This window comes from Staphylococcus caeli (assembly GCF_900097965.1).
GTDB lineage: Bacteria > Bacillota > Bacilli > Staphylococcales > Staphylococcaceae > Staphylococcus > Staphylococcus caeli.
This window is the reverse complement of the sequence record NZ_FMPG01000014.1, coordinates 1-49,885: the sequence shown is the minus strand read 5'-3', so window position 1 is coordinate 49,885 and position 49,885 is coordinate 1. Positions and strand designations below refer to the sequence as shown.

44 protein-coding genes, 6 tRNA genes and 2 rRNA genes are annotated in these 49,885 nt (G+C 34.7%); 10 read left to right on the top strand and 42 right to left on the bottom strand.

The window, feature by feature from the left end:
* Positions 1-218: 218 nt before the first annotated feature.
* The 8 genes from BJS11_RS11430 to BJS11_RS11395 all read right to left on the bottom strand — a co-directional run bounded on the left by BJS11_RS11430 (position 219) and on the right by BJS11_RS11395 (position 9,163).
* Positions 219-1,646: an aldehyde dehydrogenase family protein gene (locus tag BJS11_RS11430; RefSeq protein ID WP_069996314.1), complete on the bottom strand. Its 1,428-nt coding sequence runs from the start codon at positions 1,644-1,646 to the stop codon at positions 219-221.
* A gap of 406 nt (positions 1,647-2,052) precedes the next feature.
* A complete protein-coding gene (locus BJS11_RS11425; protein ID WP_069996315.1) occupies positions 2,053-2,376 on the bottom strand; it encodes a winged helix-turn-helix transcriptional regulator in 324 nt (107 codons plus the stop codon).
* A gap of 86 nt (positions 2,377-2,462) precedes the next feature.
* On the bottom strand, positions 2,463-3,722 hold the full coding sequence (gene murA / locus BJS11_RS11420; protein WP_069996316.1) for a UDP-N-acetylglucosamine 1-carboxyvinyltransferase: 1,260 nt from the start codon (positions 3,720-3,722) through the stop codon (positions 2,463-2,465).
* 403 nt (positions 3,723-4,125) lie between these two features.
* Positions 4,126-4,986: a class IIb fructose-bisphosphate aldolase FdaB gene (gene fdaB, locus BJS11_RS11415; RefSeq protein WP_069996317.1), complete on the bottom strand. Its 861-nt coding sequence runs from the start codon at positions 4,984-4,986 to the stop codon at positions 4,126-4,128.
* Between the two features lie 273 nt (positions 4,987-5,259).
* Entirely contained in the window at positions 5,260-6,867 is a 1,608-nt protein-coding gene (gene pyrG, locus BJS11_RS11410) for a CTP synthase (RefSeq protein ID WP_069996318.1), read from the bottom strand.
* 321 nt (positions 6,868-7,188) lie between these two features.
* Complete coding sequence (gene rpoE / locus BJS11_RS11405) at positions 7,189-7,743, bottom strand: DNA-directed RNA polymerase subunit delta (protein WP_069996319.1); 555 nt, start codon at positions 7,741-7,743, stop codon at positions 7,189-7,191.
* Positions 7,744-7,852: 109 nt separating this feature from the next.
* Entirely contained in the window at positions 7,853-8,713 is an 861-nt protein-coding gene (locus BJS11_RS11400; RefSeq protein WP_069996320.1) for a GNAT family N-acetyltransferase, read from the bottom strand.
* A gap of 81 nt (positions 8,714-8,794) precedes the next feature.
* Positions 8,795-9,163 carry a VOC family protein gene (locus BJS11_RS11395; protein WP_069996321.1) on the bottom strand — a complete coding sequence of 123 codons (369 nt, stop codon included), beginning with the start codon at positions 9,161-9,163 and terminating at the stop codon, positions 8,795-8,797.
* Between the two features lie 90 nt (positions 9,164-9,253).
* Between BJS11_RS11395 and coaW the strand changes: the two genes are divergently transcribed.
* The gene (gene coaW, locus BJS11_RS11390; RefSeq protein ID WP_069996322.1) at positions 9,254-10,051 is read left to right on the top strand and encodes a type II pantothenate kinase; all 798 of its coding nucleotides are present in this window, start codon (positions 9,254-9,256) and stop codon (positions 10,049-10,051) included.
* 117 nt (positions 10,052-10,168) lie between these two features.
* Here coaW and BJS11_RS11385 read toward each other — a convergent pair whose 3' ends face one another.
* From BJS11_RS11385 to BJS11_RS11375, 3 genes are all read right to left on the bottom strand, one after another.
* The gene (locus BJS11_RS11385; protein ID WP_069996323.1) at positions 10,169-10,834 is read right to left on the bottom strand and encodes a DUF2750 domain-containing protein; all 666 of its coding nucleotides are present in this window, start codon (positions 10,832-10,834) and stop codon (positions 10,169-10,171) included.
* A 196-nt stretch (positions 10,835-11,030) separates the two neighbouring features.
* Complete coding sequence (gene ldmS, locus BJS11_RS11380) at positions 11,031-12,239, bottom strand: L-aspartate--L-methionine ligase LdmS (protein WP_069996324.1); 1,209 nt, start codon at positions 12,237-12,239, stop codon at positions 11,031-11,033.
* The gene (locus tag BJS11_RS11375) at positions 12,236-13,420 is read right to left on the bottom strand and encodes a M20 family metallopeptidase (RefSeq protein WP_069996325.1); all 1,185 of its coding nucleotides are present in this window, start codon (positions 13,418-13,420) and stop codon (positions 12,236-12,238) included. The genes ldmS and BJS11_RS11375 overlap by 4 nt, the downstream gene beginning before the upstream one ends.
* Before the next feature lie 476 nt (positions 13,421-13,896).
* Here BJS11_RS11375 and BJS11_RS11370 point away from each other — a divergent pair, with 476 nt between their 5' ends.
* Positions 13,897-14,367, top strand: a complete 471-nt coding sequence (locus BJS11_RS11370) for an S-ribosylhomocysteine lyase (RefSeq protein WP_069996326.1) — start codon at positions 13,897-13,899, stop codon at positions 14,365-14,367.
* A gap of 89 nt (positions 14,368-14,456) precedes the next feature.
* Here BJS11_RS11370 and BJS11_RS11365 read toward each other — a convergent pair whose 3' ends face one another.
* The 4 genes from BJS11_RS11365 to deoC all read right to left on the bottom strand — a co-directional run bounded on the left by BJS11_RS11365 (position 14,457) and on the right by deoC (position 18,035).
* Positions 14,457-14,807 carry a DoxX family protein gene (locus BJS11_RS11365; protein WP_069996327.1) on the bottom strand — a complete coding sequence of 117 codons (351 nt, stop codon included), beginning with the start codon at positions 14,805-14,807 and terminating at the stop codon, positions 14,457-14,459.
* On the bottom strand, positions 14,807-15,994 hold the full coding sequence (deoB, locus tag BJS11_RS11360) for a phosphopentomutase (protein WP_069996328.1): 1,188 nt from the start codon (positions 15,992-15,994) through the stop codon (positions 14,807-14,809). Before deoB ends, BJS11_RS11365 begins: the two co-directional genes overlap by 1 nt.
* Before the next feature lie 11 nt (positions 15,995-16,005).
* A complete protein-coding gene (locus BJS11_RS11355; RefSeq protein ID WP_069996329.1) occupies positions 16,006-17,307 on the bottom strand; it encodes a pyrimidine-nucleoside phosphorylase in 1,302 nt (433 codons plus the stop codon).
* 65 nt (positions 17,308-17,372) lie between these two features.
* Entirely contained in the window at positions 17,373-18,035 is a 663-nt protein-coding gene (deoC, locus tag BJS11_RS11350; RefSeq protein WP_069996330.1) for a deoxyribose-phosphate aldolase, read from the bottom strand.
* 183 nt (positions 18,036-18,218) lie between these two features.
* Between deoC and deoD the strand changes: the two genes are divergently transcribed.
* On the top strand, positions 18,219-18,929 hold the full coding sequence (gene deoD / locus BJS11_RS11345) for a purine-nucleoside phosphorylase (RefSeq protein WP_069996331.1): 711 nt from the start codon (positions 18,219-18,221) through the stop codon (positions 18,927-18,929).
* Between the two features lie 325 nt (positions 18,930-19,254).
* Here the strand turns inward: deoD and BJS11_RS11340 are convergent, their stop codons facing one another.
* The 9 genes from BJS11_RS11340 to BJS11_RS11300 all read right to left on the bottom strand — a co-directional run bounded on the left by BJS11_RS11340 (position 19,255) and on the right by BJS11_RS11300 (position 27,203).
* Positions 19,255-19,704, bottom strand: a complete 450-nt coding sequence (locus BJS11_RS11340; protein ID WP_069996332.1) for a Dps family protein — start codon at positions 19,702-19,704, stop codon at positions 19,255-19,257.
* A 158-nt stretch (positions 19,705-19,862) separates the two neighbouring features.
* Positions 19,863-20,747, bottom strand: a complete 885-nt coding sequence (gene rbsK, locus BJS11_RS11335) for a ribokinase (RefSeq protein ID WP_069996333.1) — start codon at positions 20,745-20,747, stop codon at positions 19,863-19,865.
* Between the two features lie 30 nt (positions 20,748-20,777).
* Positions 20,778-21,164 carry a thiol-disulfide oxidoreductase DCC family protein gene (locus tag BJS11_RS11330; protein ID WP_069996334.1) on the bottom strand — a complete coding sequence of 129 codons (387 nt, stop codon included), beginning with the start codon at positions 21,162-21,164 and terminating at the stop codon, positions 20,778-20,780.
* A gap of 226 nt (positions 21,165-21,390) precedes the next feature.
* Complete coding sequence (locus BJS11_RS11325) at positions 21,391-22,758, bottom strand: EVE domain-containing protein (protein ID WP_069996335.1); 1,368 nt, start codon at positions 22,756-22,758, stop codon at positions 21,391-21,393.
* 69 nt (positions 22,759-22,827) lie between these two features.
* Positions 22,828-23,808: a YeiH family protein gene (locus BJS11_RS11320; RefSeq protein WP_069996336.1), complete on the bottom strand. Its 981-nt coding sequence runs from the start codon at positions 23,806-23,808 to the stop codon at positions 22,828-22,830.
* A 176-nt stretch (positions 23,809-23,984) separates the two neighbouring features.
* Positions 23,985-24,215 carry a hypothetical protein gene (locus BJS11_RS11315; protein ID WP_069996337.1) on the bottom strand — a complete coding sequence of 77 codons (231 nt, stop codon included), beginning with the start codon at positions 24,213-24,215 and terminating at the stop codon, positions 23,985-23,987.
* A gap of 23 nt (positions 24,216-24,238) precedes the next feature.
* Positions 24,239-25,165, bottom strand: coding sequence for a type I phosphomannose isomerase catalytic subunit (locus BJS11_RS11310; RefSeq protein ID WP_069996338.1), 927 nt, complete (start codon positions 25,163-25,165; stop codon positions 24,239-24,241).
* A 587-nt stretch (positions 25,166-25,752) separates the two neighbouring features.
* Positions 25,753-26,451 carry a FadR/GntR family transcriptional regulator gene (locus BJS11_RS11305; protein ID WP_069996339.1) on the bottom strand — a complete coding sequence of 233 codons (699 nt, stop codon included), beginning with the start codon at positions 26,449-26,451 and terminating at the stop codon, positions 25,753-25,755.
* 95 nt (positions 26,452-26,546) lie between these two features.
* Entirely contained in the window at positions 26,547-27,203 is a 657-nt protein-coding gene (locus tag BJS11_RS11300) for an SDR family oxidoreductase (protein ID WP_069996340.1), read from the bottom strand.
* Between the two features lie 152 nt (positions 27,204-27,355).
* Between BJS11_RS11300 and BJS11_RS11295 the strand changes: the two genes are divergently transcribed.
* Together BJS11_RS11295 and czrB are read left to right on the top strand one after the other, a co-directional pair.
* Positions 27,356-27,673: an ArsR/SmtB family transcription factor gene (locus BJS11_RS11295; RefSeq protein ID WP_069996341.1), complete on the top strand. Its 318-nt coding sequence runs from the start codon at positions 27,356-27,358 to the stop codon at positions 27,671-27,673.
* Position 27,674: 1 nt separating this feature from the next.
* Entirely contained in the window at positions 27,675-28,652 is a 978-nt protein-coding gene (czrB, locus tag BJS11_RS11290; protein ID WP_069996342.1) for a CDF family zinc efflux transporter CzrB, read from the top strand.
* Positions 28,653-28,746: 94 nt separating this feature from the next.
* Here the strand turns inward: czrB and BJS11_RS11285 are convergent, their stop codons facing one another.
* Complete coding sequence (locus tag BJS11_RS11285; RefSeq protein ID WP_069996343.1) at positions 28,747-29,478, bottom strand: metallophosphoesterase family protein; 732 nt, start codon at positions 29,476-29,478, stop codon at positions 28,747-28,749.
* Between the two features lie 130 nt (positions 29,479-29,608).
* Between BJS11_RS11285 and BJS11_RS11280 the strand changes: the two genes are divergently transcribed.
* Entirely contained in the window at positions 29,609-30,676 is a 1,068-nt protein-coding gene (locus BJS11_RS11280; RefSeq protein ID WP_069996344.1) for a hypothetical protein, read from the top strand.
* Between the two features lie 68 nt (positions 30,677-30,744).
* On the opposite strand, the gene BJS11_RS11275 is transcribed toward BJS11_RS11280, so the two are convergent.
* The 4 genes from BJS11_RS11275 to glmS form a co-directional block, all read right to left on the bottom strand.
* A complete protein-coding gene (locus BJS11_RS11275; RefSeq protein ID WP_069996345.1) occupies positions 30,745-31,599 on the bottom strand; it encodes an HAD family hydrolase in 855 nt (284 codons plus the stop codon).
* A gap of 65 nt (positions 31,600-31,664) precedes the next feature.
* Positions 31,665-32,447 (bottom strand): ABC transporter ATP-binding protein, encoded by a 783-nt coding sequence (locus tag BJS11_RS11270; RefSeq protein ID WP_069996346.1) that lies wholly within the window; start codon positions 32,445-32,447, stop codon positions 31,665-31,667.
* Positions 32,448-32,504: 57 nt separating this feature from the next.
* A complete protein-coding gene (locus tag BJS11_RS11265; protein ID WP_069996347.1) occupies positions 32,505-32,861 on the bottom strand; it encodes a DUF2200 domain-containing protein in 357 nt (118 codons plus the stop codon).
* 163 nt (positions 32,862-33,024) lie between these two features.
* A complete protein-coding gene (gene glmS / locus BJS11_RS11260; protein WP_069996348.1) occupies positions 33,025-34,830 on the bottom strand; it encodes a glutamine--fructose-6-phosphate transaminase (isomerizing) in 1,806 nt (601 codons plus the stop codon).
* A gap of 814 nt (positions 34,831-35,644) precedes the next feature.
* Here glmS and BJS11_RS11255 point away from each other — a divergent pair.
* The 4 genes from BJS11_RS11255 to BJS11_RS11240 are packed head-to-tail and all read left to right on the top strand — an operon-like array spanning position 35,645 to position 40,792.
* Positions 35,645-37,177 (top strand): PTS mannitol transporter subunit IIBC, encoded by a 1,533-nt coding sequence (locus BJS11_RS11255; RefSeq protein ID WP_069996349.1) that lies wholly within the window; start codon positions 35,645-35,647, stop codon positions 37,175-37,177.
* Positions 37,178-37,217: 40 nt separating this feature from the next.
* Complete coding sequence (locus tag BJS11_RS11250; protein WP_069996350.1) at positions 37,218-39,248, top strand: BglG family transcription antiterminator; 2,031 nt, start codon at positions 37,218-37,220, stop codon at positions 39,246-39,248.
* Positions 39,249-39,254: 6 nt separating this feature from the next.
* Positions 39,255-39,689, top strand: a complete 435-nt coding sequence (locus BJS11_RS11245; protein WP_069996351.1) for a PTS mannitol transporter subunit IIA — start codon at positions 39,255-39,257, stop codon at positions 39,687-39,689.
* The gene (locus BJS11_RS11240) at positions 39,689-40,792 is read left to right on the top strand and encodes a mannitol-1-phosphate 5-dehydrogenase (protein ID WP_069996352.1); all 1,104 of its coding nucleotides are present in this window, start codon (positions 39,689-39,691) and stop codon (positions 40,790-40,792) included. Before BJS11_RS11245 ends, BJS11_RS11240 begins: the two co-directional genes overlap by 1 nt.
* Positions 40,793-41,005: 213 nt before the next feature.
* Here BJS11_RS11240 and tnpA read toward each other — a convergent pair whose 3' ends face one another.
* From tnpA to BJS11_RS11175, 13 genes are all read right to left on the bottom strand, one after another.
* Positions 41,006-41,464 carry an IS200/IS605 family transposase gene (tnpA, locus tag BJS11_RS11235; protein ID WP_069996353.1) on the bottom strand — a complete coding sequence of 153 codons (459 nt, stop codon included), beginning with the start codon at positions 41,462-41,464 and terminating at the stop codon, positions 41,006-41,008.
* Positions 41,465-41,657: 193 nt separating this feature from the next.
* Positions 41,658-43,013, bottom strand: coding sequence for a phosphoglucosamine mutase (gene glmM, locus BJS11_RS11230; protein WP_069996354.1), 1,356 nt, complete (start codon positions 43,011-43,013; stop codon positions 41,658-41,660).
* A gap of 28 nt (positions 43,014-43,041) precedes the next feature.
* On the bottom strand, positions 43,042-43,974 hold the full coding sequence (locus tag BJS11_RS11225; protein WP_069996355.1) for a CdaR family protein: 933 nt from the start codon (positions 43,972-43,974) through the stop codon (positions 43,042-43,044).
* A gap of 1 nt (position 43,975) precedes the next feature.
* Entirely contained in the window at positions 43,976-44,782 is an 807-nt protein-coding gene (gene cdaA, locus BJS11_RS11220) for a diadenylate cyclase CdaA (RefSeq protein WP_069996356.1), read from the bottom strand.
* Between the two features lie 296 nt (positions 44,783-45,078).
* The gene (gene rocF, locus BJS11_RS11215; RefSeq protein ID WP_069996357.1) at positions 45,079-45,984 is read right to left on the bottom strand and encodes an arginase; all 906 of its coding nucleotides are present in this window, start codon (positions 45,982-45,984) and stop codon (positions 45,079-45,081) included.
* A gap of 246 nt (positions 45,985-46,230) precedes the next feature.
* A tRNA-Lys gene (locus BJS11_RS11210) sits at positions 46,231-46,303 on the bottom strand.
* A 3-nt stretch (positions 46,304-46,306) separates the two neighbouring features.
* Positions 46,307-46,381 (bottom strand) — tRNA-Gln (locus tag BJS11_RS11205).
* A gap of 4 nt (positions 46,382-46,385) precedes the next feature.
* Positions 46,386-46,469, bottom strand: a tRNA-Tyr gene (locus tag BJS11_RS11200).
* A gap of 18 nt (positions 46,470-46,487) precedes the next feature.
* Positions 46,488-46,563 (bottom strand) — tRNA-Val (locus BJS11_RS11195).
* Between the two features lie 9 nt (positions 46,564-46,572).
* A tRNA-Glu gene (locus BJS11_RS11190) sits at positions 46,573-46,644 on the bottom strand.
* A gap of 3 nt (positions 46,645-46,647) precedes the next feature.
* Positions 46,648-46,722, bottom strand: a tRNA-Asn gene (locus BJS11_RS11185).
* Between the two features lie 12 nt (positions 46,723-46,734).
* Positions 46,735-46,849: ribosomal RNA gene (gene rrf / locus BJS11_RS11180) — 5S ribosomal RNA — on the bottom strand.
* 77 nt (positions 46,850-46,926) lie between these two features.
* Positions 46,927-49,848 (bottom strand): 23S ribosomal RNA (locus tag BJS11_RS11175).
* Positions 49,849-49,885: the final 37 nt, after the last annotated feature.

The following is a 49,885-nucleotide window of genomic DNA, read 5'->3' as shown; positions in this document are numbered from 1 at the left end:
ATAGAATACTTATAATTTCTAGATTATTTGTCTCTGAACATAAAAAACACATCAAGCAACATTCAAAAGTTGCTTGATGCATCAAATATATTCATTTTTTATAGACCAACCGTTATTGACAAAGAGCCATTAAAAATTGCTATTACCTATCTACACACTTCAGTCAATTTAATCTATTAGATAACCGTCACAGTCAATAACAGTTATTATTTTCTCAATTATTTGTAGTAACCTGCGATTGATTTAACTTCTAAGAATTCTTCAATTCCATAATCGCCCCACTCACGGCCTAAACCAGATTGTTTGTAACCACCGAATGGTAAGTCAGGTTTACGACCAGCCTCATTTATTTCTACCGTACCAGCTTCAATTGAACGAGCTACTTTGTGTAACTTGTCTTTATCGCTACCATAAACATAGCCAGCTAGACCGTATTTAGTATCATTTGCAATTTTAATTGCTTCATCTAAATCATTATATGAGATTACAGACATAACTGGACCGAATATTTCTTCTTGAGCAATCGTCATATTATTATCAACATTATTAAAGATAGTTGGACGTGCAAAGTAACCTTTATCTAAGCCTTCAGGTTTACCAGGGCCACCGTAAAGTAATTCTGCACCTTCTGCAATACCTTTATCGATATATGCTTGTACTTGATCAAATTGTTTTTTACTAATGATAGGTCCGACTTGTGTACCTTCTTCTCTTGGGTTGCCAACTTTAACTTGCTCAAATTTTTCTTTAACAGCTGTTAAAAATTCTGCTTTCATACTTTCTGGCACTAATGTTCTTGTACCTGCAGTACAAACTTGGCCTGTATTGAATACGACTTTATTTGCTGCTGCACTTGCTGCACCATCAATATCTGCATCGTCTAAAATGATATATGGTGATTTACCACCTAATTCAAGTGATACTTTTTTGAAATCTTCAGCTGCTTTTTTCATAATACTTGATCCTGTTGGACCAGAACCAGTGAACGACATCATTCTCACTTTAGGGTGCTCACTTAAAGGATTGCCAACGCCTTCACCATCACCATTTACTAAATTGAATACACCTTTAGGTACGCCAACTTTATCAAAAATCTCAGCTAAAATTACTGCTGCAAATGGTGTTTCTTCTGATGGTTTTAAAACTACTGGGCTACCAGCTGCAAATGCCGCTGCTAATTTTAATGCTGTTTGATTTGTTGGGAAGTTCCAAGGTGTGATTAGTCCAGAAACACCTATTGCTTCTTTTACTACTAAATCATCGCCACGACGTTCTTCAAATTCAAAGTCATTTAAAGCATCTCTTGCCGCCTCAAAATGATTTAAGCCCATTTGATAATGAACATTTTCTGATACAGATAATGGAGCACCTAACTCGTCAGTAATCGCTTCGATTAAATCATCTTTTCTATTCTTATATTCTTCTACAATTTTATCTAATAATGCTTGTCTTTCTTTTACAGAACTGTGTCTAAATTCTAAATAAACGTTATCAGCTGCTTCAACTGCTTTTTCAACATCTTCTTTATTACCTTTAGCAATTGTACCAGCGACTTCTTCCGTTGCTGGATTTATCACATCAAGTGTTTCTCCACTTGTACTTTCAACCCATGCGCCATTAATATATTGTTTAGTGAAATTTCTCATTAATCATTCACTCCTTAACTTGTGTTTATAGTTACATTCTAACCGACATCAAAATAATTTAAACATTATTGCTCATGCTTATATGTTAGATTGATCATTTATAAACATCTATAGCAAGCAAATAACTTTCATATCAATAACTTAGCTGTACTGTGAAATTTATTTTTTAACAACAAAAACGGAGTGGGGCAGTAATCCATTTCTCTAATAAAGATTTCATAGTCCCACCTCGGCAAGGGTGACTAGAGTTGAAATGTTTACCTGAGCTGACGCTCATGCATAAGTCTCACTAACTTAATAAATTAAAGCAGTGAGACTTTATATTTTCAATTCAGTCATCTACTGCCTAATTTGATAAGAGCCTGAGACATCTATTTATGTCCCAGGCTCTAAATCAAATCAAAGTTTATTTATTTTCGAGCTCAATGTACTCTTGCGCCCATTTTTCCATTGGTTCTAATGCCGCTGCTAAAGCATCACCTTTATCTGTAAGTTGGTATAAGATATTCATAGGGCTCGTTGAGACGATTTTCTTTTCTACGAGTCCCCACTCACTTAGATCTGTTAATTTTATACTTAAGGCACGAGGCGTAATTGTTTTTAAATCACGCTTCATATCTGAAAAATGTGCAGATTTCTCTGTACATCTTGATAAGTAATTAATAATTAGACCATTCCAACTTCTTCCTACTATTTTAAAGGTTTCTTCTAAATAAGGGCAAACCTTCATGGTCATCACCTCATTACCGATTTTATACTAAATTTTTCAAACACCTTAGTCTTTTACCACTGAGTATATTTAGTATACCACACTTTTTAAACTTCTTCAGTCCAAATATCTGCACCGAGAGACTTAAGTGTGCTAACGATATTCGTATAACCTCGATAAATATGTTTAACGTTATAAATCGTTGTTACACCTTCAGCTAATAGACCTGCCACAATAAGACATGCGCCCGCACGTAAGTCACTTGCATATACTTCGGCACCAGTTAATGATGAAGGTTTAATCGTTGCTGTACCATTATCCGCTGAAATATTTGCACCCATATTTTTCAATTCATCGACATGTCTAAATCTAGCTGGATAGATTGTTTCAGTTACGAATGAAACTCCATCTGCCATAAATAGAAGTGGTGTGATTGGTTGCTGTAGATCTGTTGCAAATCCTGGATACACCAATGTTTTAATATCTACACTTGAATACGGTGTACTGCGTTTAATAACTGCACTATCATCATTCACTTGGATATCAACGCCAAGTTCTTTCAATTTAACAGTTAACGGTTCTACATGTGTTGGAATAATATTATTTATTTTAATATTTTCACCACATGCTGCTGCAATACACATATACGTTCCTGCTTCAATTCTATCTGGAATGACTTGGTGATGAGAACCATGTAAATGTTCCACGCCATTAATTTTAATAGTACTAGTACCAGCACCTTTAATATTTGCACCTAAACTTGATAAGAAGTTTGCTACGTCTACAACTTCTGGTTCTTTAGCGGCATTTTCTATCACTGTTTGACCTTCTGCGCGAACAGCTGCCAACATAATATTGATAGTAGCCCCTACACTCACGATGTCTAAAAAGATATTAGCACCTACTAATTTATCAGCTTCAATTTTCATAGAAGTTGTACTTGATTCATCAATTTTAGCGCCTAAAGCTTTGAAGCCCTTAATATGTTGATCGATGGGTCTTGGACCTAACGGGCATCCTCCTGGTAAGCCAATGACACATTTTTTAAATCGACCTAACATTGCCCCCATCATGTAATATGAAGCACGCAATGATTCTACTTTATTGTTAGGTAGTGGTGCATTTTCAATTTCATTAGGATCAACGTTTAATGTCATGCCATCTAATTCTGTTTTAATATTTAAATCTCCAAGTAAACTCACTAAAGTTTCTACATCAGAGATTTCTGGAAGGCCTTCAATTGTCACTTTATCTTCAGCCAAAATTGCTGCTGGTATAATTGCTACTGCACTGTTCTTAGCGCCGTGGTTGTTCACTTCACCTTTAAGTGTTTGACCACCTCTAATTTTAATTACTTCTTGAGCCATTCGCTTGTTCTCCTTTGCCTCTCAATCAATATTTCTCTTCTATTACATCATTAGCATTATAAATTAAATTATTACAGTTTGCAAAGCACATCAGTTTTCTAAAACTTATTTTTAGTAAAAATTTGTACTGTAATCACTCAATAATTCTTTTCAATAACTATCAATTCCCATAATTAAAGCACTTCAACCATAATTTCGTTTCAAAAAAAATTTCAATGCGTTAATAAAAATAAATGCTTACTTTTAAGCATAGCTGCTTTTCGTTAGTGATGCTATATTCAATTATTTACTTGATAACTCATAAAACTCAAAAAATTATAACATAAAAAAATGGAAGTAGGACAGAAATCAAAGATTTCTCATTTGATTTCATTTCCCAACTTCCACAACGCTTTTACTCAACTTATTTTGCTTGGTTTGACGTACCAAATTCTTTAATTTTACCGATTACTGTTGCTTTAATCGCTTCACGTGCTGGTCCTAAATATTTACGAGGATCATACATTTCTTGATCTTTATCCAATGCTTCACGAACTGCTTTAGCAGATGCGATTTGGTTTTCAGTGTTAACATTAATTTTCGCAGTACCAAATGGAATTGCTTTTTTAATGTCTTTAGTTGGAATACCTGTACCACCATGTAATACTAATGGTAAACCAGTTGATGCACCAATTTCTTCCATTTCTTTAAAGCCTAATTTAGGTTCACCTTTATATGGTCCGTGTACTGAACCTAATGCAGGTGCTAATGTATCGATACCTGTTTTTTCAACAAGTTCTTGACATTCTTTAGGATCTGCATAAATAACGCCTTCAGCAATAACGTCATCTTCTTGTCCACCTACTGTACCTAATTCAGCTTCTACAGATACACCATATTCGTGTGCATATTCAACAACTTTTGAAGTGATTTCAATGTTGTCTTCGAATGATTCGTGTGAAGCATCAATCATTACTGAAGTGAAACCAGCGTCAATTGCTTCTTTACATTTTTCGAAGCTTGATCCGTGGTCTAAGTGAATTGCAACTGGTACTGTAATTTCTTTGTCGTGCATTAAGCCTTCAACCATTTTCACAACTGTATAGAAACCACCCATATAACGAGCAGCACCTTCAGATACACCTAAGATTACAGGCGCATTCTCTTCTTGAGACGCTTCTAAAATCGCTTGTGTGAATTCTAAGTTATTAAGGTTATATTGACCTACCGCATAACCATTTTCTTTTGCATCTATTAACATTTCTTTCATTGAAACTAAAGGCATGAAAGTTCCTCCTTGGTGCTTTAAGCACATATTTTTACAATCTAATTATATCAAAGTCATATACCTTTTGCATTCTTCAACATATTTGTAAGCGTTTTTATTTGGATTTTTTATTCATTTTAGCTAATTTTCTTATTTTTTACTTAATTCACTTGAAAATCTGATGTTTTTTTCACCCTCTATACAATGTATATTTTAGACAATACATTATTTTATTAACACAAAAACAGGATGAGACAACATTAAGTGTCTCATCCTGCATATACTTCTAAATTATTTAGATTGTTGTTTTAAAGCTGCTTCAATAAATGCTTTGAAAATCGGTTGCGGGCGATTCGGTCTTGATAAAAATTCTGGGTGGAATTGACATGCGACGAAAAAGTCGTTTTCAGGAATTTCAACCATTTCTACCAAGCGACCATCCGGACTTGTACCAGAGAAAACTAAGCCTTTAGCTTCCAACTGCTCTCTATACTCATTATTAAATTCATAGCGATGGCGATGACGTTCTTCAATATTAGTTTCATTATAAATTGAGTTAGCTAACGTCCCTTCTTTTATGTGACAAGGATATAACCCTAATCGCAATGTACCACCTAAATCTTCAATATCTTTTTGTTCAGGTAGTAAATCAATAATCGGATGTGGTGTATTTGGATCAAGTTCTGCAGAATGTGCACCTTCTAGTCCTAGTACATTTCTAGCAAATTCAACCGTTGCTAATTGCATACCCAAGCAAATACCAAAATAAGGAACATTATTTTCACGCGCATATTTAATTGCAGATATTTTACCTTCACTTGCACGGAAACCAAATCCACCTGGAACTAAGATACCATCAACATCGGATAATATTTCTGCTACATTGTCATCTGTTACTTCACTTGAATCAATCCATCTAACTTCGATGTCCTTCTTGAATGGGTATCCAGCATGTTTCAATGATTCAACTACAGATAAATAAGCATCTTGTAAACTTACATATTTACCAACCAATCCTATTGTTATTTTACCGTCTAGACTATTCACTGTATCTAATAAATATTGCCATTCATCAAGTTGTGTTTCATATTTCGGATTTAATTCTAAACGTTTGATAACGATGTCATCCATGTCTTGTTTACTTAACTGTAATGGAATCTCATATAAAGAATCAGCATCGCGACACTCAATAACGCTTGCTTTGTCTATGTCACAGAATAATGCAATTTTATCTTTTAAATCTTGAGTCAATTCGTATTCTGTTCTTACAACGATTAAATCAGGTTGAATACCTAAACCACGCAATTCTTTTACACTATGTTGTGTTGGCTTTGTTTTCATTTCACCTGCTGCTTTAATGTATGGTAATAACGTACAATGAACGTACATCACATTTTCGCGACCTAAATCGCTTCTAATTTGTCTAATCGCTTCAATAAATGGCAACGATTCAATATCACCCGTTGTCCCACCTATTTCAGTTATAACAACATCAGCATTGGTACTTTCACCAGCTAATAGTAAGCGTTCTTTAATTTCATTTGTAATATGTGGGATAACTTGTACTGTCCCGCCTAAGTAATCACCACGACGTTCTTTTTTCAAAACATGTGAGTATACTTTTCCAGCAGTCACATTAGAATATTTATTAAGATTAATATCAATAAATCTTTCATAGTGTCCTAAGTCTAAATCTGTCTCTGCACCATCATCAGTAACAAATACTTCACCATGTTGATACGGGCTCATTGTACCTGGATCAACATTTAAGTACGGATCAAATTTTTGGATTGTTACTTTTAAACCTCTATCTTTTAATAATCTTCCTAAAGATGCTGCCGTGATACCTTTACCTAATGAAGATACTACTCCACCAGTTACAAAAATAAATTTTGTCATGTGTCTGCCTCCTATTATTAAAACAGTATTTTCATTCAATACAGTTGATTGACATTTACTAATTCAGTGGCTCATTCGTTATGTTACAAACTTTTTACATATGTAGTTAGAGTCTTTTATATGTATAAAACGTTTGAACAAATATTTACTATAAATCAAAAAATTCAAATCCATTTGATATCGTAAATTAAATAAAAAAATCGCTCCCTCTCACACGTTTGTAAGGGGGAGCGTATAATATTTTTACACGTCGTCCTATTTAAAGGAGCCCGAATAAAATTTTATCATGTTCACGAAAAAAGTCAATTAAATCTCAAAGAATTATTTTTCAGATTCTTCGATATCTTCTTCGTCTTCATCAAATTCATCTTCTTCTTCGTCATCTAAATCTTCATCGTCTTCATCGATAACGATATCTGTTTCATTTAAATCTTCATCGACGTCATCTTCTTCTGGATCTTCTGGATCATTCAAAGTTTCTTGATCATCCGTAACTACTGGAATATCATCATCGTCATCCGCATCATCTTCACCAAGCAGTTTTAAGTTTTTATCTTCTTCGTCATCATCATCTAAAATATCAAATTTTTGAATTGTTGGCGCAATTTTTTCTTCAATATCAGCTACTGAATACCAATCACGTAAACCCCAAATATTTTCGCCAACGTTTAAAAAGCGACCATCTGTGTTTAAGTCTGTGTAAAATTGCACAATTCTATTTTCAATTTCATCGTCCTTATAATGACCAAGTGCTTTAAACTCATCAATGATATCGTATAAATTCATTGTGTCATTTTTCTCATTCAATAACGTGTAAGCCATATCGATAAATGATTTCTCATCAACCATCTCTTTAGTATAATCTTGAATTCTCATTATTCATTCTTCCTTTCAAAGGCATTTATACAAATCAATACTAAGTTTAACATAAGTAATAATAACAAATGTAAATTATAAATGACAATGACTGATTTCGCAATCAGATTTAGTAATTTATATATTTTTCAAAAACAATATAATCATCTGCTGCATCAATTTCTACAAAATTACTATTGATACATAGTGGTTTTAACTCATTATTTTCACCATATAATGTAATAGTAATTAATTCTACGCCATCAAAATGTTTTCTTACATATGTAGATAACTGTCTCAAAGCACTTTCGGCTATACCGTTGTGGCGTTCTTCTTTATTTACTTCTACTGATGAAATATTCATACGATGTTCATGACGTTCAATTGCCAAAAAACCCACTTTATGATTATCTTTCATTAAATCAATAATATGAATATTGTATGGTTGCTCATCCGTGTTGGGCTTTAATTTTAAAGATGACACATGTTTTGAGTCTAAATCTAGATAATATAATCTCTCTTTACCAATTGGACCTTCTTCTTTCGTTGCGGCATGCATAAAGCCTGCACGTTCATAAACATTCCATGCCCCTTTGTTTTCAGCATCAACGACAAGATACAGATGATTAAAGTTTGGAAATAAAGCCTGAACATATTCAGGCAGATACATCATCATTTTTGTGCCATAGCCATATCCTTGAAAGTCTTCATTTACTGAGAGCGAGCGTACGTATATGACTTGTTTTGGCGTATCGTAACCTTCATGTTGATAATATTGATGCAATACAAAGAATCCAATTACATCACCTTGTTCATTTAGTGCGATATTCGCAATTCGATTTTCATCATCAATTGCGTCTTGTAATACATCTTTTGGTAATGAAGAATAAATTTGTTGTCTTTCACTTAATTTAAAATCATAAAGTGCATCCTTGTACTGCGGCTCATATACTTGTACTGTAATATTTTCAAAATTTTTCTTAATGAACATGTTCACTATCCCCTATTTTTAAAACGTTTTAATAATTTATTAATACCACTATTTTATTAAGTATAATCTATAAAAACCTATTTATTTCAAAAAACAGTTCATAAGCCAATTTACTTCATATCGATCCTTTACTTGGCCATGCATTGCACCAAAAAAAGTTTTTTCAATTGACATATGTGGATCACCGAATTCACTTAATGCATCATAAACACTTTGTTGTGTTTCTAATTGATCAAAAGTCAAAATGATATTTGTATTATCGTTATGCCACTCGCGGCCATATGTACTAGATATATGTAGGATTACCGTTTCACTGATGTGTAACTCCGCATGTAACCACTGCTCATTTTTTTCATTTAAAACATTAACCTCTCCACCAAAAGCATTTTTATAAAAATTGATTGCTTCTTTCACATCATCAACTTTGATAAATGGACTTAATTGCATCATATCATTATGCTCCTTTTAAATTGATATTTGATTTTCCTCCATTTTATTATACTATTAGTTATAATGAAAATAACTTAGGAGGAATAAACGATGAAGATTGGCATCGATGCCGGAGGTACGCTCATCAAAATTGTCCAAGAAAACGATGGCAAACGTACATATAATACTCGATTAACGACAGAAATTGATGATGTTATAGCATGGCTCAATCAACAAGACTGCAGTAATATTAGCCTTACAGGAGGACATGCAGCACGAATTAATGAGAAACTAAACTGCGAAGCACAAGTATTCGTAGAATTTGATGCTGCCGCTAAAGGCTTAGAAATGTTACTCGAGGAACAGGGGCATTATCTAGATAATTACATATTTACAAATGTTGGTACTGGTACTTCTCTACACTATACTGATGGCAAGCAACAACAGCGTGTTGGTGGTATAGGTGCTGGTGGTGGTATGATTCAAGGACTTGGCTATTTATTGACTGGTATTAATGATTATCAGACGCTCACTGATACTGCTCAACATGGCAATCGTGACATCATTGATTTAAAAGTAAAACATATTTACAAAGATAGTGAACCTCCTATTTCAGGTGATTTAACAGCAGCAAACTTTGGGCATGTGTTACATAATTTAGACAAGGATTTTACCGATGCTGATAAATTAGCCTCTGTAATCGGGGTAGTTGGTGAAGTCATTACAACGATGTCAATCACAGTTGCAAGAGAACAACAAACTGAGCATGTAGCCTATATCGGTTCTTCCTTCCACAATAATGATTTATTAAAAGAAGTGGTTAAGGATTATACTGTACTTCGTGGCTTCAAGCCTTATTATATTGAACACGGTGCCTTTTCTGGTGCATTAGGTTCGATTCATTTATAAATTCGTACAAAAAGAGACAAGCGCCAAGGACATTAATAGATGTCTCCAGCGCTTGTCTTTTTATTTGAACATAATTATTAAAACATGAATATATAAGTTATAAAAAATAGTTAAGCTCTAAAATGTAAGTTGATTGATGACTTTTTGTGCTGGTACTACTGTCCCAACTACACCTGATTTTAAATCGATAGCCACTGCATGATCATCATCACGTAGAGTATCTAACCACTCAGCAAATACTTCACCTTCTATTTCGATAATGTCACACTCTTCAAAGTCCTCATCTCTAACTTTTTCAGCTCTACTTTTAATGCTCCAAACAGGCATGATATTAGGTTTTTGATGTACTTCATCACTAATCATTAAAAATTGTTTCACATCTTTATTGGTTAAGCCAAATACAGCGTCTTCCTTTGCAACATCTTTAACGAATTCTTTTAAACGAATGTTATCTAAATCTGACATCAATTCATTCGAAGCCTTTACGATATTGATTAACTCACCATCTTTTTTTGATGTCGGATTCATTAATACTTCATCATTTTCATTAAACACATCATCAATTTCATAAGTTACAAAACGATCGATATCAAGTTTTTTTATTTTATCAAACTCAATACCTTCTTTATTAAAATAATTTTTAGCTTTTGCTTCATCTGTCCATGCAATAACGACATCTTTATCAGATACTGTTTGTCTAATTAAACGTTTTGATTTAGTCGCAATATAAAATACTTCATTAATTAAAATATCTTGATAAAATGAACTTTCTTTGTAAGACATACTAACACCTTCAATTCATTTATTATAATTACCTACCTATAAAATATAAATGACTGTATAGTTCTAGTCAATCAACGAATTTTACATTAGTTAATAAAGTAATAGTTAGCATTAATAATTATGACAATTCAAAAGATACTATAATTTCGCATTTCCACTATTTACAACTTCTACTCCCTTTTCAAACAACTAACTGTTAGCTAAATTCATGATTCTGCTGTAATTCTTGTAAAAATTGTTGTTCTAGTTTTTCAACTTCTGCTTTATGTTTCGCATGCCATATACATCCAAACCGTGATGCAACTGACTCATTATCATACCAATCACCATCATAGTATGATAATGGAAATAACACACCTTTGCGTACATATTTTAAAATTATATTAAAGAAATGTTGGTTGTCACATGGTGCAACATAACTGAAAAACTTGTGGTACCCTTCTTGTAGTATAGGTTCAAGCAATAGCATACTCGTTGAACCATTTTGTCTAAAATTCAAATCAATTGCAAAAACATCTCCATGTTCATCTAACAGTAAATCAAAACCAGCAACACCAAAATAACCGTTTGCAACACCAATTTCCATGATTTCTTGACCTGCTTGAATTACCTTTTCTGGTACATCTTTTGCATTTTCATTACCACTATAATAACCATAATCATCTGTAATTTGATCTGAAGTACCAATGTATCGAATACCTTCTTGCTCAGAATATGCAAATTGCACACAATAATTAGCAACCGCTTCTATTTTTTGTTCGATAATCATTGTATCCGTTTGGTCTTTAGCTTTTTCAATACGTTGCTTAGCTTTTGTTAAATCTGCTTCATTATAACAAATCATCACTCCATATCCGCCAGCCGTAGGTAAGTCATCCCCTGGCTTTAGTACAAATGGAAATTCCCAACTTGATACCGCTTCAGCAAATTCATTTATTTCAACAACTTCTCTTTTAGGTAGGTATTGATTATTCGTCCATTCCGGAATACGTGATTTATTATTTAGTGCCACAAACACATCTTTATCCAACGCATAATAATCTTTTGTCAGTATGTCATCCCCATGAATATACTGAAAATAAATTTTCTTATCTTCTTTTGTGGCTAGTGTTTTTAATGTTTGTTCATAACTTTTTTGATCTTTAAAACGAATGACATTGGTCGGCATTGATTTACCAACAGCTTCAAATAATAACGCTAATTTATCTGTTACACTGGCTTCATGCACAATCACCGGCATATGGTTCGCTATAATAAGTTCTCTACCAGTCAAAAAGTTTGATTGATGTTCTTCAGGTTCTAACCATGGATTAGAAATATAAGAAGGTCTAGATGTATAAACAATTTGTGTATCATAAAGATCACTCAACGTTAATTTAGGTCTTAGTGAGCGGTCGTTCTTCATTTTTTATGCCCCTTTATAAATTGATGTTGTTCGATAATTTCATCTAGTAATGCCTGATTTGAAATTAATTCTAATCCCATAAGTGCCAATATTTTCGCACCTCTAATCAATGCTTGGTCACCATGTGTACTTGCAGCTGCTTCTCTAAATCTATGTGTGTGTCCTACTAAATTTCGAGAACCTATTTTAATGTGCGGATGTATCGTTGGCACAATATGACTTACGTTACCCGTATCTGTCGAACCATAACCAAAGTCATCATCTATGACTGCTTCACCCATTTCTGTCGCATACTTAGCAAATAAATCATCTAACTTAGAAGACTTTATAAATTCATTGACGCCATTTTGAATAGGTCCAAATTTATAGTCACAACCTGTCTGAATAGCTGCACCTTTAGCAATTTGCCCCACCCGTTCAGTTAATTTATCCAATTCGTGACGTGATGTTGCGCGTGTGTAAAAACGAGCATGAGTAAAGTCAGGAATAATATTAGCTGCTTGACCCCCATCTAAAATCACACCATGCACACGTTGGCTACTTTTAATATGCTGACGCAATTGAGCTACACCATTAAAGTATGAAATCATTGCGTCTAAAGCATTTTTAGCTTCATCTGCATTTTCAGAGGCATGTGCGCTTTTACCATAGAATTTAATATCTAGCACGTCAACTGCAAGTGTATCAATCGTACGATATGTTTCATTCCCTGGATGAACCATCAATGCAACGTCTAAATCATCAATAATGCCTTCTTTCACATAAGTAGCTTTAGCACTTCCATTCTCTCCACCTTCTTCGGCAGGACAACCAAGAACGACAACTTTCCCTCCAATTTCGTGCAATAATTGTTTAAGTGCGATACCCGCAAATGTACTCGCTGTGCCGATAATATTATGTCCGCATGCATGTCCTAAACCTGGTAATGCATCATATTCTGCTAAAAAACCAATGGTTGGACCTGGCAATTTTGAATCGTAGGTTGCGATAAATCCTGTCGCATGACCAGCAATATTAGTTTCTACTTCAAAATCGTTCTGAATAAGTATTTCAGTCAATGTTCTCGAAGCAAAAATTTCTTCATTACCGAGTTCTGGTCTCTGATGAATTTGATGACTCAATTCCACGTATTGATACTTTTTATTTTCTATATAATCTAAAATTATTTGCTTATTTTCCATAAATGATTCACTTCCCCCTAAATCACTTAATTTCGCTCATATCTTTCATAGAAAGCATGAAATGAAGTGCAATAAGTAGTTGATTAAATAGGAATGGGACAGAAGTCAGATTTTCTAACAGTCCCTTTGACGTCCCACTCCGATAATGATGACTTAAATTGAAAAATTTACTTGAGCTGAAGCTCATACGTAAGTCTCACTAACTTAATGAATAAACAGCGAAACTTTGCATTTTCACTTCAGTCTTCTACTGCCAATTGAACAAGCATCTGAGACAACTATTTTTGTCTCAGTATTAAATGTACAAAACTTAAATTAATTACTACTTATTCTATCGGGTTTATTGGATTCTGTCATTAATTTTCTGAAATTTGTAAAAATAGCTTCAAGTCGTTATCTATTATAAATTCCCTAAATTGTAAATCATAGTCTGGATTGTTACAATAAGTTCATGATAATGATTAGGAGGATATATTATGCCAAAAATGAACGTTGAAAGTTTCAATTTAGACCATACAATTGTTGCTGCACCATTTGTTAGATTAGCTGGTAAAATGGAAGGTGCAAATGGCGATGTCATCCATAAATATGACATTCGTTTCAAACAGCCTAATAAAGAACATATGGAGATGCCAGGTTTGCATTCATTGGAACATTTAATGGCGGAGAATATTAGAAATCATTCGAATAAAGTTGTAGATATCAGTCCAATGGGTTGTCAGACTGGTTTTTACGTTTCATTTATCAATCATGATGATTATAATGATGTATTACACATTATTGAACAAACAATTCAAGATGTATTAAACGCGACTGAAGTGCCAGCATGTAATGAAGTGCAATGTGGTTGGGCTGCAAGCCATTCTTTAGAAGGTGCTAAAGAAATTGCACAAGCATTTTTAGACAAAAAATCCGAATGGCATGATATATATGGTGAAAATAAATAACCCTGCAACAAAGTATTCGCTGTAAAATTATTGAATAATAAAAAGAGATCGTACGCATTTATTATAAATGTACGATCTCTTTTTTATGATTATAATTTTTTAATTAATTTAATCATTAAAAATTGTAAAGGTATCCGTGTATACAAAACCCACTTAGGCAAATGATGCCCCGCCAAAGGAAGCTGTTTACGTGCCATATAGATATTTGCAGGTAATACTGCCCATAAAAATACAATTATGGAATACTTCAAAAAATTTGTAGGCTGTTTTATTAACAATAACAGACCGAATAACATTTCAATAACACCTGAAACTAAAACCGCAGCGGTTCTAAATGGTAAATAAGCTGGTACGATAGACCTGAAATTTCTTTCATGTGTAAAATGTAATATTCCTGCGCCACCAAATACAATTCCAAATAACAATCTTAAACATATCACTACTTTTCAATACCCATTTCTTTTAAGTAGCTTTTACCAAACTCTGGCATTTTCACACCAAAATTATCAGCAATCGTAGCGCCTAAAGAACTAAAAGTACTGTCTGTACTCAATTCATGATAATTGTTAATCTTCGGACTGAACATCAGAACTGGAATATATTCTCTCGTATGGTCCGTACCATCAGCCGTAGGGTCATTACCGTGATCTGCAGTAATAATCACTAAATCATCGTCTTGTAGTTGTTGCATTAGCTCAGGCAAACGCTCATCGAAATCTTTAATCGCTTGGGCATAACCAGGTTTGTCACGACGATGTCCATATAGCGCATCGAAATCAACAAGATTTAAAAAACTCATGCCTGTAAAATCACGTTGTACAGTTTCAATTAACTTATCCATGCCATCCATGTTATCTTTTGTACGAATTGATTCAGTTACACCTTCACCATCGAAGATATCATTAATTTTACCTAAGGCAATCACGTCATAACCGCCGTCTTGCAGTGCATTCATAACCGTTTTACCAAAAGGTTTCAAAGCATAATCGTGACGATTCGAAGTACGTTTAAACGCACCAGGTTCACCAACATAAGGTCGTGCAATAATTCTACCAATTAAATATTTTGGATCCTTAGTAAGTACTCTAACCTTTTCACAAATATCGTATAATTCTTCTAATGGAATAACATCTTCATGTGCAGCAATTTGAAGCACAGGATCGGCAGACGTATAGACAATTAAGTCCCCAGTCTTCATTTGATGTTCGCCCCATTCATCAATAATTTGTGTACCTGAAGCTGGACGGTTAGCAACAACTTTACGACCCGTCATTGTTTCAATTTCTTTAACAAGTTCTTCAGGGAATCCATCAGGATACACCTTAAATGGTTGCATGATATTAAGACCCATGATTTCCCAATGTCCTGTCATCGTATCTTTTCCAACTGAAGCTTCACTTAATTTTGTATAAAAGGCTTGTGGTGCTTCAACACGGTCTATCACAGGAAGCGGTGCTATATTACCGAGTCCTAATTTTTCAAGATTAGGTAATGATTGTTCAAACCCTTCGAGTGTATGTTTCAATGTATGACTGCCTTCATCATTGAATGCTTTTGCATCAGGTCCTTCCCCAATACCTACTGAATCCATTACAATCAAATGCACACGTTTAAATGGTGTAGTCATAATATTCTCTCCTATTCAGTAATAATTTTATGAATCAATGTTGGTGCGTCACCTGACTCACTGATTGTTATACTTTGTAAAAGCTTCGCCTTCACGTCATCAATTTGTTCTTGATTACTGTGAATTGTCAATAATGATTCGCCTGCATTTACTTTGTCGCCCACTTTTTTATGCAGTTCAAGTCCAACACTTAAATCAATGTCATCTTCTTTCGTTTGTCTTCCAGCACCAAGCATCATAGAAGCAACACCTACTTCGTTAGCAATAATCTCAGTGATAACGCCGGACGATTCTGCAAGTAATTCAGTTTGATATTTTGCTTGAGGTAATTTAGAGACATCGTCGACAACAGATCCATCACCATCTTGATTTTCTAAAAACGTTCTGAACGTTTCTAATGCCGAACCATTTTCAATGGCACGTTTTAATAAATTACGCGCTTCATCTAAATCATTTGCCTTACCACCAACAACAACCATTTGTGAACCTAATGTCATAACTAATTCCGTGAGGTCTTCTGGTCCTTTGCCTTGTAACGTTTCTATTGCTTCTTTAACTTCAAGTGCGTTACCAATTGCATTGCCAAGTGGTTGTCCCATATCTGAAATAATTGCCATCGTATTTCTGCCAACATTATTACCGATACGAACCATTGCATGTGCTAACGCTTCTGCGTCCTCAATTGTTTTCATAAACGCACCGTTACCCGTCTTAACATCTAAAACAATAGCATCGGCACCCGCAGCAATTTTTTTACTCATAATAGATGAAGCAATCAACGGAATCGAGTTTACAGTGCCTGTAACATCACGTAATCCGTATAATTTCTTATCTGCAGGTGTAAGGTTTCCCGTTTGACCAATAACAGCAACTTTCGCTTCATTGACTAATTGAACGAACTTGTCTTCGGTGATTTCTACATGGAACCCTTCAACAGATTCCAGCTTGTCTATCGTACCGCCCGTATGACCAAGTCCACGTCCACTCATTTTCGCTACTGGCACACCTACAGCTGCAACTAAAGGTGCAAGCACTAACGTCGTTGTATCACCAACACCACCTGTAGAATGCTTATCTACCTTGATACCGTTGATATTTGATAAATCAATAACATCTCCCGAATTTACCATCGCCATAGTTAAAGCAGCACGTTCATCATCATTCATATCTTGAAAATAAATCGCCATCGCTAAACTGGATGCCTGATAATCTGGAATGTCTCCGTTTGTATAACCAGTGATAAAGAATTCAATCTCCTCTTGTGTTAAAGCTTGACCATCACGTTTCTTTTCAATAATATCTACCATTCTCATGTGAGTTGGCCTCCCCTATTTTCAAATAAAATGTAAAATCCATTCCGAGTAGTGTTCATCTTTTATTAATAGTCAGAGTTACTTTCAAGCCCTTGAATAATTTGCACACCGGCACTTGCACCGATACGCGTTGCACCTGCTTCAAGCATTTGGTTGAAGTCTTCAAGGTTTCTTACACCACCTGAAGCTTTCACTTCTAAAGCATCTCCAACAGTTTCTTTCATTAGTTTCACATCTTCCGGTGTAGCGCCTCCACCAGCAAAACCTGTAGAAGTTTTAACGAAATCTGCGCCTGCTGCTTTACTTAATTCACATGCTTTGACTTTCTCTTCATCCGTTAATAAACATGTTTCAATAATCACCTTCACAGTTTTTCCATTAGCAGCACCAACGACGCCTTCAATATCTTTTTGTACATCTTCAAAACGACCATCTTTTAATGCGCCAACATTGATAACCATATCTAATTCTGAAGCACCATTTTTCACTGCATCTTCGACCTCAAACATTTTTGTTTCAGTAGTGGAAGCCCCTAATGGAAAACCAATAACTGTACAAACTAATACTTCAGATTCTTTTAATTGTTGTGCAGCATATTTAATATGCGTTGGATTAATACAGATTGATTTAAAATTAAATTCCTTTGCTTCTTCAATAATTTTATCAATTTGCGCTCTTGTTGCGTCCGGTTTAAGTAATGTATGATCTATATATTTTGCATAATTCATATTAAATCCTCCTAATTTTTATCTATATTAGTATGATGTTATATTCCACTTATAATTATATAGTAAAATTAAATTCATATCTTTATAAATATTCTCTCTTTACTTCTATACTACAAAAATTCGCAAAAATAATAAACAAATGTTATCTTTAATTTGATAAAGAATTTAAAGGAGAAGATGATTATGACAAAAGCAACACCTCATATTCAACCTAATGGTAAAAAAATTGCAAAGACTGTATTAATGCCTGGCGATCCACTTCGTGCAAAATATATTGCCGATAACTATTTAGAAAATGTTGAACAATTCAATGAAGTCCGTAATATGTTTGGTTACACAGGCACATACAATGGTAAAGAAGTTTCTGTTATGGGTTCAGGAATGGGACTTCCAAGTATTGGTATTTACTCATACGAGCTTTACAACTTCTTCGATGTAGATACGATTATTCGTATAGGCTCTTGTGGTGCATTACAAGAAGACGTCAACTTATACGACATCATTATTGCACAAGGTGCATCTACAAACTCTAGTTATGTAGAACAGTACAATATTCCTGGTCACTATGCACCATTAGCAGACTTCGATTTAATATTAAAAGCTAAACAAAAAGCTGATGATATCGGAGCAACTACACACGTAGGTAATGTACTTTCTTCAGATACATTCTACAATGCCGATTCAACATTTAATGAAAGATGGCAACGTATGGGTATTTTAGGTATTGAAATGGAATCAGCAGCATTATACTTAAATGCAACTTATGCTAATAAAAAAGCATTAGGTATCTTTACAGTTAGTGACCATATTCTACGTGATGAAGCAACAACTGCCGAAGAACGCCAAAACTCATTTACTCAAATGATGGAAGTTGCGTTAGAAATTGCTGAATAATCTTTAACTAATTATAATTTGATATGTAATAAGCCCCTACCTTTTATGTCACTACTTTATAAAGGTGGGGGCTATTTCATTTTTAAATTACTTAAGTAACATGTTTCGTTAAATGTGCATAGTATGATACATATTGCTCATTACTATTAAAAATCTCCACTTAGTTCTATAGACACCTAGGAGAACACATGAATTCATTACTATTTGTGTTGAATTTAGGCACAAAATTTTGCTACAAAAAAACTGTCAACAAAGCTATGAACTTTGTCGACAGTCTGAATTTATGGAATAGTATCTGAAAAATTTTATCTATTTTAAGTAAGTCTTATTTACCTAAATATGATTTCAACATCCAATTATGTTTATCAATGCTTGTTTGCATACCGATAAACATATCTTCTGTTACATCATCTTCTGCGTTTGAAGCAACTTCAATTGCTTCTTCTAACTGTTTAGAAACATTATCAAAGTCATGCGTTAATTCTTCAACCATTTCTTCAGCTTTGTAGCCTTTGCCCGCTTCTTTGATAATTGAAAGCTCTAAACTTTCTTTTAATGTTGCCACTGGATTACCACCAGCCGCTAATATACGCTCAGCTAGATCATCTATATATTGACTTGCTTCATCATATAATTCTTCAAATTTAGTGTGTAGTGAGAAGAAATTAGGTCCTTTTACATACCAATGAAAATTGTGTAATTTGGTGAATGCAACTGTCCAGTTTGCTACTTGTTGATTTAAAACTTTTACTACTTCTTCATTACTTTTTGCCATGTAAATCTCTCCTTCAAAATTGATATTATCATTGAATGACAATTCAAATCCTTGATTACATTAATTATTATATAATAATTATTATAATCTGTAAAGCGAAACAGCACCCTAAATTATAATTATTTTAATCTGCATCGCCAATCAATGACCCATCTATATTATAACAAATCCCCCTTATATGATTCTAGGTCTATGCTATATGGCATAGCTCCTTGCGCACCTAATCCAGTAACTGAGAAACTTCCTGCTAAATTTGCAAATTTCACTGCTTCTTCTAAAGATTTATTTTCATTTAATGCAACTGCGAGTGCACCATTAAATGTATCTCCCGCACCTGTCGTATCAACAACTTTTTTTTCATATCCAGGAATGAGCTGTTGTGATTCACTATAAAAAAGCGCGCCCTTTGCACCTTGTGTGATTATTAATTTACGTGGATAGGATTCAAGTGCTTGTTCTACACGACCTTCAAACAACAAATCACTTTCTATTTCATTTGGTGTAAGCCATGTTACTTTATCAATAATTTCTTGTGCTATTTTGCGATATGGTGCCGGATTCAAAATGACCCTCATGTCGTTATTCGTCGCATAATCCACTACTGCTTTAATTGTTTCTTCTGGTATTTCATGTTGTAAAACGATGATATCGCCTTTCGCAAAATGTTCAAGTTTAGGTAATACTTTGTCAGGTGTTACTTGATTATTGGCTGCAGGGACAACAATGATACGATTATCGTTATCATATAATGTGATATGCGCTGTTCCAGATTTTTCATTTTCAATAGTATCCATAAACGTAGTATCAACATTATTTTTATTTAAATTATCAATAATCGCCTTTCCGTTATCGTCATCACCTACTGCACCAATCATATACACGTTGTCACTTAGACGTGCAGCTGCAACTGCTTGATTTGCACCTTTACCACCTGGATTAGTGAAGAACGTATTCCCCATTACTGTTTCTCCAGCATTAGGTAAAATATCTGTTTTAACTACTAAATCAATTGAAGCACTTCCAATTACTATTATATTTCCCATGTTTATTTCCTCCATATTTTCCGTAAAAAATCAGTTATCAATGAAAAATGATTGCTCATAATCATTAGGTTTATGCCAATGTGTTTTCCACATATGATTTCTATTATCCGCAAACAATTGATATCCAAAATCTCTCAATACTTTCGGTGTTAGATGTAATAAAATACCTAGCCATTTATAATTTGTTAAAGATGTAATTAATCTCGCAATCGCATCTGATTTAAATTTCAAAGTGTCGCCTTCTTGCAGTATCACACTGTCAATTTGACGCGCTTCAGGATAGTTTTCCATTAAATGTTGCGCTGACTCACCTTGTAATGTCGCAAATTGATAACGTGTTGAAAGTCCGTTTTGAATTAACCAAATTGCATAATTGTAACAATACACACAATTTCCATCATAATAAATAATTGGCATAGCCAACACTCCTTATATTATATATTCATTTATTAATTATAATTTTATATTTGTTCTTAATCTATTATATCCCATTTCAAACAAAATAAATCATTTGTTTACTTTCCAATTTAGAAATTTAAGATAGCAACCCTAGTTTAAGACAGAATTCATAGAAAAGACAAAAAAACTGTCAACAAAGTTATAGTCTTTGCCGACAGTTTGATTGTCTACTTATCAATTATAGTTAGTCTTGATTCACTTTTACAATTCTTGTATATTTCAAAAATTGCTCTGTATATTTTTCTTTAATATCATTTAACGTATCATATGTTACGCCTATGATATGCCAATTAGGATTAAAGTGATAAAACGAGTCTTTTTTCCTAGACCATTTTACCATAGAACCATCTTTATTATAGCGTGGAAGTGTAACTTCATATCCTTCTAAGACATTTATAAAAGTTTGGAATATATCAGGATCAATGCGATTAAAATTATCAATCACTAAATATTGTTTGTCTTTACGTGGCATTAGCTTAGTAATGAATCCCTCTCTATAATACAGTGCGCCAGTTTCATTTGGTAAATATTTACCATATAACATATCCTCAGTGAAATCTGGGTGACCAGAAGTAATCACAGGATTCGCATTCGTTTTTTGTAATAAGTCTTCGGCTGCTTTCAAACCTTCACCTTTATCGACAACCAATAAAATAAATGGTTTTAATTCTTCAGACGATTGCTCGATCATTTGATCACTTTGAACAGCCTCAAATTGTGGCTTCATGCCATCATTGGTACTCATTTCCAAAATTGATTCAAATTGAGTTTTTGACATACTTGCAATCGCTTGTTTTGCATTTTCTTGTAAAAAATAAAGATTTTTAAGCTTCGGATGTTTATTAAGTGTACTCAATGATACAGGTTCTATTTCTCGTTCAAAATATACCTCAATTGCAGTACTATTGGTTCTACCAGGAATCGGTGTTTTTTCGTGAATATGCTTACTTACTTCACCCACTCCGATGACAGATTGCTCTCGTTTCTTATTATAAAAAACGATTTGGTCACCAATTTCAAGTTGTGTATAAAAATGATAACCATTTCTTTTTATACCGTTATATGTGTGCGTATAAATTGTATTATACGATCCTGTTTCAAATTCTTGTTCTTCTGACACAAAGAAGTACCTTGGAATTTTGGTTTCCCCTTTACCTAAGCTCACGATAAGATCAAATTCTTCTTGCGTGATTTGATTGAACAACGTTTCCTTCATATTACTCATTCTAAATTCAAGTTGTTCGCTGCGTTTTAAATATTCTGCTGTTAAAGGTATCAATTGTGATTGTAATTGAAAATGCACACGAATTTTATTTTGAGCACCTGTTTGAACACTCGTAATTTCTCCATATCCTAATAAGCCAGTATCCATTTGTACTTGGTAAAAGATTACTCGATCTCCCGCTTTGGCTTGTTTGAAAGAACGAAAGCCTTGTGACGGATTAAATTGAGCACCTGATTCAAATAAAGTGGTTTGCCCCACCATTGGTTCATTATGGTTCCAACGATTATAACCGCAGTTTAACCAAAAATAATTTGTTTCCTCTGCCATTTAGATACTCCTTATCTCATAAAAATTCTATTCTTTCATTATATGCAAAATCAACATATAGAACAAACATTACCATAAGTTGATTAACTTCATTGTAATTAAACTAGTAATAATAACTACGACCCATGTCGCTAATCCAAGCATTATTGGTTTCAAACCTGCTTGTCTGAATTGCTTGAAATCGACATTCAAACCGATACCTGCCATTGCCATTGTAATTAAAAACATCGATAATTGCTGAAATATATGAATTACTGAAGATGGAAAATTAAAAATCGTGCTGATTATCGATGCGATGACAAACCATACAATAAACCACGGGAAGATTTTTGCGATAGATGTATGCGTTTGTTGTGCGCGTTCTTTTCGAATCGTTCTGTATGTAAAAAATAAAACAACTGGGACTATCATCAACGTACGTGTCAACTTAACTATTGCACCCGTTTCTAATGCTGTATTACCATAGTTAGATGTTGCTGCGATGACACTTGATGTATCATTAATCGCTGTACCACCAAAATATCCAAATGTAGTTTGTCCCATTTGCAGGATATGTCCAAGTGGTGGAAAGATAAATACAGCTATCAGGTTAAATAAGAAAATCGTTGAAATTGCAAAGGCAACCTCACTTTCCTTCGCTTTGATTACAGGACTTGTTGCTGCAATCGCTGAACCTCCACATATCGAAGTACCTACACCAATTAAAATACTCAGATGCTCATCAATATTAAAAATTTTCATGAGTATAAACACGATAATAAACGCCGCAAATAAAGTTATCAGTATAATTGGTAGTGACTTCCAACCAATGGAACCTATAGACTGAAAACTCAATGTAAATCCTAGGACAATAATGCTATAGTGTAATATTTTTTTACTACTAAATTTTATACCTGCTTCATATCTTTTGGGAATTGTAATTAAATTATTAATGATGATACCAATAACAATTGCAAATATAGCTCCCCCAATTACAGGAAATTTGCTCCCTAGAATAGTAGCTACCATTGCAATAATTAAAGTCATCATAAGACCCCTTACTTTTTCCAATGTTGGCACCCCCAATTTACATATTATTTTACCATAATTTCCAATTGATTTATTGTGAATATTAAGCAGTCCACAACTATTCTTAGAGTGGTGTAACCTTCTTGCTCCCCTACTAAACCAAAAAAAAAGTATCATTTACTATAAAGTAAAGATACTGAGTTGATACTATCCATTCGTTATTGTGCGATAGTTAAGGCACCCATAATTGGCATAAAGTTAATTAAAACGCCACCTAACTTTAGCATAGGACTGATTTCTTTATCAGGTATGGTAATTAATGCTGCGATAATACCTATCGACCCGAGAATAATTGGAACTGTTACAGAAGGAAATATTTCAATTTTTAAAAATATACCTGCCCCTGCTAATAATCCACAAATTAATGAGACATATAAAAATTTATACATGTTAAAGCACTCCATTTTTCTGTCTATAAATAACTAATAATTAGCTCATAATCACCTTCAAAAATTGTATCTAAATCATCAGAAGTGAGAATAAAATTCTGTCCTTGTTTCAAATCAAATACTGCACCATCAATAATAACTTGTCCTTCACCTTTAAGTACGGATACGAGTACAAATTCTCTTGGTTTCATATAGTTTAGTGTACCCGAAATATCCCATTTCACTATAGTAAAGAAGTCGTTCGATACAAGTTGTGTGCGCTTATGGTTTTCTATAATTTCAGTATCAGTTGGTATATTGATATTTTCATTTGCAATCTCGATAACTTCTTTCGCTTTACTCGTACTCAACTCACGTTTTTCTCCAGAAGCATGAATTCTATCATAATCAAACAAGCGATACGTAACATCTGAAGATTGCATTGTTTCATAAACGAGAACACCTGCACCTATAGAATGTATTGTGCCAGCTGGAATAAAATAAAACTCACCTGGTTTAACTTTCACTCTATTAAATAACGTATCATAATCTTGTTCATTGATTTTATCCAAAGCAATTTCTTTGGAATCTGTATTCAATCCATAGATAATTTCAGCATCTATAATATACCAACATTCTGACTTGCCATATTGGCCTTCTTCATTTTCATAGGCATAAGCATCATCAGGATGTACATGTACCGACAAGGATGACTTAGCATCTACTATTTTCGTCATTAATGGAAATTCTTGGCTCGGAAAATCACCAAATAATTCACGATGATTATCCCAAACTTGATCTAATGTTTGCCCTTGAAATGGCTCATTTAAAATTTCACATCTTCCATTTGGATGCGCTGAAATACCCCAAACTTCTCCAATCGTATCACTAGGTAAATCATATCCAAAATCTTTTAATCGATTGCCACCCCATATTTTTTCATGGAACACTGGCTTTACAAATAACGGCATGCATCGCACCTCCAAATTCTAAAGTTGTTAATATTAATCTTTATTTATTATTGTCTCTTATTTTTATATGAGTGATTTAAATTTATAATTATGCATTGATTTTATTACTAGTATGATTGTAACACATTACTATACTAAGTATAAGTGACTACAAATCTATAAAATCTCTTCTTATTATATCAATGCTGATTTTGAATTGGTAGTTCAAAATAAATAACGCATAACATGATACATCATTAAATAGCAAAATTATTTGATTGATGTAAATTTTTAATGTTTCCCCTATTGCAAAATTCTATGTTTTAATTTTATAATTAAGTATAGTGTTTTTTACAAAACGCTGTCTGTTTTTACATATAAGGTAATGTATTAATTATGATAATTTGTAACTGCTGATTACTTTTACAAATTTAAAAATTTGCAAAGAAGTCCAAACTACTGAAGGTTTGGGCTTTTTATTGTCCATTATATTATATACTACGTTAACATAAAAACGCCTTTTCACCCGATGTGTAGCTCTAAAGTATCCTCACATTCTACTCTAGAATCAGTCACACATTTTATGAAAAAGCGTTTTTGCCTATTATTTATTGCTCTTTAAAATTTGCTAAAATAGTGTCTTTCACTTCTAATAAATGATGCTGCATTGTTTCAACAGCTACATCTCGATCTTGAGCTAAAATAGCATGATATATTTTTTCATGATCTTCTAGTAGTTTATGCATTGTTTTTTCCTTATTATAGATAAACAGCTTTCTAGTTTCTTTCATCGAGTCACGGATTAATTCAGCAATATTATTTAAAAGTTCCACTAATAATGAATTCTGTGCAGCCTTAGCAATTGCTAAATGAAAATCCAAATCGGCCTTCTCACCAGATGTTCCGTCTGTAATTGCTTCACCCATTTCCTTCAAAGCTGTTCTTAAATCTACTAAATCATTTTCATCACGTTTTAACGATGCGTTAGCTACGGTTGCACTTTCAACAATTTCTCTTAATTCCAACAACTCTGTGATTTGATTTACAGATGTAAACTTATCACCAAATTCGAAAAAAGTAGGTTCTTTTTGTTTAATAAACGTTCCGTAACCCTGTTTAACTTCAATAATACCAATGGTTCTTAATGCGTTAAGTGCTTCTCTTACAGAAGCAACACTTACACCATATTCCTTACTTAACTTCTGTATAGATGGAAGTTTATCGCCCACTTGATAAACATCCGTTCTAATACGTTCCAAAATGATATCCGCTACTTGCTCATATATTTTTGTATTCGAAATTTTCATGTTAACCCCCAAAGATATCTACTATTATAACAAATTTTCACTATAATAGGTCCTGTAGTTTTATGACGTTCTACCGTTGTAGAAATTCAATAAGGTTATTTATGAAATTGGGCAACTGCATCTGCTATTGGTAAATCACCACTAACTACTTGGAATTCGCTATTAGTACCATCTTTCTTGGATAGTACTATTTTTATCACGGTAGCGACATCTTGTCTTGGAATAGATCCACCACCTGTAATCTTCTCGGCTAGTTCAACATTCCCTGTACCCTGTTCATCCAACAAGGCGCCTGGATGTATAATCGTATAAGTTACATTTGCTTTTTTTAAATATTCATCTGCATAATGCTTTGCAATCGTATATGGTTTCAAGTCTCCACTAGCATCAAATGCACTACGATCAGAATCAAATGTTGAAATCATAACGTAATGTTTTATACCACTCGCTTCACTAGCTTTTATTGTTTTGATAGCACCATCTAAATCTACGGTTATTGTTTTATCAGCACTTGTATTGCCTCCGGATCCAACAGAAAATACAACCTTATCAAAGCCTTTAAATTTTTCAGTAAGTGTTGCAATATCATCCGCTTCAACGTCTATTAGTAAACTATCGATACCTTCATTTTCAAATGATTGTACTTGAGACGTTTTCCTTACTCCTGCGACAAAATCATCACCACTTGCTTGTAGTTGTTTTACTAAATGCTTGCCAATGCCACCATTTGCTCCAATAATTAATGTGCGCATCTAAAAAGCCCCCCTATTTATTATCATTTTCTAAGTCATTACCACTTTTAATCATTATTAAAACAAGCAATATAAGTGATTGACATCTTTAAGCAAACATATTAATATATGAATAAATGTTCATATATTAATATAGAAGAGAGGTTAAGCAGTTGGAACCATCCTTAAATTTACAAACACTGGATCATGTAACTGATATTTTCAAAGCATTGAGCGATGGGAATCGTATACGAATCATGCACTTATTAATACAACAAGAGTGTAGTGTTGGTCATATTGCGCATACTTTAGAATTAAGCCAGTCAAATGTCTCTCACCAATTACGGATTCTGAAACAATCACATTTGGTTAAGGCAAAACGCAATGGTCAATCTATGATTTATTCAATAGATGATACACACGTTACAACTTTATTGATTCAAGCTATCCATCATGCTGAACATAAACAAACACTGAAAGGCGGACGTTAATATGTCAGAACATCATAACCATAGCCACGCACATGGCCACGCACATGGCCACGTACACACGAACAACAAGAAAATTTTACTTATTAGCTTTATAATTATTGGTGCCTTTATGATTGTCGAAATTATTGGTGGGTTTTTGGCCAATAGTTTGGCATTACTTTCAGATGGTTTACACATGTTTAGTGATACAATTTCTTTAGGAGTAGCATTACTTGCCTTTATCTATGCTGAAAAACATGCTAACAAACATAAAACATTCGGATATAAACGTTTTGAAATATTAGCTGCCTTATTCAATGGTATTACCCTTTTTGTTATTGGTATTATAATTATTATTGAAGCAATTGGCCGATTTTTTAATCCTGTAGATGTTCAATCTACTGAAATGTTTATTATTAGTGTCATAGGACTCATTGTAAATATCGTAGTTGCCTCATTAATGTTTAAAGGTGGCGATACATCTCATAATATTAATATGCGTGGTGCGTTTCTTCATGTAATGGGAGATTTACTTGGTTCTGTTGGTGCTATTATAGCAGCAATACTTATTTGGACACTCAATTTAACAATTGCAGACCCTATTGCAAGCATCATTGTTTCATTACTAATCATTAAAAGTAGCTGGGGGATCACAAAATCTTCACTTAATATTTTGATGGAAGGTACACCTACAGATGTCGATTTAAATAAAGTTGTTTCAGCTATTACTGAAGAGCAAGACATTCAAAGCGTACATGATTGCCACATCTGGACAATTTCTAATGAGATGAATGCTTTGAGTTGTCACGCCGTGGTACCACATCAAATGACAGTGGAACAAGGTGAACACTTGTTAAACAAATTAGAACACAAACTGCAACACTTAAACATTCAACATATGACGATTCAATTAGAAACAAATGCACACCAACACGAAAATGATACACTTTGTGCTTCAATTTATAAAAAACATGAACATCATCACGCTCATAATCACTAAGAACTATTAACTAGTACATTGCCACAAAAAAAGCTGATTGCTTTCTAAATATAGAAAAAAATCAGCTTTTACTTCATATTAGTCTTTATTATAATTATAAAAATTTATCAAATATCAGTGATTTTGCCGGTACTTGTTTTTCATCAAATCCTCTTATAAATTCTTCGTTATCATAAGGAATTTTTACGCGCTCTATAGAAAATTCATTTTCATCAATCGTAACAATCCCATAAACTGCATATTTGCCATTATTAAGCCCAACAGATCCAGGATTGAAATATATTGTAGATTTATCATCAAACAAATGCACTGTATGATTATGACCAAATACGATTAAATCTGCCTCTTTGTCTTGAAACAACGTCTTCATATTCTCTTCATTAGGTTCAACAATTGGACTATATGGTTGACCATCAATCGGCGTCTCTAAGTGATCGTTTGGTATCTCATAGTGAATAAATAATAACTTCTTATTATTACATGTCTTTTCAATAACACGTGGTAATGCATTCAACCTATCATAATAATCTTCATCAAGATGACTTTCTATCCATTGGTGATGTTCATAAAATTTATCCTTTAAGTCTTCAGGGTAAGGCGTATCATTTACGATTGACATGACCGCTTCATCATGATTTCCTGCAATGATTTCCATGTCATCTCTATCAAAGATTTCATCCAACACTTTATTCGTCTCATGCCCAACGCCAATGTTATCACCAAGATTTATAATTTTATTGATATCTGCTCTTCTATCAATATCATCCAACACTGTTTCCAATGCGTCAAAATTGCCATGAACATCAGTAATAATTGCAAATTTCATGATGATTTCTCCTTTCACCTTTTCTCATTAGGACATTTTAACATTTTATAGCGATTTTGCTACCTATTTATTTTAAAATCTTCAATTTTTTGATATCGTATGTTTATCACTAAAAAGGAGTGCTTAAAATTTGTTCAATTTTCATAAATTAGCATTATCAAATGCAAAACCGCAAAATGCTAAAATTTTACTATTTACAATTGTAAGTTTCATTATATTATTCGCATTGACCGTATTAACGTTCATGCCTGTACAACTAGCGATGTATAAAGTTATGGTGGCCTCAGCAATGCAACAACCAATGGGAGGCATAATATTCTTAGTTGTTCTTGCAATACTCATACCAATATTGGTATTTGTATTAGTAGGATATCCATTGATTGCTGGAACTATCTACACAATAGATAATGCTATCAATAAAGATAAATCTACATTCAGTGATTTATTCTCTATATTTAAAAAAGGAAAATACTTAAAAGCTATCAAATTAGCTTTAATTACTTTAATATTTATTCTTCTTTTATTAGTACTAAATATTTTAGTATCTAAAGTACTTAATCTTGGTCTCGTTCAATTATTCTCAGCACTTCAGGGGCCATTAAGCAGTACAGATCACGCGTTAGGTTATTCACTAACGCTCCAAATTGTTGCAGCTACACTTATATTGTTCATTCAATCATTCTTATATTGGTTCTTTGCAATTCTTATTGTGAACTATACACTAGCATTTGTGAAAGAACCTAGCAATGGTGCTTGGACTTCTGTGAAACGTGGATTCAAAGGAATTAAAAATGGTAAAAAAACATGGTTCAAATTCTACCTCGGTTTATTACTATTAAACTTAATCGTGATTATCCTTGCTAATCCAGTTAGTCAATTAGTATCTATATTTACTGGTAGCATTTCTCAAACTGTTGCCCTAACCATTATAAATATTGTTACAATCATAGTAATCATAATTAGATTAGCGATTTACTATATTAACTTATTAGCCATTATTCAATATTACAATCGTGATGGTGAAAAGATTGAAAATGCTCAAACTAAATCAAAAAGTTCACGCTCTAAAGCTTCAAAAGTAAAAAACAGTGTGAAACATGATACTGAAAAATCAAAATCAACAACTCATGATAAAGCTGAACATTTGAAAGCTGAAGCATCAAAGACTAAAGACAGCATTACAAAACAAGACAAATAAATAAAAAATTATAGTCAAACAAAACAAGCGGAGACACTTCTAATGTCCCCGCTTGTTTTTTGATTATACTAATTTAAAAAATGTTCTTTTAAATAGTTCGCCGCACCATTTTCTTCATTCGTCAGTGACGTAACATCTTTTGCTAAGGCTTGAATTTCTGGTCTCGCATTTTTCATTGCTACAGTATGATGTCCAAATGCAAACATCGCTCTGTCATTATCACTGTCACCAATGACTAATGTTTGCTCCTGCTTTATACCAAAATGTTCAATCATTTCTTTAATTCCTGTTCCCTTATCAATCTTGTATGCCATCGTTTCAGCGTTACAACGCGATGAATTAGAAACACTAATTTGGAGATCTTGCTGCTCCGACTTTAATTGTTCTCTGAAATCGGCAATTTTATCGATATCTGGTGAGAATAAATATATTTTTGAAAATGAAGTATCAGGAATGGATGATTCCCAATCAACCTTATCTATTAGTGATGCTTTACGTGAAGACCACTCAGAATCACCGACATTTTCAGGAGGATACTTTGCTTCAAATAATTCACGCGCCCACGGTTCATCTTCTTTAAGCACGATACGATTGCTATCAAATGGAAATACTTCATAATAGATTTCTTGCTGTTGTGCGCGTTCAACAACTTTTTCAACAGTATTAAAAGCTAAGCTATGTTTAAAAAGCACTTCTTCCTGTACCGTACCTAAAGTGCCATTAGAACTAATAATACCGTCTACCTCAAATGAATCAGGTACTAGATAATGTATTTCATTATGTGCACGACCCGTAGCTAGAAACACTTTGTAACCTTTATCTCTGAGTTGTTGAATTACTTCTGCGGTTTCTTCATCAACGCGATTGTCTTTATGTAATATCGTTCCATCCATATCTAAAAATATTGCTTTAATATTATCCATTTATAAACCCTCCATCAATCTTGTCGCCTTAAATTATGTCATTATCTTCGCCATTGTGCAACGCATTACTGTTTGATAAATAATGAATAACGCTGATTCTGATACGTTACGTTAACATCTCTATTAAAAAATGAACTTAACATGTCACTGTTGATTATATTTTCAATTGCTCCATTTTTATAACAATATCCATCTTTTAATAAAAATCCTCGAGTTATATCTTGCGTTATTTCTTCAATAAAATGTGTCACATAAATCACAGCAAGATTTGGTTGCTGTTGATACAATTGATGTAATGCTTGTAGCAAATCTTCACGTGCGATGAAATCTAACCCAGATGCTGGTTCATCTAATATAAGCAATTTCGGGTCACCCATAAGCGCTCTAGCAATTAACACTTTTTGACGTTCTCCAGTCGAAAGGTAGCCGTAATATTGATTTTCAAATGCTTGCATACCCATCTGTTCTAGGTAATATTGTGCCATTTCGACATGATGTTGTTCTACCTCTTTAAATACACCTATAGATTTAAATATACCGCTTATTACAACATCTCTAACTATTTCTCCATCTTGAAAACGATCCATCAAACTATTAGAAACAAACCCGATATGATCTCTTACTGCTTCAGCAGAATAACCTACTTTTCCTGGTTGCATTCCAAAAAGTGTTAAATTTCCGGAAGTATGTGGTTCATATGCATTAAGAATATTTAGCAATGTTGTTTTCCCCGCACCATTCAAGCCATACAACATCCATTTTTCACCTTCGCTTACTTGCCAGCTTACCTTATTTATAATATCTTTGCCTTGTTTTCTACGAGAAATATTGTTTAAATCAATTAACATATTTTACCCCCTTTACCGGCATCGACAATCACACAGTTTCTACTTGTTCTATTGAATTTACTTATTTTGCCTAAATATTTTTTCTAATGACTTTCCTTTAGCAAGTTCATCAATCATCTTATCTAAATATCTAATTTCTTTCATAACCGATTCATCCATGTCTTCAACACGTATGCCGCATATAACGCCTGTGACTTTAGTTCTATCAGGGTTGAGTTGAGGCGCCTGTGTGATAAAGGTTTCATAATCGGTGCCATCTTCTACTATTTGATTTAATTGTGCTTGTGAATAGCCTGTCATCCAACGAATAATTTCATCTGCTTCAGCCTTTGTTCTATCCTTTTTCTCAACTTTTTTAATTAATAAGTCGTATACCTTTCCAAATGCCATAGTATAAATTTTAGGTTTAGTCATATAATTAGCCTCCCAATGAAAGTTTTTTCATACATGCATTCATCATAATAAACCTTGCTTATGTTTAACAATATTTTGTTCTTTATTTCTAAAAAAAGAGTAGTATAGGCATCAAATTCTCATTTGATACCTATAACTACTCTTAAACTAGAACAGTACTTTATTATTCAACTGTTACTGATTTTGCTAAGTTACGTGGTTTATCCACATCTAAGTCTCTGTGTAACGCTGCATAGTAAGAAATTAATTGTAATGCAACTACTGAAACAAGCGGTGTTAATAATTCATGAACGTGAGGAATCACATATGAATCTCCCTCTTTATTTAAGCCGTCCATTGAAATTATACATGGATGCGCGCCACGTGCTACAACTTCCTTAACATTACCACGGATAGATAAGTTTACTTTTTCTTGAGTCGCAAGTGCAATGACTGGCGTACCTTCTTCGATTAGAGCAATCGTACCGTGTTTTAATTCACCACCAGCAAATCCTTCTGCTTGAATGTATGAAATTTCTTTCAGTTTTAATGCACCTTCTAAACTTACATTGTAATCGCCTGTACGACCAATAAAGAATGCATTACGTGTCGTTCTTAAGAAATCAGTAGCGATTTGCTCCATTATATCTGCATCATCAACGATTGACTCAATTGCAGTTGTCACTTTCGCTAATTCACGTAATAAACTTACATCAACGTCTTTACCGTGCTCTTTAGCAACGATTTGTGACAAGATAGATAATACCGCGATTTGTGCTGTATAAGCTTTTGTTGATGCTACAGCAATTTCAGGTCCTGCATGTAATAATAACGTATGATTTGATTCACGTGATAAAGTTGAACCAGCTACATTTGTGATTGTTAATGATTTGTGGCCTAAACGGTTTGTTTCTACAAGTACGGCACGACTATCTGCAGTTTCACCTGATTGGGAAATGTAAATGAATAATGGCTTTTCAGAAAGTAATGGTGTGTTATACACAAACTCTGAAGAAACGTGAACTTCTGTTGGCACACCTGCCCATTTTTCAATAAATTCTTTACCGACTAAACCTGCATGGTAGCTTGTACCTGCTGCAATAATATAAATACGATCCGCTTCTGCAACATCTTTAATTACTTCTGGATCCATCTTCAAGTTACCCTCTTCGTCTTGGTATTCTTGAATAATACGACGCATTACTGCAGGTTGTTCGTGAATTTCTTTTAACATATAATGATCGTAAACGCCTTTTTCAGCATCTGCTGCATCAATTTGTGCAGTATATGCATCTCTTTCTTGAACGTTACCTTCTTGATCTTTAATAATAACTTCATCGCGTTTTACAATAACGATTTCATGATCATGAATTTCTTTATAACGATTTGTCACTTGTAACATTGCAATCGCATCTGAAGCTATTACATTAAAGTCATCACCAACACCAATAAGTAATGGTGATTTATTTTTAGCAACATAAATTGTATCTTTATCTTCATTATCAATTAAGCCTAACGCATATGAACCATCTAATAATGATACAACTTTTGTAAACGCCGCTTCAGTTGCTAAACCTGTGTTTGAGAAATATTCAACTAGTTGTACGATTACTTCTGTATCTGTCTCAGAAATAAATGTTACATCAGATAAATATTCATTTTTTAACTCTTCATAATTTTCAATAACACCGTTATGCACTAAAGTAAATCGTTCAGTTGTTGATTGGTGCGGATGAGAGTTCTCATGATTTGGCACACCATGTGTTGCCCAACGCGTATGACCGATACCCACATTACCATCTGTAGATTCGCTATCTGCTACTTTTCTTAATTCAGCAATACGACCTTTTGCTTTAAATACAGAAGTACCTGTTTCGTTCACTACTGCGACGCCAGCAGAGTCATAACCTCTATACTCTAATTTTTCTAAACCTTTTAATAATAATTCTTTCGCATTATCTTGACCGATATATCCTACAATTCCACACATTTATAATTTCCTCCAATTGACTTGGCGAAGAGATTATTGAACGTCTAGCGAATTTGAACCTGTTCAATATTATATAAACGTTAAAAGACAGACTCATCCCTATTCTAATTAATAGAAATTGAATCTAATTCTAATCTGTTTGGTTATCTCATTCACCATATGTTCATTTATTTAGTTTTGGCTATCTTATTAACTTTGTGCACCAAGTTACCCTGATGTTTTCCTTAATAAGTTCACGAATGAGCCACATCCGGGATAGCATCCGCCGATGGTTCGATAACTATCCTCCTCGTCTACAAGTCTCCACAATTATGTCTATTAAAGTTTCTGTTTTAAACCTTAAATCATGAACAAATTGTAAATCACTTGTACAGGCGCTTTAATTGACCTACTACTATTCCTATCCTCCTCTCTTTCAATATTACTAATTGTACAATGTACCTCACACGGAATGCAAACAATTTATTAACAATAAATTTACATACAAAAAATTCGAAGTCCCCCTGGCAACCATGACTATTATAGAAAAGGTTACCTTGGCTGAAGCTCAGGTATAAATCTCACTAACTTAATGAATTAAGCATTGCGATTTTATCATTGCAATTCAGTCAACCACTGCCTAATTGGCAAAGAAACTGATACTGCTATTTTCTTTCGGATTACTTATGTAAATTACATTTATCTTCTATAATAAAAGCATTCACAAACTTGTCAAAAAGACTGTGACAAATTTGAAATTACTTTATATTGTTTATTCACTTATCCACTCATACAATAAATATATAAATAAAAAGAGAAAAAGAGGTGCAATACTATGTCACAGACAGAAACTAAAGAAAATAATGGCATTGGGCGTAAAGTTCAAGCTTTCGGATCATTTTTAAGTAGTATGATTATGCCGAATATCGGTGCATTTATAGCATGGGGCTTTATCGCTGCCATTTTCATTGACGGTGGTTGGTGGCCAAATAAAGATTTAAGTCAATTAGCTGGTCCAATGATTACTTATTTAATTCCTTTGCTTATCGCATATAGTGGTGGACGTTTAATCCATGAAATGCGTGGCGGTATTATTGCTGCTGTTGCAACAATGGGTGTAATCGTTGCATTACCTGAAACACCGATGTTACTAGGCGCAATGATTATGGGTCCACTTGTTGGTTGGATCATGAAGAAAACAGATCAATTTATTCAACCAAGAACACCACAAGGCTTCGAAATGTTATTTAATAACTTCTCTGCGGGTATTGTTGGTTTCATTATGACAATTGTTGGCTTTAAAATTTTAGCTCCAATTATGGAATTTATTATGCATATACTTTCACTTGCAGTAGAAGCATTAGTACATGCACATTTACTTCCACTTGTAAGTATTATTGTTGAGCCAGCTAAAATTGTATTCTTAAATAATGCAATTAATCATGGTGTGTTTACGCCACTTGGTGCAGATCAAGCTGCATCAGCTGGACAATCTATTCTTTATACAATCGAATCGAACCCTGGACCAGGTCTAGGTATCTTAGTTGCTTACATGATTTTCGGTAAAGGTACTGCTAAAGCGACTTCGTATGGTGCTGGTATTATCCACTTCTTAGGTGGTATCCACGAGATTTATTTCCCATACGTATTAATGCGTCCTTTATTATTCGTAGCTGTTATTTTAGGTGGTATGACAGGAGTGGCAACATATTCACTTCTAGATTTCGGATTCAAGAGTCCTGCTTCGCCAGGTTCTTTCATCGTTTACATGTTGAATGCGCCTAAGGGTGAGTTCTTACACATGGTCCTTGGTGTATTATTAGCTGCTATTGTTTCGTTTGTAGTTGCAGCACTCATTTTAAAATTCACGAAAGAACCAGAAGAAGATTTAGAAGCTGCTACTGAAAAAATGGAAGCAACAAAAGGTAAAAAATCAAGTGTATCTTCTAAGTTAACAGGGAATAAAGAGAATAACACTGATACAGCGTCTGATGGTGCTACTGCTTCAGGAGCTACTAATAGTGAACAATCAGAAGAAGACTTACTTGATAACTATGATACTGAAAATGTAGATGCACACGATTACAGCAAAGTAAATCATGTTATCTTCGCTTGTGATGCTGGTATGGGTTCAAGTGCCATGGGTGCAAGCATGTTACGTAATAAATTTAAAAAAGCTGGCATCCAAGATGTAGATGTAACAAATACTGCAATCAATCAATTACCAAGCGATGCGCAACTTGTTATTACACAGAAAAAACTTACAGACAGAGCCATCAAACAAGTTCCAAATGCAATTCATATCTCTGTAGACAATTTCTTAAATTCTCCAAGATATGATGAATTATTAGAAAACCTTAAATCATAAATAATATCACTATATAGAACAATACTGGGAGGGTATGGCTATGTTTTTGAGTACACGTGAAAAAGAAATTATCGAAATGCTAATTAAGTATCACGGTCAATATGTCACAATTTATGACATTGCTCAACATCTAGCTGTATCCTCTCGTACTGTTCATAGAGAATTAAAATCTATCGAATCATTCTTAGCAACGTTTGACATTCAGCTAGAACGTGTGACTAAAAAAGGCATTCAACTCGATACAAGCGATACTGCATTGACTTCACTAAAGCATGCGCTGTTACATGAAAATACCATAGATTTATCACAAGAAGAGCAAAAGGTAATTATTTTATACGCACTTATTCAAGCAAATTCACCCATAAAACAGTATGGTTTAGCGCAAGAAATTGGTGTATCTAATCAAACATTAACAAAATTACTCGATGAACTTGATTTTGAATTGTCACAGTATCAATTAAACCTTCAAAAGAAACGTGGCGAAGGTATTCAATTACTGGGTCCAGAGTCAAAGAAAAGAGAATTATTAAGTCAATTAATGGTCAATAATTTAAATAGTACTAGTGTTTATTCCGTTATCGAAAATCATTTCGTCTACCAATCTATTAATCAATCACAGTTAGCAATGGTCGACATGGATAAGATTTTCCAAATTGAACGAATTTTAATGGATCACTTAGATCAACTCCCCTATTCATTGACTGAATCCAGTTATTTAACTTTAACGGTCCATATTGTTTTAAGCATTGATCGCATGTTAAATGGACAATACGTTTCATTAAATAACGACATATATCAAAGCGTCAAAGATTCATTTGAGCATGAAGTAGCACAGGCGCTTGCCTTACATCTTGAGCATATATACGGAGTACAGTTTAATCAGGCTGAAGTCACGTTTATTACCATTCATCTTAGAGGTGCGAAACGTAAAGAATCTGTTGAAGTATTTAAAGATAGTAAAGATGAGGCTAAAATTGAAAAATTCATTCAATCTGTTGCCCATTTTTCTCAACAATCATTTAAAGAAACTGAAACATTAGGAGAAGGCTTAAAGCTGCATATTATTCCTGCTATTAATAGATTAAATGCGAATATTGAAACGTATAATCCTTTGACTGAAATGATTCAACATAAATATCCACGACTGTTTGAAAGTGTACAACGCGCTTTAGTACAAACGTGGCCAGATTTTAGTTTTCCAGATAGCGAAATTGCTTTTATCGTGCTGCACTTTGGCGGTGCGATTCAAAGCCAAGGCACCCCTTTTTACAATGTGTTAGTCGTTTGTAGTAGTGGTATTGGTACAAGTAGACTGTTAGCCACACGACTACAACAAACATTTAGTGAAATTCAGAAGACAACACAAGCATCTGTGGGTGATTTAAACTCACTAGATACATCACAATATGATGCCATTATTTCAACGGTAGATTTGGATATTCAATCTGCATACATCACAGTGAATCCCCTGTTGCCTGATGCTGACGTAAATCATGTTGCTGCTTTTTTAAACACGCAGCAATACCAATTAAATAATGAGCAACCTGTACAAGCAAACCGAATAATCGTTAATCCTGACGCTAAACTTACATTTATCAAAAAAGGATTAGAACTGATTGATGCAGTTACAGTCGAATGTGCATCTGTTTCAAATTTACAACAATATCTTACAGATACACTATTAACACAACAAGTCATAACAGATTCTCAGTCATTCGCTGAACTTATTAAGCCGCATATGGAAAGGCAAAGCTTTGTACTCGAACCTTATCCTATTGCGATACCTCATTTAAAACATGACATAATCAAGCAACCTTTAATATTAATCACTATTTTAAATGAGCCATTAGTGCTGAAAAGTAATCAAAATGACAATCTGGTTGTACGATATTTGTTAAATATGTTTATTCCCCCTGATGATGATTTATCAACAATGGTTAGTGATCTTTCTGGAACTATGGTTGAACATTTAGACAATATCGATACATTTATGCAACAACCTGAGCAAATTCAAGATTTATTGAAACAAAGTTATTTGACACAACTACAAAAATTATTAAATATGGAGTGAAGTAAAATGAGCGAATTATTCAGTAATGAAAATATTTTTATCAATCAATCACTAAAAGACCAAAATGAAGCAATTGAAAAAGCAGGTAATGCCTTAGTTTCAAGTGGTGCCGTAACAGAAGATTATATCCAAGCGATGAAAGACCGTGAACAACTTGTATCTACATTTATGGGTAACGGTTTAGCAATCCCTCATGGTACAGATGAAGCTAAAACTAGTGTATTGAAATCAGGACTAACACTAATTCAAATCCCTGAAGGTGTTGATTGGGACGGCGAAGAAGTTAAAGTTGTTGTTGGTATCGCTGGTAAAGATGGCGAGCATTTAGACTTACTTTCAAAAATTGCGATAACGTTTAGTGAAGAAGAAAATGTTGAACGCATCATCAATGCAGCATCTGCTGAAGAAATCAAACAAGTCTTTGAGGAGGCTGAAGCTTAATGAAAGCATTACATTTTGGAGCTGGAAACATAGGTAGAGGTTTCATCGGATATATTCTTGCAGATAACAATGTGAAAGTAACATTTGCTGATGTAAATGCTGAAATCATAGACGCTTTAGACGAGCATCATGAATATGACGTTATTTTGGCAGATGAAGCTAAGACAACAACACGTGTTCACAACGTTGATGCGATAAATTCTGGTGGCCCTTCTGACAGTTTGAAACAAGCAGTTTTAGAAGCTGATTTAATTACGACGGCAGTTGGCGTTAATATTCTTCCTATTATTGCTAAATCATTTGCACCCTATTTAAAAGAGAAGCAAACACCTGTAAATATTGTTGCGTGTGAAAATGCTATTATGGCAACAAACACGTTAAAAGAAGCAATTCTAGATATTACTGGTCCACTTGATGAGCATATTCATTTTGCTAATTCTGCAGTAGATCGCATCGTACCTTTACAAACAAACGATAACTTACTAGATGTTGTCGTTGAACCCTTTTACGAATGGGTTATTGAAAAAGATGCCTGGTTTGGTCCTGAATTAGATCATATTAAATATGTAGATGATTTAACACCTTATATTGAACGTAAGCTACTTACAGTTAACACGGGTCATGCTTACCTCGCTTATGCTGGTAGATTTTACGGTCAGCCTACTGTTTTAGATGCTGTTAATGATGATATAATAAACGATGGATTGAAAAAAGTATTAAAAGAAACAAGCAAGTATATTACACAACAATTTAGTTTTACAGATAGTGAGCAATCACAATATGTTGATAAAATTATTGATCGTTTTAAAAATCCAAACTTATCTGATGAAGTGACACGAGTTGGTCGTGGTACATTACGCAAAATTGGACCACAAGACAGAATCATAAAACCATTAAATTACTTATATCAAAATAATTTAAAACATGACGCGCTAGTTAAAACGGCTGCATTACTTTTAAAATATGATGATACAAATGATCAAGAAACAGTTGAGAAAAATGACTACATCAACAAACATGGTGTAGAAGCGTTCTTAAAAGAATATGCAAAAACCGATGATAAGTTAACAGAAGAAATCGTTAAAGAATATAATATTTTATAATTAAAGCATACCTGAGATAATGTTTGAATTTTATCTCAGGTATTTTTTATTTTAGTATAAATCAAAACCACCCGTAAAACGGGTGGTTTACTCTTGGGCTATAAGCCCGCTTTACCGGCTAGCGTCTAAAGGCGCTGGCTTTTTCATTTTCAATGTCCAAGCAAAAATGCCATTGCCACTTTTGCTAGCCTCTAAAGAGGCATTTGACTTACTTTAATAACCCTTAAAAGGGTCTTCATACTCTTTAACACTCAATTTATCTATTGCTTTATCATGCTTTTCTTGATTTTGTATATATTTTTTTATTGTTGCTTCATTTAATCCTACGGTACTGACATAATATCCTTCTGCCCAAAAGTGTCTGTTTCCAAATTTATATTTCAGGTTTGCATGTTTATCAAATATCATCAATGCACTTTTTCCTTTTAAGTATCCCATAAAACTCGACACACTAATTTTAGGTGGGATACTTACAAGTATGTGAACATGATCAGGCATCATATGACCTTCAATGATCTCAACACCTTTATATTTGCAAAGTAATTGTATAATCTCTATCAACGATGAGCGATATTGATTATATATTATTTTTCTTCTATACTTTGGAGTAAATACAATATGGTATTTACACATCCATTTTGTATGGGCTAAACTTTTTGCTTTATTAGCCATCATAATCCCTACTTTCGTACTTTATTTGGCTTGAACACCTATATTGTACTTAATCGTAGGGATTTTTTGTATAACTTATATTGCCCACCTGCATAGCAGGTGGTTTATTGTTTCGTATGTTTCACGTACTCAACTGACTAAAGTCATTAATAAAAAACGGCTAATGATTTTCATCATTAACCGTAAAATATTTCTAGTTATCTAGACCCATTTTTTCTTGAACTACATCAGCAATTGTATTTGCATAACGTTGCGCGTCTTCATCAGTTGCAGCTTCAACCATGACACGCACAAGTGGTTCTGTACCAGAAGGTCTTACTAATATACGACCTTCACCATTCATTTCCACTTCAACTTTCGTCATGATTTCTTGAACATCAATATTTTCTTCGACACGATACTTATCAGTAACACGTACGTTAACAAGTGATTGCGGATATTTCTTCATCTGGCTAGTTAATTGGCTTAGACTTTTACCAGTCATTTTAATAATACTAGCTAACTGTACACCTGTAAGCAAGCCATCGCCTGTCGTGTTATAGTCCATTAGTACAATATGACCAGACTGTTCGCCACCTAAATTAAAGTTGCCTCTTCTCATTTCTTCAACAACATAGCGATCGCCAACTTTCGTCTTATTAGACTGAATACCTTCATTTTCTAATGCTTTATAGAATCCTAAGTTACTCATTACTGTTGAGACAATCATGTTATTATTGAGTTCATGATTCTTACTCATCGCTTGACCAATAATGAACATAATTTGATCTCCATCAACAATGTTACCTTTTTCATCTATAGCGATTAATCTATCACCATCTCCATCGAAGGCTAAACCAAAGTCACATTCTGATTCTTCAACAACTTTTGCAAGTGCTTCAGGATGTGTTGAACCTACATCTTGATTGATATTATAACCATTTGGATTACATCCAATAGTTACAGTATCCGCTTCTAAGTCACCGAATAAAAACGGTGCTAATGATGATGTTGATCCATTGGCGCCATCCAAGGCTATTTTCATCCCATCTAAATCAACATCCACTGTTGATTTTAAGTAACTAATGTATTTTTGTGCACCTTCGAAATAATCAGAGTAGTGTACAATATCTTCTCCGACTGGTCTTGGTAAATCAGGGTTTTCTTGATCTAAAAGTAATTCAATTTCTTGTTCTTGTTCATCTGATAACTTAAACCCATCAGAACCAAAGAATTTAATACCATTATCTGGAACAGGATTATGAGAAGCAGATATCATAACACCAAGTTCGGCTTCCATTTCTCGCGTTAAATATGCCACACCAGGTGTAGAAATCACACCTAAACGCATAACTTCAGCCCCAATTGAAATAAGACCTGCAATTAGCGCAGCTTCTAGCATTTCACCTGAAACTCGCGTATCTCTACCTACTAGTACTTTAGGATGCTTTTCACCTTCGTTGTGAGCTAAAACATAGCCACCATAGCGTCCTAGTTTAAACGCAAGTTCTGGCGTTAATTCTTTATTTGCAACGCCCCTTACGCCGTCTGTACCAAAATATTTTGCCATTATATATATCTCCTTTATTAAAAAAACTCTATTTTATCGTAATTTTTGCAGTCGTATCACTTGGACTTACTTTTGTAACTTTGTCTGGAACATGAAATTTCACTTTTTTCTCAGTTGACTCTGTCACACCTTCTAAATCTATATTCGCAGTAATGTCATCTATGTCAGCCAAGTCATCTTTGTTTCCATAAAATTCAACTTCTTCATCATTTACTTTAATATTATCAATTTCTTGACCATTAGGTAGTGAACCAACTGCTTTTGTTTTCACTTTTACCTTTTTGCTATAGTCTTCAACTTTAACACTAAGGTTTACCTCATTAGGTTGTATTGAAACATTTATTTTATTTAAATTTCTATCAAATGCTGTGATTTTTGCAACATCGGTTGTATCTTTTGAAACTTTACTCTTATTTTTGTATGTTGCTTTTAAGTAAGCAATTTTATCAATTTGTTTTTGACCACCAGTAACTTTAACTGTATTTGGCGTAACACTTTGCTCACTCACTTTATAATTAGCATTTAAATCATTATTACTAACATCCGGTTCAACTTTCAAAGTCTTACTAACTTTCTTTTCAAGAGAAACTGTCGCTTCTTTAGGTTTCACAGTATAATCAATATCTTTATTCAAACCATTAACTTGAAATTGAACAGTGTGCTTACCAGCTTTTTCACCACTTAAATCTAATACTGCTTTAATGTTTTCCCCATTTTCAGCTTTTAACACTTGTGATTGTGGTCCTGAAATTTCAACATCAACTTTATCAGGAACATCACTCGCGTATAAATTTTTGCTATTATATTTAACCTGAACTGGTATATCTTGTATTGTTTCAGAAGATTTTTGACTTAAATTATCAGCATCAAAAATATTTCCAAACATATTATTTGCTGATAAAAAGAAAACAATCGCTAGTACAAGGGCTATTAATCTTAATCCCCATTTGCTTTCTAACATATTATTTCACACCTTTCTGTTGAAAGTGTGTGCCAAACCAGTGTTCAGCTAATAATTCTTCAAACGCTTCATTAGAAATATCTTTTCTCAATTTACCATCAAATGTGACAGAAATTGAACCTGTTTCTTCTGATACAATAACTGTAAAAGCATCTGATACTTCTGAAATACCAACTGCCGCTCGATGTCGTGTACCTAAACTTTTAGCAATTTTTGCGCTATCAGAAAGCGGTAAATAACTTGCTGCACTTGCGATTTTACTTTCTTGAATGATCATCGCACCATCGTGTAATGGTGTATTAGGTATAAATACATTGGTCAATAATTCTTGTGATATTTCTGAATTCATTGCAATACCCGTTTCAATGTAATCCTGCAATCCTGTTTCCTTTTCAAAAACAATCAATGCGCCTATGCGACGTTTTGCCATATATTGTACTGCCTTCGTAACTGCAGCAATCAACTTACCTTCATCACTATTTAAATTCGTTGAATAACGTTTAAAAAGACTGCCTCGTCCTAATTGTTCTAATGCACGTCTAATTTCTGGTTGGAAAATTACGATTAATGCTAATACACCCCATTGAATAACTAAATCAAATAGACGGGATGTCGCCGTTAAATTCAGCATTTTACTCACTTGTTGTCCAATTACTATTACTACAATACCTTTTAATAATTGAATCGCTTTGGTACCTTTAAAAACTGTAATGAGAAGATAAAGTACATACCATACTATGAGTAAGTCGAGTACGCTAGTTATTATTTTCACTGTACTCCAATTGTCAAAAAAGTTGGATAAATCCATAACATCTCCTCCGGTTATCTGTTCCCATGTTATTTATTATACCAATCATAACACTAACTGTCATATTTAGTATTTAATTTTTTTGCATAAAATAAAAAGAATAAGCCTATAAAATCTAAATTTTTAAAATAGATTTTACAGACTCGATTTTTAAATCATAATTAATGAATGTTTATTGATATATTTAAATATGGTTAAATCCATTTATAAAAATTAAGTATATAGAATAAAGTAACCTCATAGACTTATTTTAATTTTCAAATTCGAAATCTAACACATATCTACAAATAATTATTCTACAACAATGTTTCTCCAAAGAAACTTCCAACTAAACCAACGGCTTGTTCAGCTGTATCATTATTATGGTCTATCAATGGATTAACTTCAACTAAGTCCATAGAAGTAATCAATTTTGAATTATGCAATAATTCCATTGCAAAATGACTCTCTCTATAAGTCAGACCACCTAATACTCTAGTACCAGTCCCTGGTGTTTCAACCGGATCTAATGCATCGACATCAAGTGATAAATGAATGCCATCCGTCTTATCTTTCAAATAATCAATCGTTTCTTCCATAACTTGTTTTATGCCATATCTATCTACTTCGGCCATTGTATATGTTTTAATATTATGTTCTTTAATATAACGACGTTCACCGACATCTAAGTCTCTCATACCAATGAGTACTATATTCTCTGGTTTAACCTTTGGCGTATAATTAGAAATATTAACTAATTGCTCATCACCTTCACCTACTAAGACACGTAACGGCATACCATGTATGTTACCAGATGGTGATTCCTCAGGTACATTTAAATCACCGTGCGCATCATACCAAATAACGCCTAAATTTTTATAATGCTTACTAATACCTGATATAGAGCCAATTGCAATAGAATGATCTCCACCTATAATCAGTGGAAAATGATTATTTTCAATACTATTAGAAACTGCATCACTTAATCTCGTAGATGTTTCTACAATTTCATCCAAATTCCTCAAGCCCTGCTGCTCCGAATTAAACTTATTCAGATCTAGTTCAGGTAGTTGTATATTCCCTGAATCTTTTACATCATGTCCTATTGCACTTATACGCGCTACTAATCCTGCATAACGAATTGCATCTGGACCAAGATTTACCCCTAATTTTCTTTGTCCAAATGTAGCCGGCGCACCAATAATTTCAATTGTTTTGTTCATTTATAAAACCCCTTTGTTGTTATCTGATACTAGAATAATCTAAAAAGTTTGACATTTCAAGTTAACATTAATTTCTAAGAAAGTATCAAATTCAGTGTTTTACATATAAACCCAATATAATGATTTATAATTCAAATATAACCCTTATATTACAAGTAATTAGTATTTTTCTTTCATATAAATGTATAAACATTTTTTTATTAATACATAAAAAAAGTACTCCTCATAATGAAAAGTACTTAAAAGTGAGCCATAGTGGGCTCGAACCACTGACCCTCTGATTAAAAGTCAGATGCTCTACCAACTGAGCTAATGGCTCTAATGGCTGGGCTAGCTGGATTCGAACCAGCGCGTGATGGAGTCAAAGTCCATTGCCTTACCGCTTGGCTATAGCCCATAAATGGTGGAGGGGGGCAGATTCGAACTGCCGAACCCGAAGGAGCGGATTTACAGTCCGCCGCGTTTAGCCACTTCGCTACCCCTCCAAGCTATTCAATTAAGAATGGTGGAGAATGACGGGTTCGAACCGCCGACCCTCTGCTTGTAAGGCAGATGCTCTCCCAGCTGAGCTAATTCTCCAATATGTAATGACCCCGACGGGACTCGAACCCGTGTTACCGCCGTGAAAGGGCGGTGTCTTAACCGCTTGACCACGGGGCCATATGGCTCCACAGGTAGGACTCGAACCTACGACCGATCGGTTAACAGCCGATAGCTCTACCACTGAGCTACTGTGGAATAATTTAAATTGCCTGGCAACGTCCTACTCTTGCGGAACGTAAGTCCGACTACCATCGGCGCTAAGGAGCTTAACTTCTGTGTTCGGCATGGGAACAGGTGTGACCTCCTTGCCATTGTCACCAGACAATGAAATGTATAAAGTTATACATTCAAAACTAGATAGTAAGTAAAATTTGATAAACCAAACAAAACAATTTAAATTTGATTAAGTCTTCGATCGATTAGTATTCGTCAGCTCCACATATCGCTATGCTTCCACCTCGAACCTATTAACCTCATCATCTTTGAGGGATCTTATAACCGAAGTTGGGAAATCTCATCTTGAGGGGGGCTTCATGCTTAGATGCTTTCAGCACTTATCCCGTCCATACATAGCTACCCAGCGATGCCGTTGGCACGACAACTGGTACACCAGAGGTATGTCCATCCCGGTCCTCTCGTACTAAGGACAGCTCCTCTCAAATTTCCTACGCCCACGACGGATAGGGACCGAACTGTCTCACGACGTTCTGAACCCAGCTCGCGTACCGCTTTAATGGGCGAACAGCCCAACCCTTGGGACCGACTACAGCCCCAGGATGCGATGAGCCGACATCGAGGTGCCAAACCTCCCCGTCGATGTGAACTCTTGGGGGAGATAAGCCTGTTATCCCCGGGGTAGCTTTTATCCGTTGAGCGATGGCCCTTCCATGCGGAACCACCGGATCACTAAGTCCGTCTTTCGACCCTGCTCGACTTGTAAGTCTCGCAGTCAAGCTTCCTTATGCCTTTACACTCTATGAATGATTTCCAACCATTCTGAGGAAACCTTTGAGCGCCTCCGTTACTCTTTAGGAGGCGACCGCCCCAGTCAAACTGCCCATCTGACACTGTCTCCCACCATGATAAATGGTGCGGGTTAGAAATCCAACACAGCGAGGGTAGTATCCCACCAACGCCTCCACGTAAGCTAGCGCTCACGTATCTCAGGCTCCTACCTATCCTGTACAAGCTGTGCCGAATTTCAATATCAGACTACAGTAAAGCTCCACGGGGTCTTTCCGTCCTGTCGCGGGTAACCTGCATCTTCACAGGTACTATGATTTCACCGAGTCTCTCGTTGAGACAGTGCCCAAATCGTTACGCCTTTCGTGCGGGTCGGAACTTACCCGACAAGGAATTTCGCTACCTTAGGACCGTTATAGTTACGGCCGCCGTTTACTGGGGCTTCGATTCGTAGCTTCGCAGAAGCTAACCACTCCTCTTAACCTTCCAGCACCGGGCAGGCGTCAGCCCCTATACATCACCTTACGGTTTAGCAGAGACCTGTGTTTTTGATAAACAGTCGCTTGGGCCTATTCACTGCGGCTCTCCTGGGCGTTAACCCTAAAGAGCACCCCTTCTCCCGAAGTTACGGGGTCATTTTGCCGAGTTCCTTAACGAGAGTTCGCTCGCTCACCTTAGAATTCTCATCTTGACTACCTGTGTCGGTTTGCGGTACGGGCACCACAATTCTAGCTAGAGGCTTTTCTTGGCAGTGTGAAATCAACGACTCGAGGAAACAATTTCCTCTCCCTATCACAGCTTGATCTTAAGAGTGCCGGATTTGCCTAACACTCAATCTCACTGCTTAGACGTACAATCCAATAGTACGCTTCGCCTATCCTACTGCGTCCCCCCATCGCTTAAAACGAATTATGGTGGTACAGGAATATCAACCTGTTATCCATCGCCTACGCCTATCGGCCTCAGCTTAGGACCCGACTAACCCAGAGCGGACGAGCCTTCCTCTGGAAACCTTAGTCAATCGGTGGACGGGATTCTCACCCGTCTTTCGCTACTCACACCGGCATTCTCACTTCTAAGCGCTCCACATGTCCTTGCGATCATGCTTCAACGCCCTTAGAACGCTCTCCTACCATTGTCCTACGGACAATCCACAGCTTCGGTAATATGTTTAGCCCCGGTACATTTTCGGCGCAGTGTCACTCGACTAGTGAGCTATTACGCACTCTTTAAATGATGGCTGCTTCTAAGCCAACATCCTAGTTGTCTGGGCAACGCCACATCCTTTTCCACTTAACATATATTTTGGGACCTTAGCTGGTGGTCTGGGCTGTTTCCCTTTCGAATACGGACCTTATCACCCGCATTCTGACTCCCAAGTTAAATTGATTGGCATTCGGAGTTTGTCTGAATTCGGTAACCCGATAAGGGCCCCTCGTCCAAACAGTGCTCTACCTCCAATAATCATCACTTGAGGCTAGCCCTAAAGCTATTTCGGAGAGAACCAGCTATCTCCAGGTTCGATTGGAATTTCTCCGCTACCCACAACTCATCCGCTCACTTTTCAACGTAAGTCGGTTCGGTCCTCCATTCAGTGTTACCTGAACTTCAACCTGGTCATGGGTAGATCACCTGGTTTCGGGTCTACGACCAAATACTCAACGCCCTATTCAGACTCGCTTTCGCTACGGCTCCACATTCACTGCTTAACCTTGCATCAAATCGTAACTCGCCGGTTCATTCTACAAAAGGCACGCCATCACCCATTAACGGGCTCTGACTACTTGTAAGCACACGGTTTCAAGTTCTATTTCACTCCCCTTCCGGGGTACTTTTCACCTTTCCCTCACGGTACTGGTTCACTATCGGTCACTAGAGAGTATTTAGCCTTGGGAGATGGTCCTCCCGGATTCCGACGGAATTCCACGTGTTCCGTCGTACTCAGGATCCACTCAAGAGTGAACAAATTTTCGACTACAGGATTATTACCTTCTTTGATTCATCTTTCCAGATGATTCGTCTAATCTGTTCTTTTGTAACTCCGTATAGAGTGTCCTACAACCCCAACAAGCAAGCTCGTTGGTTTGGGCTCTTCCCGTTTCGCTCGCCGCTACTCAGGGAATCGATTTTTCTTTCTCTTCCTGCGGGTACTAAGATGTTTCAGTTCTCCGCGTCTACCTTCAGATATGCTATGTATTCACATATCGATAACACGACATAACTCGTGTTGGGTTTCCCCATTCGGAAATCTCTGGATCAAAGCTTACTTACAGCTCCCCAAAGCATATCGTCGTTAGTAACGTCCTTCATCGGCTTCTAGTGCCAAGGCATCCACCGTGCGCCCTTAATAACTTAATCTTTTTTGACTTTCAACACGAACGTGTCGGTTGAAAAC

Coding starts and splice junctions, on each gene's coding strand:
- BJS11_RS11430 (WP_069996314.1), bottom strand. CDS start 1,646: ATGAGAAATTTCACTAAACAATATATTAATGGCGCATGGGTTGAAAGT.
- BJS11_RS11425 (WP_069996315.1), bottom strand. CDS start 2,376: ATGAAGGTTTGCCCTTATTTAGAAGAAACCTTTAAAATAGTAGGAAGA.
- murA (WP_069996316.1), bottom strand. CDS start 3,722: ATGGCTCAAGAAGTAATTAAAATTAGAGGTGGTCAAACACTTAAAGGT.
- fdaB (WP_069996317.1), bottom strand. CDS start 4,986: ATGCCTTTAGTTTCAATGAAAGAAATGTTAATAGATGCAAAAGAAAAT.
- pyrG (WP_069996318.1), bottom strand. CDS start 6,867: ATGACAAAATTTATTTTTGTAACTGGTGGAGTAGTATCTTCATTAGGT.
- rpoE (WP_069996319.1), bottom strand. CDS start 7,743: ATGAGAATTCAAGATTATACTAAAGAGATGGTTGATGAGAAATCATTT.
- BJS11_RS11400 (WP_069996320.1), bottom strand. CDS start 8,713: ATGTTCATTAAGAAAAATTTTGAAAATATTACAGTACAAGTATATGAG.
- BJS11_RS11395 (WP_069996321.1), bottom strand. CDS start 9,163: ATGATGCAATTAAGTCCATTTATCAAAGTTGATGATGTGAAAGAAGCA.
- coaW (WP_069996322.1), top strand. CDS start 9,254: ATGAAGATTGGCATCGATGCCGGAGGTACGCTCATCAAAATTGTCCAA.
- BJS11_RS11385 (WP_069996323.1), bottom strand. CDS start 10,834: ATGTCTTACAAAGAAAGTTCATTTTATCAAGATATTTTAATTAATGAA.
- ldmS (WP_069996324.1), bottom strand. CDS start 12,239: ATGAAGAACGACCGCTCACTAAGACCTAAATTAACGTTGAGTGATCTT.
- BJS11_RS11375 (WP_069996325.1), bottom strand. CDS start 13,420: ATGGAAAATAAGCAAATAATTTTAGATTATATAGAAAATAAAAAGTAT.
- BJS11_RS11370 (WP_069996326.1), top strand. CDS start 13,897: ATGCCAAAAATGAACGTTGAAAGTTTCAATTTAGACCATACAATTGTT.
- deoB (WP_069996328.1), bottom strand. CDS start 15,994: ATGACTACACCATTTAAACGTGTGCATTTGATTGTAATGGATTCAGTA.
- BJS11_RS11355 (WP_069996329.1), bottom strand. CDS start 17,307: ATGAGAATGGTAGATATTATTGAAAAGAAACGTGATGGTCAAGCTTTA.
- deoC (WP_069996330.1), bottom strand. CDS start 18,035: ATGAATTATGCAAAATATATAGATCATACATTACTTAAACCGGACGCA.
- deoD (WP_069996331.1), top strand. CDS start 18,219: ATGACAAAAGCAACACCTCATATTCAACCTAATGGTAAAAAAATTGCA.
- BJS11_RS11340 (WP_069996332.1), bottom strand. CDS start 19,704: ATGGCAAAAAGTAATGAAGAAGTAGTAAAAGTTTTAAATCAACAAGTA.
- rbsK (WP_069996333.1), bottom strand. CDS start 20,747: ATGGGAAATATAATAGTAATTGGAAGTGCTTCAATTGATTTAGTAGTT.
- BJS11_RS11330 (WP_069996334.1), bottom strand. CDS start 21,164: ATGCCAATTATTTATTATGATGGAAATTGTGTGTATTGTTACAATTAT.
- BJS11_RS11325 (WP_069996335.1), bottom strand. CDS start 22,758: ATGGCAGAGGAAACAAATTATTTTTGGTTAAACTGCGGTTATAATCGT.
- BJS11_RS11315 (WP_069996337.1), bottom strand. CDS start 24,215: ATGTATAAATTTTTATATGTCTCATTAATTTGTGGATTATTAGCAGGG.
- BJS11_RS11310 (WP_069996338.1), bottom strand. CDS start 25,165: ATGCCGTTATTTGTAAAGCCAGTGTTCCATGAAAAAATATGGGGTGGC.
- BJS11_RS11305 (WP_069996339.1), bottom strand. CDS start 26,451: ATGAAAATTTCGAATACAAAAATATATGAGCAAGTAGCGGATATCATT.
- BJS11_RS11300 (WP_069996340.1), bottom strand. CDS start 27,203: ATGCGCACATTAATTATTGGAGCAAATGGTGGCATTGGCAAGCATTTA.
- czrB (WP_069996342.1), top strand. CDS start 27,675: ATGTCAGAACATCATAACCATAGCCACGCACATGGCCACGCACATGGC.
- BJS11_RS11285 (WP_069996343.1), bottom strand. CDS start 29,478: ATGAAATTTGCAATTATTACTGATGTTCATGGCAATTTTGACGCATTG.
- BJS11_RS11275 (WP_069996345.1), bottom strand. CDS start 31,599: ATGGATAATATTAAAGCAATATTTTTAGATATGGATGGAACGATATTA.
- BJS11_RS11270 (WP_069996346.1), bottom strand. CDS start 32,447: ATGTTAATTGATTTAAACAATATTTCTCGTAGAAAACAAGGCAAAGAT.
- BJS11_RS11265 (WP_069996347.1), bottom strand. CDS start 32,861: ATGACTAAACCTAAAATTTATACTATGGCATTTGGAAAGGTATACGAC.
- glmS (WP_069996348.1), bottom strand. CDS start 34,830: ATGTGTGGAATTGTAGGATATATCGGTCAAGATAATGCGAAAGAATTA.
- BJS11_RS11255 (WP_069996349.1), top strand. CDS start 35,645: ATGTCACAGACAGAAACTAAAGAAAATAATGGCATTGGGCGTAAAGTT.
- BJS11_RS11250 (WP_069996350.1), top strand. CDS start 37,218: ATGTTTTTGAGTACACGTGAAAAAGAAATTATCGAAATGCTAATTAAG.
- BJS11_RS11245 (WP_069996351.1), top strand. CDS start 39,255: ATGAGCGAATTATTCAGTAATGAAAATATTTTTATCAATCAATCACTA.
- BJS11_RS11240 (WP_069996352.1), top strand. CDS start 39,689: ATGAAAGCATTACATTTTGGAGCTGGAAACATAGGTAGAGGTTTCATC.
- tnpA (WP_069996353.1), bottom strand. CDS start 41,464: ATGGCTAATAAAGCAAAAAGTTTAGCCCATACAAAATGGATGTGTAAA.
- glmM (WP_069996354.1), bottom strand. CDS start 43,013: ATGGCAAAATATTTTGGTACAGACGGCGTAAGGGGCGTTGCAAATAAA.
- BJS11_RS11225 (WP_069996355.1), bottom strand. CDS start 43,974: ATGTTAGAAAGCAAATGGGGATTAAGATTAATAGCCCTTGTACTAGCG.
- cdaA (WP_069996356.1), bottom strand. CDS start 44,782: ATGGATTTATCCAACTTTTTTGACAATTGGAGTACAGTGAAAATAATA.
- rocF (WP_069996357.1), bottom strand. CDS start 45,984: ATGAACAAAACAATTGAAATTATTGGTGCGCCGGCTACATTTGGACAA.